This window comes from [Flexibacter] sp. ATCC 35208 (genome assembly GCF_001975825.1).
Classification (GTDB): Bacteria; Bacteroidota; Bacteroidia; order Chitinophagales; family Chitinophagaceae; genus Chitinophaga.
The window spans coordinates 57,672-107,185 of record NZ_MTKN01000019.1 but is presented as its reverse complement, the minus strand read 5'-3'; the positions used below and the strand labels follow the sequence as shown (position 1 = coordinate 107,185).

The 49,514-nt window shown below is 44.6% G+C and carries 48 protein-coding genes (1 of these 48 only partly in view); 33 read left to right on the top strand and 15 right to left on the bottom strand.

Annotation, left to right across the window (positions count from 1 at the left end; translation table 11 throughout):
* Positions 1-105: 105 nt before the first annotated feature.
* On the top strand, positions 106-414 hold the full coding sequence (locus tag BW716_RS38065; RefSeq protein WP_235643695.1) for a hypothetical protein: 309 nt from the start codon (positions 106-108) through the stop codon (positions 412-414).
* A complete protein-coding gene (locus BW716_RS14110; RefSeq protein ID WP_235643693.1) occupies positions 372-989 on the top strand; it encodes an alpha/beta hydrolase in 618 nt (205 codons plus the stop codon). The genes BW716_RS38065 and BW716_RS14110 overlap by 43 nt, the downstream gene beginning before the upstream one ends.
* Before the next feature lie 278 nt (positions 990-1,267).
* On the opposite strand, the gene BW716_RS14105 is transcribed toward BW716_RS14110, so the two are convergent.
* Together BW716_RS14105 and BW716_RS14100 are read right to left on the bottom strand one after the other, a co-directional pair.
* The gene (locus BW716_RS14105; protein ID WP_083723210.1) at positions 1,268-1,834 is read right to left on the bottom strand and encodes a hypothetical protein; all 567 of its coding nucleotides are present in this window, start codon (positions 1,832-1,834) and stop codon (positions 1,268-1,270) included.
* 71 nt (positions 1,835-1,905) lie between these two features.
* Positions 1,906-3,462 carry an FAD-dependent oxidoreductase gene (locus BW716_RS14100; protein ID WP_083723241.1) on the bottom strand — a complete coding sequence of 519 codons (1,557 nt, stop codon included), beginning with the start codon at positions 3,460-3,462 and terminating at the stop codon, positions 1,906-1,908.
* 181 nt (positions 3,463-3,643) lie between these two features.
* Between BW716_RS14100 and BW716_RS14095 the strand changes: the two genes are divergently transcribed.
* From BW716_RS14095 to BW716_RS14070, 6 genes are all read left to right on the top strand, one after another.
* Entirely contained in the window at positions 3,644-5,968 is a 2,325-nt protein-coding gene (locus BW716_RS14095; protein WP_083723209.1) for a TonB-dependent receptor, read from the top strand.
* 541 nt (positions 5,969-6,509) lie between these two features.
* The gene (locus BW716_RS14090; RefSeq protein WP_143708850.1) at positions 6,510-6,920 is read left to right on the top strand and encodes a hypothetical protein; all 411 of its coding nucleotides are present in this window, start codon (positions 6,510-6,512) and stop codon (positions 6,918-6,920) included.
* A gap of 10 nt (positions 6,921-6,930) precedes the next feature.
* On the top strand, positions 6,931-8,151 hold the full coding sequence (locus BW716_RS14085; protein WP_083723207.1) for a hypothetical protein: 1,221 nt from the start codon (positions 6,931-6,933) through the stop codon (positions 8,149-8,151).
* Positions 8,152-8,341: 190 nt separating this feature from the next.
* Complete coding sequence (locus tag BW716_RS14080; RefSeq protein WP_083723206.1) at positions 8,342-8,557, top strand: DUF2892 domain-containing protein; 216 nt, start codon at positions 8,342-8,344, stop codon at positions 8,555-8,557.
* A gap of 219 nt (positions 8,558-8,776) precedes the next feature.
* Complete coding sequence (locus tag BW716_RS14075; protein ID WP_083723205.1) at positions 8,777-9,571, top strand: DUF1266 domain-containing protein; 795 nt, start codon at positions 8,777-8,779, stop codon at positions 9,569-9,571.
* A 12-nt stretch (positions 9,572-9,583) separates the two neighbouring features.
* Positions 9,584-9,934, top strand: coding sequence for a DUF6717 family protein (locus BW716_RS14070; protein WP_083723204.1), 351 nt, complete (start codon positions 9,584-9,586; stop codon positions 9,932-9,934).
* Here BW716_RS14070 and BW716_RS14065 read toward each other — a convergent pair.
* Positions 9,891-10,337, bottom strand: coding sequence for an MFS transporter (locus tag BW716_RS14065; RefSeq protein ID WP_220388759.1), 447 nt, complete (start codon positions 10,335-10,337; stop codon positions 9,891-9,893). The two genes, BW716_RS14070 and BW716_RS14065, sit on opposite strands and share 44 nt — an antisense overlap.
* A 206-nt stretch (positions 10,338-10,543) precedes the next feature.
* Here BW716_RS14065 and BW716_RS14055 point away from each other — a divergent pair, with 206 nt between their 5' ends.
* Complete coding sequence (locus BW716_RS14055) at positions 10,544-11,596, top strand: site-2 protease family protein (RefSeq protein WP_143708848.1); 1,053 nt, start codon at positions 10,544-10,546, stop codon at positions 11,594-11,596.
* A 119-nt stretch (positions 11,597-11,715) separates the two neighbouring features.
* Here the strand turns inward: BW716_RS14055 and BW716_RS14050 are convergent, their stop codons facing one another.
* The 5 genes from BW716_RS14050 to adhE all read right to left on the bottom strand — a co-directional run bounded on the left by BW716_RS14050 (position 11,716) and on the right by adhE (position 18,697).
* A complete protein-coding gene (locus BW716_RS14050) occupies positions 11,716-12,582 on the bottom strand; it encodes a sugar phosphate isomerase/epimerase (RefSeq protein WP_083723200.1) in 867 nt (288 codons plus the stop codon).
* A 112-nt stretch (positions 12,583-12,694) separates the two neighbouring features.
* Positions 12,695-13,729: a histidinol-phosphate transaminase gene (locus BW716_RS14045; protein WP_179091131.1), complete on the bottom strand. Its 1,035-nt coding sequence runs from the start codon at positions 13,727-13,729 to the stop codon at positions 12,695-12,697.
* A gap of 48 nt (positions 13,730-13,777) precedes the next feature.
* Positions 13,778-14,974 carry an OFA family MFS transporter gene (locus BW716_RS14040; protein ID WP_083723198.1) on the bottom strand — a complete coding sequence of 399 codons (1,197 nt, stop codon included), beginning with the start codon at positions 14,972-14,974 and terminating at the stop codon, positions 13,778-13,780.
* A 12-nt stretch (positions 14,975-14,986) separates the two neighbouring features.
* Positions 14,987-16,006: a hypothetical protein gene (locus tag BW716_RS14035; RefSeq protein WP_235643691.1), complete on the bottom strand. Its 1,020-nt coding sequence runs from the start codon at positions 16,004-16,006 to the stop codon at positions 14,987-14,989.
* Positions 16,007-16,066: 60 nt separating this feature from the next.
* Entirely contained in the window at positions 16,067-18,697 is a 2,631-nt protein-coding gene (gene adhE, locus BW716_RS14030; protein WP_083723196.1) for a bifunctional acetaldehyde-CoA/alcohol dehydrogenase, read from the bottom strand.
* A gap of 214 nt (positions 18,698-18,911) precedes the next feature.
* Here adhE and BW716_RS14025 point away from each other — a divergent pair, with 214 nt between their 5' ends.
* Positions 18,912-19,673, top strand: a complete 762-nt coding sequence (locus tag BW716_RS14025; protein ID WP_083723240.1) for a phosphatase PAP2 family protein — start codon at positions 18,912-18,914, stop codon at positions 19,671-19,673.
* Between the two features lie 138 nt (positions 19,674-19,811).
* Here BW716_RS14025 and BW716_RS14020 read toward each other — a convergent pair whose 3' ends face one another.
* Complete coding sequence (locus BW716_RS14020; protein ID WP_083723195.1) at positions 19,812-20,984, bottom strand: macrolide family glycosyltransferase; 1,173 nt, start codon at positions 20,982-20,984, stop codon at positions 19,812-19,814.
* Between the two features lie 66 nt (positions 20,985-21,050).
* Here BW716_RS14020 and BW716_RS14015 point away from each other — a divergent pair, with 66 nt between their 5' ends.
* The 9 genes from BW716_RS14015 (at position 21,051) to BW716_RS13975 (ending at position 29,300) form a co-directional block, all read left to right on the top strand.
* Positions 21,051-21,272 carry a helix-turn-helix transcriptional regulator gene (locus BW716_RS14015; protein WP_083723194.1) on the top strand — a complete coding sequence of 74 codons (222 nt, stop codon included), beginning with the start codon at positions 21,051-21,053 and terminating at the stop codon, positions 21,270-21,272.
* Between the two features lie 279 nt (positions 21,273-21,551).
* On the top strand, positions 21,552-22,553 hold the full coding sequence (locus tag BW716_RS14010; RefSeq protein WP_083723193.1) for a sensor histidine kinase: 1,002 nt from the start codon (positions 21,552-21,554) through the stop codon (positions 22,551-22,553).
* Positions 22,550-23,305, top strand: a complete 756-nt coding sequence (locus BW716_RS14005; RefSeq protein ID WP_083723192.1) for a LytTR family DNA-binding domain-containing protein — start codon at positions 22,550-22,552, stop codon at positions 23,303-23,305. Before BW716_RS14010 ends, BW716_RS14005 begins: the two co-directional genes overlap by 4 nt.
* 213 nt (positions 23,306-23,518) lie before the next feature.
* Positions 23,519-23,839: a DUF2147 domain-containing protein gene (locus tag BW716_RS14000; RefSeq protein WP_083723191.1), complete on the top strand. Its 321-nt coding sequence runs from the start codon at positions 23,519-23,521 to the stop codon at positions 23,837-23,839.
* Between the two features lie 10 nt (positions 23,840-23,849).
* The gene (locus tag BW716_RS13995) at positions 23,850-25,151 is read left to right on the top strand and encodes a TolC family protein (RefSeq protein ID WP_083723190.1); all 1,302 of its coding nucleotides are present in this window, start codon (positions 23,850-23,852) and stop codon (positions 25,149-25,151) included.
* A gap of 166 nt (positions 25,152-25,317) precedes the next feature.
* Positions 25,318-26,418, top strand: a complete 1,101-nt coding sequence (locus tag BW716_RS13990; protein ID WP_179091129.1) for an efflux RND transporter periplasmic adaptor subunit — start codon at positions 25,318-25,320, stop codon at positions 26,416-26,418.
* Between the two features lies 1 nt (position 26,419).
* Positions 26,420-27,664 carry an FtsX-like permease family protein gene (locus BW716_RS13985; protein WP_179091128.1) on the top strand — a complete coding sequence of 415 codons (1,245 nt, stop codon included), beginning with the start codon at positions 26,420-26,422 and terminating at the stop codon, positions 27,662-27,664.
* Positions 27,665-27,813: 149 nt separating this feature from the next.
* On the top strand, positions 27,814-28,512 hold the full coding sequence (locus tag BW716_RS13980; protein WP_083723187.1) for an ABC transporter ATP-binding protein: 699 nt from the start codon (positions 27,814-27,816) through the stop codon (positions 28,510-28,512).
* A complete protein-coding gene (locus tag BW716_RS13975) occupies positions 28,509-29,300 on the top strand; it encodes a hypothetical protein (RefSeq protein WP_083723186.1) in 792 nt (263 codons plus the stop codon). Before BW716_RS13980 ends, BW716_RS13975 begins: the two co-directional genes overlap by 4 nt.
* Here BW716_RS13975 and BW716_RS13970 read toward each other — a convergent pair.
* Positions 29,297-30,187: an AraC family transcriptional regulator gene (locus tag BW716_RS13970; protein ID WP_083723185.1), complete on the bottom strand. Its 891-nt coding sequence runs from the start codon at positions 30,185-30,187 to the stop codon at positions 29,297-29,299. The two genes, BW716_RS13975 and BW716_RS13970, sit on opposite strands and share 4 nt — an antisense overlap.
* Positions 30,188-30,196: 9 nt before the next feature.
* The gene (locus BW716_RS13965; RefSeq protein WP_083723239.1) at positions 30,197-31,015 is read right to left on the bottom strand and encodes an SDR family oxidoreductase; all 819 of its coding nucleotides are present in this window, start codon (positions 31,013-31,015) and stop codon (positions 30,197-30,199) included.
* A 315-nt stretch (positions 31,016-31,330) separates the two neighbouring features.
* Here BW716_RS13965 and BW716_RS13960 point away from each other — a divergent pair, with 315 nt between their 5' ends.
* The 3 genes from BW716_RS13960 (at position 31,331) to BW716_RS13950 (ending at position 34,707) form a co-directional block, all read left to right on the top strand.
* On the top strand, positions 31,331-32,044 hold the full coding sequence (locus tag BW716_RS13960) for an SDR family oxidoreductase (RefSeq protein ID WP_083723184.1): 714 nt from the start codon (positions 31,331-31,333) through the stop codon (positions 32,042-32,044).
* Positions 32,045-32,167: 123 nt separating this feature from the next.
* Positions 32,168-33,058: an AraC family transcriptional regulator gene (locus tag BW716_RS13955; protein ID WP_083723183.1), complete on the top strand. Its 891-nt coding sequence runs from the start codon at positions 32,168-32,170 to the stop codon at positions 33,056-33,058.
* 47 nt (positions 33,059-33,105) lie between these two features.
* Positions 33,106-34,707: a sigma 54-interacting transcriptional regulator gene (locus tag BW716_RS13950; protein ID WP_083723182.1), complete on the top strand. Its 1,602-nt coding sequence runs from the start codon at positions 33,106-33,108 to the stop codon at positions 34,705-34,707.
* Here BW716_RS13950 and BW716_RS13945 read toward each other — a convergent pair.
* The 3 genes from BW716_RS13945 to BW716_RS13935 form a co-directional block, all read right to left on the bottom strand.
* Positions 34,693-35,625: a ring-cleaving dioxygenase gene (locus BW716_RS13945; protein ID WP_083723181.1), complete on the bottom strand. Its 933-nt coding sequence runs from the start codon at positions 35,623-35,625 to the stop codon at positions 34,693-34,695. The two genes, BW716_RS13950 and BW716_RS13945, sit on opposite strands and share 15 nt — an antisense overlap.
* 244 nt (positions 35,626-35,869) lie before the next feature.
* Entirely contained in the window at positions 35,870-36,118 is a 249-nt protein-coding gene (locus tag BW716_RS13940) for a hypothetical protein (RefSeq protein WP_083723180.1), read from the bottom strand.
* 56 nt (positions 36,119-36,174) lie between these two features.
* Positions 36,175-38,016, bottom strand: coding sequence for a glycoside hydrolase family 2 protein (locus tag BW716_RS13935; protein WP_083723179.1), 1,842 nt, complete (start codon positions 38,014-38,016; stop codon positions 36,175-36,177).
* A gap of 276 nt (positions 38,017-38,292) precedes the next feature.
* Here BW716_RS13935 and BW716_RS13930 point away from each other — a divergent pair, with 276 nt between their 5' ends.
* The 3 genes from BW716_RS13930 to BW716_RS13920 all read left to right on the top strand — a co-directional run bounded on the left by BW716_RS13930 (position 38,293) and on the right by BW716_RS13920 (position 40,782).
* Positions 38,293-38,712 carry a hypothetical protein gene (locus BW716_RS13930; RefSeq protein WP_083723178.1) on the top strand — a complete coding sequence of 140 codons (420 nt, stop codon included), beginning with the start codon at positions 38,293-38,295 and terminating at the stop codon, positions 38,710-38,712.
* A 127-nt stretch (positions 38,713-38,839) separates the two neighbouring features.
* Complete coding sequence (locus tag BW716_RS13925) at positions 38,840-39,517, top strand: response regulator transcription factor (protein ID WP_083723177.1); 678 nt, start codon at positions 38,840-38,842, stop codon at positions 39,515-39,517.
* Complete coding sequence (locus BW716_RS13920) at positions 39,514-40,782, top strand: HAMP domain-containing sensor histidine kinase (RefSeq protein ID WP_083723176.1); 1,269 nt, start codon at positions 39,514-39,516, stop codon at positions 40,780-40,782. Before BW716_RS13925 ends, BW716_RS13920 begins: the two co-directional genes overlap by 4 nt.
* Here BW716_RS13920 and BW716_RS13915 read toward each other — a convergent pair.
* Positions 40,751-41,164, bottom strand: coding sequence for an EamA family transporter (locus BW716_RS13915; RefSeq protein ID WP_083723175.1), 414 nt, complete (start codon positions 41,162-41,164; stop codon positions 40,751-40,753). The two genes, BW716_RS13920 and BW716_RS13915, sit on opposite strands and share 32 nt — an antisense overlap.
* A gap of 203 nt (positions 41,165-41,367) precedes the next feature.
* On the opposite strand from BW716_RS13915, the gene BW716_RS13910 reads away from it, so the two are divergent.
* From BW716_RS13910 to BW716_RS13875, 8 genes are all read left to right on the top strand, one after another.
* Positions 41,368-42,006, top strand: a complete 639-nt coding sequence (locus BW716_RS13910) for a response regulator transcription factor (protein ID WP_083723174.1) — start codon at positions 41,368-41,370, stop codon at positions 42,004-42,006.
* Positions 42,007-42,416: 410 nt separating this feature from the next.
* Complete coding sequence (locus tag BW716_RS13905; RefSeq protein ID WP_083723173.1) at positions 42,417-42,596, top strand: hypothetical protein; 180 nt, start codon at positions 42,417-42,419, stop codon at positions 42,594-42,596.
* A 17-nt stretch (positions 42,597-42,613) separates the two neighbouring features.
* Positions 42,614-43,300: a hypothetical protein gene (locus BW716_RS13900; RefSeq protein ID WP_083723172.1), complete on the top strand. Its 687-nt coding sequence runs from the start codon at positions 42,614-42,616 to the stop codon at positions 43,298-43,300.
* 23 nt (positions 43,301-43,323) lie between these two features.
* Positions 43,324-44,850 (top strand): RagB/SusD family nutrient uptake outer membrane protein, encoded by a 1,527-nt coding sequence (locus tag BW716_RS13895; RefSeq protein ID WP_083723171.1) that lies wholly within the window; start codon positions 43,324-43,326, stop codon positions 44,848-44,850.
* Between the two features lie 189 nt (positions 44,851-45,039).
* The gene (locus BW716_RS13890) at positions 45,040-45,603 is read left to right on the top strand and encodes a lipocalin family protein (RefSeq protein WP_083723170.1); all 564 of its coding nucleotides are present in this window, start codon (positions 45,040-45,042) and stop codon (positions 45,601-45,603) included.
* A 203-nt stretch (positions 45,604-45,806) separates the two neighbouring features.
* Positions 45,807-46,355, top strand: a complete 549-nt coding sequence (locus BW716_RS13885; RefSeq protein WP_220388758.1) for an RNA polymerase sigma-70 factor — start codon at positions 45,807-45,809, stop codon at positions 46,353-46,355.
* Positions 46,356-46,430: 75 nt separating this feature from the next.
* On the top strand, positions 46,431-47,381 hold the full coding sequence (locus BW716_RS13880) for a FecR family protein (RefSeq protein WP_083723168.1): 951 nt from the start codon (positions 46,431-46,433) through the stop codon (positions 47,379-47,381).
* Between the two features lie 219 nt (positions 47,382-47,600).
* Positions 47,601-49,514: the 5' portion of a SusC/RagA family TonB-linked outer membrane protein gene (locus tag BW716_RS13875; RefSeq protein WP_179091127.1), read on the top strand. The gene runs 1,386 nt beyond the window's last position; only the first 1,914 of its 3,300 coding nucleotides appear in the window; the start codon lies at positions 47,601-47,603; the stop codon falls past the right edge of the window.

Below are 49,514 nucleotides of genomic sequence, written 5' to 3'. Positions count from 1 at the left end.
TAAAAGCTGTGGCAGATCAATTCAGAACTATTGCAAATCCTATGCATGTTTAATCCGGAATAATACTGAATCGTTTGCATAATTTTTTCAAACTATTCCTGAATAATGGCTAACTTATATGCCATGTCACGCATTTACCTCTTCCTTTGCCTACTACTCCCGTGCCTCACTTACGCGCAGGATACACCAATTGTTATGCATCTCTGGCCCAATGGTGCACCCGGTTATGAAAACCGGAAAAACGAGCCAGAAATAGCCAAAGATTACTATGTAAAGAATATCCATAACCCCAGCATCACCGTCTACCTCCCTCCAAAGGAAAAAGCAACAGGTGCTGCAGTGGTCATTGCCCAGGTGGTGGCTTCCGGTTATTGGTTTATAATTCTGAAGGCGTCAATCCTGCGAAATACCTGAATGATTTAGGCATTACTGCCATTATTCTCAAATACCGGTTATTCAGGGAGGATTCTACCTATTCATTAGAAAAAGAAGTGAGACAGGACGCTTACCGCGCCATGCGGTTAGTGCGTAGTCATGCGAAAGAATGGGGTATTGACACTAATCGTGTCGGTATGTGGGGTTTTAGCTCAGGTGGGGAAGTTGTGACACAGGTAGCTTATGCGCCAGGATATGGTGATCAAAAAGCCAAAGATCCTGTGGACAGACTAAATGGGAAACCGGATTTTCAGATCTTAGTTTATCCCGGTCCACTGGGTATTCCGCAATCCGTACCAAAGGATGCGCCGAAGGCTTTTTTGGTAGTAGCGAATAACGACGCTTGCTGTTCTGCACCAATAGTGACCTTATTAAGCGCCTACAGGGACGCCAGGGTCCCTGTAGAAGCGCATATTTTCGCCAATGGAGATCATGCCTTTAATATGGGTTACAAAACCGATCTGCTCTCCTTAAAGGCATGGCCATCCCTGTTGACGAACTGGATGATCGATAGTCATATCATACCTGCTTCGGGCTCAAAACAGCCTCAGTAGACTGATCATCAAAGATGACTGATCATTACACCTGCTCTGGCCTCAACCAGCCTCAGTAGACCAAATCATCAATTACACCTGATCTACCAACTGCTCATGCCTCATAACCAACGCAGTAGACTGATGATTGCATCTAATATCGCCTCACAACAGCCTCAGTAGACCCAATCATCAATCACACCTGATCTACCAACTGCTCATGCCTCACTACCACCGCAGTAGACTGATGATTGCATCTACTATCGCCTCACAACAGCCTCAGTAGACCAAATCATCAATTACACCTGATCTACCAACTGCTCATGCCTCACTACCACCGCAGTAGACTGATCATCAAAAGTGAGCAATGCAAAATGCCGGTCATTCCTCGTTATATTATCCATCAGCTGACTGGATTTTATTGGGCGCTGATACACCTCTTCCCCACCGGTCAGTACCGCAGGTAACAATACCGGCGATTTCCGCTCAGGGTCGAAGAGCCGGGCGATTTCCGCCCTTACAGCCGGATCATTTTCATCTTCTATATGCTCAATCCTATCTGCAATGCCTTCTATAAAATCCACATCATAACGGCGTTTACCCTTGGTGTAGATACAATAATATGTTTCTGAATGATCTGTACTGAAAGGAATAGGCGCATACTTCGGTGTTTTTTTGATCGTTACATTCTGCATAACAGCCGCCATGATGAATGAGCAAACTGCCACCCCTATACCCAGGTACATTACCGGTAAATAAGAAGGATGCTGTTGCGCCATTGCATAGCTGTAGTAAGTGCCAAAAAGAGAAAATACAAACAACACAGCAGGCACAGCCACCCACATATTAATTCCACTCTTTTTCATAACTATTGTATTTAAGGTGATACAATGATTTTTATATAACAGACAAGGCTGGTCAATTGTTGCGCTAATTGCTAACGATGCACCTGCTCCTCCACATCAGATAGATCATGGGTAATATCAAGGTGCTCAAGATCACGATCCGCAGGTGTATGCAGACACCTACCCGCTGCATCAAACCTCGCCCCGTGACAAGGACAATCCCATGACTTCTCTGCTGTATTCCAGCCCACCTCACACTTCATGTGGGTACATACCGGGTTCACGGCATGCAACATACCTGCTTCATCTTTGTACAACGCCACACGATGCCCATCATAATTCACCACCCGCGCCTCTCCTGGTGCCAGTTCGGCCAGTTCGGTGAGCTTGTGTGCAGGGAAGAGCTTTCCAAAGAAGAGTTTTACAACATCCGCATTGTGCGTAACGAAGTTGGTAAAACCTGCAACTGGTTTGATGCGGTTCGGATTAAACAGCTTTTCCGTAGCACGATGTTTTCCCAGAATGATATTCCTGATCACCATCGCCGCTACCCCACTGTACACCATTCCATTACCACCAAAGCCTGTAGCCACATATACATTATCCGGCTGCCCCGGCATGTTGCCGATATAAGGCAATCCATCTGCAGGTTCATAATACTGGGAAGACCATTTATAGTCTACAGACTTTACTTTGAAATGCTCACGCACAAACGCTTCCAGGTTACGGAAACATTGCTCCGTGTTTTCATGATGGCCTGTCTGATGATCTTCTCCACCGGCGATCAGGTATTTCTTACCATCTATGACCTGTGTTCTGAAGTAGTGATAAGGCTCCTGCATATCATAAATCAATGCATCCGGATAGCTATTGTCTGAGAGTCTTACAGCCAGCGCATAGCTACGATAGGGTATACAACGCAGGTGGACAAGATTTATACCCGGTGGTATATGTGTTGCATACACGATATTCATTCCTGTAAATTCACCGAGGGTTGTGTCTACTTTGATATGCCTGGTATTATGAATTTCAATCACCCTGCAATCCTGCACGATCACTCCACCTGCATGCTCAAATGCACGGGCAAGGCCATAGATGTAAGCTAACGGGTTAAATTTGGCCTGGTTGGTAAATTTATAGGCTTTGGTAAAATGAAAACTGACAGGCAGATGATCCTGCAGGGTAATGTTAATGCACTCTTCGCGGGCAGCTTTCGCAATAATATCAAGTGCTTCAGTCTGCTTTTCATCCTGCGCAAATAAATACGCATCTGTATAATCAAAGCCACAGTCTATACTGAAGCGCTCGATGTTTTGCTGTATCAGACTTATGGCAGCCCCAACGGATTCCCTGACCAGCCCGGCGTCTTCTTTGCTGAAATTCGTTGAGATCTGATCGTACGAAGTATCCAGTACTGTATTCAGATGAGCAGTCGTACCTCCTGTGGTACCAAAGCCAATGTTATTTGCTTCCAGCAACAAACAGCGCTTACCTGCTTCCTGCAATAAAAGAGCGGTTGTAAGTCCGGTGATACCACCGCCGACTATGACCACATCATACGTCGCGTTATGATCAGCCATCATTGTTGGTTGAAAGGGTTCAATGTTACCCTGCCATAAACTAATAGTGGATGCATCTCTTTGTATCATAGCTTCCAGATTTGATTCCTGTAACAAGTACCATAATTTATGCCGGATACTAATTCCGCCTTGCGTAAATGATTTTCCCGATATGATTACCACCATGCTCTACTATATATGAACTTTGCGCCGCCTTGCATGGAAAGGACAATGCAAGGCAAACTACTATAAACAAATACTTGTATTAATCATGTTTAAGCGTCGATTGGGAATGTTGATTCTGGGAATGCTCCTTATGGTGACCTCTTTCCATATTTCATTTGCACAAAACAAAAACCAGGGTACTATCAAAGGAAAAGTAACCACCTCTGATGGCAAACCGGCAGAATTCGTGAACATAACTATCAAGGGTACCTCAAAAGGTGCGACTGTCGGCAAAGACGGACGTTATTCAATATCCGGTATCAATGCGGGTAACTACACACTGGTAGCCAGTTTTATTGGGCTGAACACACAGATGAAAGAAGTGACTGTGCCCACAGGCAATACCGTGGAAGTTGACTTTGAACTGAAGGAAAACAACCAGCAGCTGAATGAGGTCATCATTTCTACCAACAAATCACAAAGTGGTAAAATCGAAAGTGACGATGTTGCCAAGATGAGTCTTAAGAACCTGGAAAATCCACAGGTATACAGCGTTGTATCCAGCGAGTTAATGAAGGATCAGATGACCGTGAGCGTTGCCGGTGCACTGGCAAATGTACCTGGTGCTGTCGTGACGACTGACCCTGCAGGTGGTACCAGCATCACCCTGCGTGGTTTTACGGCAGAACCGGCAGCACGCAATGGTGTACAGTTCATTGCAGCAGGGCGTACTTCGGTAGACCCTGTAAACGTAGAACGCTTCGAAGTGCTGAAAGGCCCTTCTGCTACCCTGTTTGGTAACGTGGTGTCGTCTTATGGTGGTGCCGTAAATATGGTCACTAAGAAACCATTTGACATTGCGAAATCTGAGATCAGCTATACCTCCGGCAGCTGGGGTCTGAGCCGCCTGACTGCTGATGTAAACGCGCCGCTGAATAAAGAAAAGACTGCATTGCTCCGTGTGAATGCTGCCGTAAATAAACAGCAAAGCTTCCAGGAGACGGGTCATAAGAATACTTATACTGTTGCGCCCAGTCTGACTTACAAGGCAAGCGACAAACTGACCCTGAACATGGATGTGGAAGCATATCGTGAGGAACTGACAAAGACACCTTACCTTCAGTTCGATGTGCTGGGTGTAAAGAATGTAAAGGATATTCCTTTAGGATATAAGGAGACCCTGTATGGCGATGGTATTGATGCTACAGCCAATACTTTCCGTACTTACTTCCAGGCGACTTACAGGATCAATGACCACTGGACTTCTACCACCAACGTATCTATGAACAATGAGAAAGTATTGAAGAGCTACCAGTTCTATCCTACTTTCCTGGATGCAACGCACATTGAAAGAGGCATTGCTTTGTACGGTCCGATCACCACCGTTACGACCGATTTCCAGCATAATCTGAAAGGTGATTTCTATACTGGTTCTATCAGACACCGTGTACTCTGGGGTGTAGATTATTACCATTATAAGTCTGACTTCTCTTATGCATTTGGTACCATTGATACCATCGATATTACCAACTACAGCAAAGCGAGTCTGGCACAGGCAGAAAAAGCTATACAGGCAGGATCTGCGGGTGTGTATAACAGCGAAACTGAGACCATTGCGACCTATGGTTCTGACCTGATCAACATTACTGAAAACCTGATGGCAATGCTGAGTCTTCGTGTAGACAGGTATACGCTGAAAGGTACTGATGGGTATAAGCAGACTTCCCTTACACCGAAATTTGGATTGATCTATCAGGTAGTGAAAGACAAGGTTTCATTGTTTGGTAACTATATGAGTGGTTTTACCAATAATGGTCCTTACTTACAACCAGATGGAGCAGTGCTGACACTGAAGCCTGAATATGCTTATCAGTGGGAAGGTGGTGTGAAAGTAAGCACGCTGGATAATAAGCTGATTGGTACGGTTAGTTATTATGATATTCGTATCAGGGATGCAGTACGTTATGATGGTAGCAGTTATGCTTACCAGGATGGGAATCAGCAGAGCAGTGGTATGGAGTTTGATCTGACGGCCAGTCCACTGAAAGGATTGAGCATTACAGCTGGTTATGTGTATAATGAGAACAAGTACATCAAGGCGACTTCGAATGAAGGGATGCAGGTGACTGGTAATCCAAGGAATGTGGCGAACTTCTGGGCGAGTTATAAGTTCCAGCCGGGTACAGCGCTGAATCATTTTGGGTTGGGCTTTGGTGGCAATTATGCGGATCAGAGTTTTTATGATTCAGATAATACGATTATTATTCCTTCTTATGTGTTGGTGAATGCTTCCCTTTTTTATGAGACAGCACAGTGGAGATTTGGGATAGCAGCGAATAATATTGGAAATAAGAAATACTGGGCGCATTCATTTACGGCAAATCCACAGCCGCTGCGGCAGTTGCTGGCGAATGCAACGTTTAGGTTTTAATTAAAAAAAGGGGGATGTAACGTAAGTAACAGGAAGGCCATGAGAATTGTATGTACAAAAATTCCCGCCATCAGGTACCCGAATAAAACATTCATGAAAGCGGGAATTCACCAGCAGGCATGAAACCCATTTTCAAAGTAAAAGGGTGCGTCTCGAAGTTTTGAGACGCACCCTTTTTTAATAACGCCCTGCGGCCAGCCAGAGAATATGTACTATTAATGCATCTTTTGGACTGCCCTCTCTACCCATCGAATACGATCAGATCTTTCACAATGATCAGTTCACAACCAGCTTGTAAGCTGTCATGTATACATAAATTATGTCTTTTTACTAAGGGAACCAGCATGGTCAGATTTGGGTTATAAATAGATACAGGTGCTTTTTCCTCCCGGATATTAAATATTAAGGAAATATAATAATTTATTTATTTTTACAAAAAATGTACGAATGCTTATTTTGCATGGAGCTATTTCAACCAATTTTCCATTCAAACCCCAAATATAGCTTGCCAAAGCTGTAGCTAAAACCAAAAAACCGAGACATGTCCATCACGCCACTAAAAAAGGTCTTTGCTGATACTACCGGCAAGACGAATCATTATGATGAGTACAAAATAGATCGCACTGACAGCCCTATTGTTATGAATTTATTTCCCGGTATCACCGGACAATCTGCTGTATCCGATGTGATCATTGATTCCACCAAACAAGGGAGTAATATTCAGGGGGCCATTATCAATTTCACAATTGGTACCGGCAATTCCCTCGTGAACAAGTTCCTGGAAGTATATACCATCATTACTGACGTATCTACTGTTACGAACCTGACCAGCCTTGACTTCTCACTCACCGGTGGCACTGCGCCTTACCGGTACAAAATGGAAAGAACAGTGCAGGAACAGGGTGATTCTGCCGCTTACAAAATCACTATTTTCTTCACTGACTTCTCTTAACTCCTCCTTCATGAAACGAATTTTATTTATTGTCGCCATACTGGCCATATTATGCGTGGACGTAAAGGCCCAGCTGAATATTGACACGACCATCACGCTGGATGTATTGAAATCGCCGGTATCGCCGGCTTTTAACATGTTGGGTATCTCTACCAGTGCGATTGAACGGCCTTCGGACCTGAATAGTTTCAGACTTTCAGTGCAGAATGCAACCAACAACCTCACGGCCATTCCCAATAGCTATGCTTTCGAAATCGCGCCATTTCTATGGGGGGCAAAGAAGTATACCCTGAAAGATTTTGACAGCACCAAACATGCCTTTCTGCAATCATTTACCATCTCTGCGGGCTTTACGCATATGGGGCCGGAGGGACAGGAAGATGTGGATAGTCTGAAGACAACGAAGGTCGCTATCGGGATCAAATTTGCCATTATCAGACCAAGATGGTCCGCGAATACCCGAAAGGCGTATCTGGACCTGATTAAGGCCCAGGAAGACCTGCTAAAGGCATATGAGCTGCCCAATATGTATACTGATTCTCTGGAAATCCTTAAAAATTTAAGAGCAGCGCTGGGTGCCAATACCTCCCTACCGAATAATATTAAGCAGGACAGCAGTGCCAGACTGAGAAGTGACCTGCAGCGCATGCACAACCTCGTGGATTCCATACAGCAGGAAGGTCTCCCCTCTTCCGAACCCTTTCAGCGGGCCAAGGCCATCGCTGCGGCTTTCCCTACGGAGCGAAAAGGGGTATTCCTGGATTTCACCACCGGTATGGTGGCCGACTTCCCCGATAATCGCTTCGACAATAGCCTGATCAACAAAGCAGGAGCATGGCTCACAGGTGGTTATGAAAACGGGAACAAAGGCATTACCTCCATGTTTATCGTACGTTACCTGTATCACCCTGAAGTGATCTTTGCGGATCCTGACGGCAAGATCAGTGCAGATCATGCTTCTACATTCGATGTGGGCGCACGTTTTCTGCTCAGTACATTGAACGATAAATTTACACTGAGCGGGGAAGGATTGTACCGCAGTGTGATTGGCAACACCGTACTGGATCCCTCATGGAGACTGGTGTTGAGCACAGAATACGAAATCGCGAAGAACAGAAAAGTGACCTTCTCATTTGGCAGGAACTTTGACGGGGCGATCAGTAAGGGTGGTAATTTAATCGCAGCGATCAATTTCATAGCAGGATTTGGCGGTGAAAGGAAGGTAAAATAAGGTTGTTTTTTAAATAATTTTGTATATTGCAAACAGAGAGACAACGTTCAGGTATTACGATTCCACGATTAATATTCTATTGAAAACATCCATTGATAGTATACACCATAATCAGCACTATTAATGACGAATATCACCATTCCACGACTTTATTTCTTTTACCTTTAAACTGATTTAAAAATTAAACGCTATGAAAAAAAATGTCGGTACAGTTGATGGATTGATCCGCGTAATTCTAGCCATCATCACCATCTTCCTGTTTTACAACAAGATACTTACAGACAGCCTTTTCATGATCATAGCAGTGATTCTTCTGCTGACCAGCCTAACCGGCTTTTGCCCTTTGTACTCGCTACTGGGGCTTAAAACAAAACATGAGGCTCCTAAAGAGCCTGCGCGAGGTTAATGTACTTGTCATAACAACAATACCGAAGCTGCTATCTTCATAGATGGCAGCTTCTACTTTTTGGGGGATAATGGTTAATTGCCTGCAGCAGGCTAAAAAAAACATTGCTTTTTGGGGAGAGAAAAAATTATTTCCTATCTTGCTTTTAAATCATAGGGACATGTAATATATGTTTGAGAATTGTTAGCACCCAATTTTCCCATTAATTTTCTGATTATCATGAAAACTATCCTGACCTGGCTCATCATAGGCGTTGCCGTGGGTTATTTCGTATATACGAGGGTTTTACCTTTATTTTCATTTCAAAAGAAGAGAAAACCTTTTACCCCCATACACCGTGATGAGAACAGCACCCTTACAAACAGCCAGTACAAGAAAATAGCACTGGGGGCCATCTACAGCGAGATGACACATGCATATATCAATACCCTGGCTACAGGATTGGATAGATCGTATGTAAACAGTACCCTGCTGCATAGCTACTGGAAACTAAAAACCGCCAGCGAAGCCAGGGCAAAACTGGTCTACCTGCGGGATAAGGGATTTCGCTATTATCTGCCGGCAATATTCAGGGCATTGATGGCGAAAACGGCGGAGGAACAGGAAGATGTTATAGATCAAAGTTTTCAGGAAGAAGATGATAAGGGGAAAGCGTATTCCCAACTACATAACCTGATAGATACTATGCCTGAATTGCTGCAGGACGGTATCCTACATGATGAACAGGATATTTTGAAATACGGTATGATCGGCTGGGATTGTGGCCGGCTCGTCTTCCTCACAAGACTCTGCCTCGAAGCCCGCATTATCAACGAATCAGAAGCCTGGGCCTACATTGACGCAGCCAGTGAACTGGCCCACATCACCTATACAGATTGGGAATCCTATGCTAAAAGTTATATCCTCGGCCGTGCCATGTGGGGTGGTATTCACTCCGGCAACCGGGATGTAGCTGCAATTGCCAGATATTTATTGGAGAAGGACGAAAGTCCATGGCTCCAACTGCCCTGGTAAAAAAGAAACAAGATGAAAAAGACATTCAGATTTTACAAAACCGACAAAGGCAGCTGGTATATAGACCTGCCGGAATGGACAGACGGTATTGAAGCCCTGCAAATGGTAGAAGGCGCCGACACTATGCTCGACACTGTAAGCAATCAATCCGATGAAGTTTACCTGGAACTGAGCGACGAACCTTTTGAAGGTGCAGACGTACTCCACCTCACAGAGAATCTCCAGGACAGTATCACTGGCGGTATCTATATGATGCCTTTCTACAAGGGTACTGAAATCAATCACCCCATGTGGTTATGTGGTGTGACAGAGTTTGTATTTAAGGGATTGCCTCCGCTGATCTATGTGGGGTATCCTGTCTGACAGACCTTGAATAATATGTAAATAACGCGACGCATACGGCACCGGCAATGCTCTGCATTGTCACCGTATGCTTAGCTCCCAACTGATGCACGATCGTGCCTGTGAGCAAATTCCCGATAGGCAACATCCCCTGAAACGCCATCACATAATAACTGATCACCCGGCTGCGCATATGATCCTCTACATGCGTCTGCACATAAGTATTCTTGGCGGGAGTAATGCGCCATACCATCCCCCCTCCTGCCAGCGCCACAAAAAACAACGCTACCGGCAATGAAGTACTCAACGAGAAACAACACACACTACATGAAAAAGTAAGTCCTGCAATGCCACTACCTGCGATTGGCGGGAGTAATGCGCCATACCATCCACGATACGGCGAGGCGTTGCATCCAGGTAGCAATATTGTCAGGTAAAATATAAGCGATAGTTCCGGTACTTGAGCGAACGAAAAATTCCAGCAGACTCCATGATTTTAACAATGTTGAATTATTCGAAAAGATCCTGCCGCAAGTTTTTATAAATGGTAATGACCGTCATCATATAAACCATCCATCATCATAGGCTACCTGCCCCCTAAAAGATAGTTTTGTATCAAATAAACGCCATATGAGAAACGCCGTCAAACTCTTCCGCATTAAGGGTATCCCGGTGGGGGTACACTGGATCTTTTTGCTGGTCAGCTGCTGGATACTATTTATCCCGATCATTTCACGAGGCGACTCACAGAGTATAGGATGGACTGCCCTGGGCATACTGTCTATTTTCGCTTGTGTCATGCTACATGAACTGGCCCACGTCATGGCGAGTATACATGCAGGCATCCCTGTCAAAAATATCCGTCTGCTGCCTACCGGTGGCATGCCTACAATTGCAATGCAACCTGAAAAAACAGGTCAGCTGTTACTGATCACCTTTGCTGGTCCTGCTGTAAATCTGTTCATCGCCCTGCTGCTGCTGCCTTTCCTGGATGATTATACACCATTCTGGGATACACATCAGCTGGTATTCAATATCACACCTAACAACTACCTGGTATTCTTACATAATATCAACGTAATGCTCGTGGTGTTTAACCTGCTTCCCGCCTTTCCGATGGATATGGAAAGACTCCTTTCTCCACAGGCGTCCCTGATGGGGACCCGCATACTGGGTGTGCTGTTTTTTGTGGGTGGCACCGTGCTGCTGAACCGCTGGCTGGTCTTCTTCGGACTGTACCTGTTACTGATGGGCGCTACTGAAAAGAGACTGGTGCTGAAACCACGTTTAAAAAATGTGTGTCTGGGGGATATTGTGAATACGGACTTCAAAACTGTGAATGCTTCCTTTACTATGGAAGAAGCCAATGCTTATCTGCTGGGGGACCATCACCGCTCTTATGTGGTACTGAACAACCAGTCTCCGATTGGGATCATTGATAGTCAGGTCATCCACTTTAGCCAGGCGCCTGGCTATTACAGACGGAAAGTCTATACCATGATGGACAAAGGCGCGAAACTAATGAACGGTAATATGACCATTTTTGATTGCTGGGATGAGTTGCCGGACGAACACCTGGCACAGGTACCGGTGGTAAAGGATGGTAGGTTGATCGGGGTTGTGAGCAGGGAAACCGTCAAAGAATATTTAACGGATAAAGAGAATGTTGTAAGTTTTGGATAATAAAAAGGAGCGTGTATCAAAAGTAAGATACACGCTCTATTCATTCGGATAGCTGATGGAGCCCGGTTTCCATTTATGCAGTTCTAAGGAGGTTCATTTATTGATGACACCTCCTATTTTTATGCGAATAATACCGTGCGCAAATATTTTGAGCTTTCTGTAATACTCTCGTAAGGATCGATGGAGAAATTCTCCTGTTCTACGATATAATATTTAATACCAGCCGTTTTTGCTTTTGCAAAGATGGCTTTGAAATTAATACTTCCTTTACCAACTTCGGTGTTCAGCTCAGGGTTAGCCTTATCCATATCTTTCACATGTACCATGGTAAAGCGGCCGGGGTATTTGTTGATCCAGGCAATAGGATCCTGGTTGGAACGCACTACCCAGTAAATATCCATTTCGAAATGCACCAGTGCAGGGTTGGTACCCTTCAGCAGTTCCTCGTACAGCATTACGCCTTCCACGGTCTTGAATTCGAAATCGTGGTTATGGTACGCCATTTTCAGACCGTGTTTCTTTGCTTTATCAGCCAGTTTATTCAGTTCGGCAACGATTTTTTTGATGTCAGCAGCGGTTTTGCGCTTCTTTTCATCGATGTAAGCCATGGTCAGGTATTCCTGTCCGAGTATTTTAGCAGCCTCGATGGAAGCGTCCTGATCTTCTTCGGTTTCCAGGGCGTAGTGTCCGCTTGGGCTGGTCAGGCCATGCTTAGTGAGCAGGGCTTTGAATTCCTGGGCGCTGAGCCCCCAGAAGCCATTCTTTTTGCTATAGCCGTAGGTTTCTACTTGTTTGTAGCCGGCGGCAGCTATTTTTGCGATCACGCCTTTTACATCTTTAGGGAGTTCTTCGCGGAGGGAATAGAGCTGCAATCCTGCTTTTGCATTGATCTTACCAGCAGCCAGTAAACGGTTCGACGAGAGTCCAAATGCCAGTCCGGCGCCGAGCAGGCCTGCCTGGGTAAGGAAAGTTCTTCTTGTGGTCATACTTATATTAAGTTTTAATTTGTTTCCGGACAAACAAAATAAGGCGGAAATGTGAATTTTGCAAACAATGGATTGATCCTCGCAAATACTCAATGGTAGTGGATAACAAACTTCATAGTTTTTTAAGTATCTCCTGTGCTTTTTTGTTTTCAGCAGGAAGTCCGATGGTAATGCGGATCCACGTATTGTAAGGTGAAAATAAACGGGCGATCTGAACGCCTTGTTTGTTGTAGGCAGCAGCAACTTTTTCGTATGGCTGGCCGGTATTGAAATAGATAAAGTTGGCCTGAGAGGTAGTGTGTTCCAGATGTAAACTATCGAGTAATTGATTCCACTTATTTCTTTCTACGGCGACAGTTTTATTCAGGTTTGTGATATAGTTTTTGTCGGCTAATGCGGCTTTGGCCGCTACAACAGAGAGTCGGTTCAGGTCATGAACATTTCCAAGCCCTTTTTCTTTCAGGAATTTTGCGATAGCAGGTGAGGCTACACAATAGCCGATCGACAACCCTGCAAGGCCATAGGCTTTTGCAAAGGTGCGGAAAACGATGACGTTATCTCCTTCTTTGATATTATTAACGGCGGTTCTGCCGGCGAAATCGTCGGCGTATTCAAGGTAGGCTTCGTCTACCAAAATAATCGCTTGTTTAGAAGCGGTGTGAAGGAAGTCGTGAAAGGCTTTTTTATCACTTACTGTGCCGGAGGGGTTATGAGGATTGACGAGGAAGATGGCGGTGGTTTGTGGGTTTATGCTGGCGCTGATGGATGCCAGGTCATTTTCTTTTTTATCATTCAGCGGCACGGCTATCACCTTCCCTCCTACACTTTTTGCCGCATCTGTAAAAACAGGATACCCCGGTACAGCATAAATGAATTCTCCGCCTTTTAAGCCCAGATAAACCCCGAGTTGGGCTAATATCTCACCCGGTATAATTTGATCGGTTTCTACGCCCTCTTTTTGGGCAATAGCGGTAATGAGTTCATTTGCGTCAGGCCCCGGATAACGGGAGATGTTGGCAATTTCTTTTTTTATCGCTTCCTGCACGTTAACAGCAGGTGGATATGGGTTTTCATTGAGCGATAACTGTTGCGCCTTTGCGCTCAAAGTGATCAAAAAGAAAATAGTGGGAATATAAAAGCGATACATAACCGACATTTTATTATCCCACTAAAGTACTAGAGTTATTGCAAAAAATCAACTAGCCTTATTTAATAACCGCTTCAGCAGTATAGAAAATACCAGGGCAATCACCAGCAGCACGCTAAAACAATATAATGTTCCATTATAACTGGAACTGGCACTTCTTGCGATTGCTGCGAACAGCGGACCCGCCATACCGGCAGCAGCCCATGCTGTAAGCATATAACCAACGATCGCACCCAGTTCTTTTGTACCAAAAAGATCACTGATATAGGCAGTAGTGGTGGAGAAACCCGCACCATAGCAGGAAACGATCAAAAAGATCATCAGCTGGAATAACAGTGCATTGTGTACCCCTGGCAATACCAGGAATGCCACAATTTCAATACAGAGGAAAGTAATAAAGGTATTAGGTCTTCCCAGGAAGTCAGACGCCGCAGACCAGCCAATACGGCCACCGCCATTGAAGATCCCCATGAACCCAACCATCGCTGCTGCAGCTGCTGTAGTCAACCCGGCAGATTCCTGTGCCATTGGAGAAGCTGCGGAAATGATGGCGATACCACAACTTATATTGAGGAAGAACATGATCCACAGGTACCAGAATTTCTTAGTACGGATGGCTTCCTTCGCTGTGACCCCTGTAATTTCCTTTGTCTTTGCAGGTCCGCCATAACCTTCAGGAGGCGGTGCAATGTAAGAAGACGCAGCCAGGATAACTACAAAGTAGCTACCGCCCATGATAAAGAATGTAGTGGGAATACTGGTATGTCCGATCAGGTATACGATAAGTGGGCTACTGATCAATGCGGCAAAACCAAATCCCATAATCGCCAGACCGGTGGCCAGCCCTTTCTTGTCCGGGAACCATTTTACCAGAGAGGTAATAGGTGTGATATAGCCCAGTCCCAGACCGATACCACCAATAACGCCATAAGACAGGTACAGCCCCCACAGTGAGTGCGCATATACTGCCAATCCTGAACCTGCTATGCCTACACCGAAGAAAAGCGCCGCAAGTCGCCCGGATTTTTTCGGGCCAAGCTTTTCAACATAACTGCCCAGAAAGGCAGCTGACATACCAAGGAAAAAAATAGCCAGGCTGAATGTAAACTGTGTCTCTTTCAGTCCCCATCCCAGTTGTGCTATTAATGGTTTTGTGTACACGCTCCAGGCGTACACAGAGCCAATGGAGAGATGGATCCCAACTGCGGAGGCTGCAATGAGCCACCTGTTCTTAAGTTTGTTCATGGTTGTGATGAATTATGCATATATTTTCAACTGTTCAGCAATCAGTGCTCCCATATTCCGGCACCTGCTAAATCCATCGTGGTGATGGAAAGTGGCCAGTTCCCCGGCCAGCTGGTCTACCTTCTTTTGTGGAGAGATCTGATCGTCTTTCATACAGGCCAGCAGATCATCCAGTCTGTAACGCACCAGGCGGATACGGTTATTGATTAAGCTCCGTTCTTCCTCCTGGTACTGCCGCATGGTCCGGCTGTCCATATGTTTGATACCAAGGCTTACCAGTTGATTGTTATCCTTAAAGAAATGAGGTAGGTAAAATTGTCTTCTGCCTTCATAGGATTGCTGGTCAAAGTCGATAGCACGGATCCGGTATTGGTTTCCTTCTATATCAGGTGTGATATGTACTACATAGTTATAGGCACGCATATCTCCCAGCAGGCGGATAAAACAGCGTTCGTTGAACTTCACGAATTCCTTACAGATCCTGATCTGGTTGAATTTGGAGGTATTCAGGCGGTTTTTAATAAATACATCTCCAGGCAGACCAGAGATGTGTTCTTCTATCAGTGTTTCTCCATCTGTGAGATAGGCGATCCTGTTAGGTGATAATATATGTTCGAGTTCCAGACCATACACACGGGAGGCATCAGATACTTTTACATAGAAGTAATCATAGTTATCGTTCAGCGTATTCATGATGCGCACCCGGAAAGGTTTGGAATTACCAAAGGTGCAGTAGTCGATCTGGGATACCTGTAAGTGCTCGGTAAAAGCAGTATCGCCAGAGGTATTCATAATGGCATAGATGAGGGTGAGCGCGGGGAATAAGGTTTCCATATGCGCAGGATCGTAATAAACGGTTTCCCACAGTGTGTCTTTGCCATCCTTGTCCAGCAGTGGAATGCTTACATGAAAACGGAGCAGGTCACTGTAGTTCACCAATACTTTCAGGTCACGGTTATATTTACGCAGATAATCCATCAGGGGCTGCCTGACGGGATAAACCAGTTTCTTGCGGGATTGAACGTCCATCATACAATTAAGAATAAAAATGTAGCTGGCCGGGTCAGCAGCCAGCTACAGATGTATAGCAGATTAAGCTCCCAGTGGTGCTTTGATCTTCGCATTGGTAGGCTCAACTTTCTGAGCACCTTCATACACCTTGATATAGATCTTCTTCATTTCACTGATCAGTGGGTAGCGGGGGTTAGCCGGTGTACACTGGTCATCAAATGCCTGTTCAGACATAGTATCAAGTGTTGCATAGAATTTGCTTTCTGACACACCGAATTCTTTGATGCTCTTAGGAATACCTACCTGAGCTTTCAGTTTTTCGATGGCTTCACACAGCAGTTCTACTTTTTCCGCATCGTTCTTACCGCCCAGTTGCAGATAGTCCGCGATACGGGCATAGCGCCAGCGTGCATTTGGATATTTGTACTGAGGGAAGGCAGCCTGTTTGCGTGGATTCTCAACCGCATTGAATCGGATCACTTCAGTGATGAGCATACCGTTTGCAACACCGTGAGGCACGTGGTGGGTAGCACCCAGTTTGTGTGCCAGTGAGTGACAGATACCGAGGAAAGCATTGGCGAATGCCATACCAGCAATGGTAGAAGCGTGTGCCATTTTTTCTCTTGCTTTCACATTGGTCTTGCCTTCGTTGTAAGCAGCAGGCAGGTATTTGAAGATGAGGCGGATGGCTTCGAGTGCCAGGCCGTTGGTGAATTCACTGGCCAGCACGGATACATAAGATTCCAGTGCGTGGGTGAGTGCATCGATACCAGAAGCAGATGTCAGGCTCTTAGGCATGTTCATCATCAGTTCGGCATCAACGATTGCCATATCAGGAGTCAGTTCGTAGTCAGCCAGCGGATACTTGATACCCGTATTTTCGTCAGTGATCACCGCGAAAGGAGTCACTTCAGAGCCTGTACCGGCAGAGGTAGGAACTGCGATGAAGCTGGCTTTGATACCCATTTTAGGGAAGTGATAAACGCGTTTGCGGATATCCATGAAACGCATAGCCAGGTCTTCAAATTTTTCTTCAGGATGTTCGTAGAGTACCCACATGATCTTAGCAGCATCCATTGGAGAACCACCACCTAATGCAATAACGGCATCAGGTTGGAAGCTGGCCATTTCTGCAGCACCTTTTCTTGCACAGATAAGTGTTGGATCAGGTTCAACATCGAAGAACACGGTGTGAGCAATACCCAGTTCATCCAGGATCTTGGTTACCTTTTCAGCATAACCCAGGCCATAGAGTACTTTATCAGTTACGAGGAATACTCTTTTCTTGCCTTCGTCTTTCAGTTCTCTGAGGGCAACTGGCAGACAGCCGTATTTGAAATATACTTTTTCAGGTACTTTGAACCAAAGCATGTTTTCTCTTCTTGCAGCTACGCTCTTAATGTTTAGTAAATGCTTAACACCCACGTTTTCGGAGACAGAGTTACCGCCCCATGAACCACAACCCAGGGTGAGGGATGGAGACAGTTTGAAGTTGAAGATATCACCAATTGCACCCTGAGAAGAAGGCATGTTGATGATGGTACGGCCGGTCTTCATGGCAGCGCCGAATCTGTTTACCCTGTCCTGAGAAATGGTAGGATCGGTATACAGCACGGAGGTGTGACCGAAACCACCCAGTTTAACGAGGCGGGTAGCTTTGTTCAGGGCTTCATCGAAGTCTTTCGCTTTGTACATGGCCAGCACGGTAGACAGCTTTTCATGGCTGAATGGTTCGTCCAGTTCAACAGAAGTCACTTCACCGATCAGGATCTTGGTGTCTTCAGGAACGGTGATACCAGCCAGTGCAGCGATCTTTACAGCAGCCTGACCTACGATATTGGCATTCAGCACGCCATTGATCAGGAGCAGTGCACCTACTTTGCTTGTTTCAGCTTTGCTGAGGATGTAAGCACCGCGGTCGATGAATTCTCTTTTTACTTCTTCGTACACTTTTTCAACTACGATCACGCTCTGTTCTGATGCGCAGATCATACCGTTGTCAAAAGTTTTGGAGAGCAGGATGGAATTCACGGCCATCTTAAGGTGTGCAGTTTCGTCGATGATAGCAGGCGTATTACCGGCGCCTACACCGATGGCAGGTTTACCGGAAGAATAAGCGGCTTTGACCATACCGGGACCTCCGGTAGCCAGGATAAGATCAGCTTCAGCCATCAACATCTGGGATGATTCAACGGATGGTTCTTCGATCCAACCGATGATATCTTTTGGCGCTCCGGCTTTAACGGCTGCATCCAGTATGATCCTTGCCGCTGCTATTGTGGAATTTTTAGCTCTTGGGTGTGGTGAGAAAATAATGCCATTGCGGGTCTTGAGTGCAATCAGTGCTTTAAAGATAGCGGTGGAAGTTGGGTTTGTAGTAGGAACTACAGCCGCGATTACACCGATTGGCTCAGCGATTTTGGTGATGCCAAAGGCTTCATCAGTTTCGATGACGCCGCATGTCTTTTCGTCTTTGTACTGATTATAGATATACTCAGATGCAAAATGGTTCTTTATCACTTTATCTTCCACCAGGCCCATGCCGGTCTCTTCCACCGCCATTTTAGCGAGGGAGATACGGGCATTATTAGCCGCTATGGCCGACTGGCGAAAGATCTCATCAACCTGTTCCTGGGTGAAAGTGGAAAACTGGGTTTGAGCCTTCCGTATCCTTTCAATCTTGTCGATTAAATTTTTTGAATTAGGTTCCATGTTAGAGGAGTTGATATTGATAAATAATTCCACTACAAAGGTGGGTAGAAGGGGAATTATAACCGATGACGGGGTTGGCATAAGTCGTTGATACAAATCAGTGACGATGAGCAGGATGACCCTGATCAGAAAAAACAGTTTTTCTACAGAATTATTTTACTATTTTGTAGTCAGACTTATATACCTGATGAGATTTTACGGCCTACAACTGTTAATGCTACTAGTAGCAGCGGAGAGCTCGTATGGACAGACCATAGCTCCTGCTAAAGAAGATACTATTCAACCTGTACTGTCTTTGGCGCATCGAAATGGGCAGTATAAGGTGAATCCCGGACCTATTCTGGCAGCTGCAATCATGATCGGCTATGGTGCCGCCACCTTCCATGTACGACCTTTACATGAACTGGACCTGTCAACCAAACATGAGATCCGCGAGGACAATTCCCGGTTTCATACTACTATTGACAACTATTTACAGTATTCGCCCATATTTGGGGTGTATGCCCTGAATGCCATGGGGATTCATGGGGCGCATAACTTTAAGGAGAGGACGATTATACTGGGAATGTCATCTTTGCTGGTATGTGGTACGGTGACGGGATTAAAAACATTGACCCACAGGGAAAGGCCTGATGGCAGTGCGGCGAACTCCTTTCCTTCCGGGCATACGGCGACGGCGTTTATGAGTGCGGAGTTTATGCGGATGGAGTATAAGGATGTGAGCCCGTGGATAGTGGTGGGGGGCTATATGGCGGCAACAGCAACGGGGGTGTTGAGGATGTATAATAACCGGCACTGGCTGAGTGATGTAGTGGCGGGCGCTGGTGTGGGGATATTGAGTACGCAGGCGGCTTACTGGTTGTATCCGAAGATAGAGAAGGGGTTGTCAGGAAAAGCAAATACCAGCACCATGGTGATGCCTACGTATGATGCTGGTACTAAATCAGCGGGGATCAGTCTTGTGTATATACATTGAAGTAAGCTACGCACATAGCACGAGCAGGACTTAGGCTTTAATGTATATTATTCACTGAATATAAAGGACCCAGTTTTTATGTATCAGTGAGGTAAGCTATTGCTCATAGCACGAGCAGGACTTAGGCTTTAATGTATATTATTCACTGAATATAAAGGACTCAGTTTTTATGTATTCAGTGATGTAGGCTACTGCCTTTGGATAACCACCTGCTGCTTTAAAGGAGTCACTGATCTTTTGCATATTGACTGCGTATGAAGGATCGCGGAGCACCTTTTCGACAGCATCCTGCAGTATAGCAGGTGTGAGTGTGGTATGATCCAGGGAAATGGTAGCGCCCAATGCAGCAGTTCTCCCGGCGAGATCGGGTTGATCTGCGCCGAGAGGAATGGCTACAAAAGGAACATTGTTGAACAGCAGATCACTAATACTATTCATGCCGGCGTGGGTAATGGCTACGTCGGTATGTTGCAGAATGGCCAGCTGTGGGATATAATGACGAACAATAAAATTGTCCGGAATTTTAAATCTGGATAAATCTACATTATAAGCAGCCATGACTACCATAACATCTTTGCCTGCGAATGCATCAAAAAAGATCTGGTAAAGGTCGTGGTTGAAATTACTGAATACGGTGCCGAGAGAAATGTAAATGACTTTCTTGTCTTTTAATAGTTTAAAAGGAAAGTCGGTTTGCTCTTTCCGGTCAAAAACGGGTGGGCCTACAAAACGGTAGTTGTCGCCAGACAATTGATCTTCGGGTACAAAGTAACGGGAAGAATAAACAAGATTTAAACCACCCAGATTAATTAATGTAGCAACAAATTTCTCTGGTAAGTTTACATTGTATTTTGTCTTTATTTCCTCACGCATTACAGCGTATTCCGGTGGTGTAGGAAACGCTTCAGCATTTTCCAGAAAATCGTTCAATCCTAAAAAAATACCTAATGAAGAAATCGTAGGTATATTCAGCAATTGTTTGAATACTTCTGTGAATGGAAATGGGGTGGAATGAATGATGTAATCGAAATTTATATTGTTTGTTTTCTGTAATATATCATCAATAATGTTTGTTGCCGCTCTCATGATCTGAAACATCGGATCTTCTTCCCCTTCAACTTCCGGTTTAAATAAATCCAGGTCTACCAGGTATGGTTGATATATAGCACCGGTGGCTTCAATTTTCTGCCTGAATGTTTCGGTGGCGAAGTAGATAACTTCATTTCCGTTTTTAATCAGCTCGCTGACGAGGCCAATAGTAGGGTTCACGTGGCCGTGAGAAGGAACACTCAGGAATAATACTTTTGACATGTAGTGTTGTTTTGTAAGAATGTAGACGGGGTGGTTGAAAATATATTTTAAAAAATGAGAAAATAAATGCGACAACCTGATCCATTTCAGGCAATTGCCGACCCTGGCAGGAGGGAAATTCTGTTTTTATTATCAAAAGAAAAGCTATCTATGAATGCGCTGGCGGAGAATTTTGATATTAGTAGACCGGCTGTGTCTAAGCATGTGAAGATATTGTATGAGGCGGGTTTGATTATGATTACGGAGCAGGGACGGGAGCGGTATTGTGAGTTGAGTGCGGGCATCTGAAGGCCCCAATCCGAAGGCTGGCATACGAATGTCTGAAAATGAACGCCGGTATCTGAACCCTTACAACGGAACGCCGGGACTTGAACGCCGGGATTTAATTGCTGGCAGCTGAATAGTTGCATTTGAACGCTGGCATGGGAGTGCAGGCAGCTGAAGGCCAGTAGCTGAATGCTGGTAGCTGAATGCTGGCAGCTGAATGTCTGCCCGTTTCGGGCGTCAAATTGCCCTTTTGAACCTGATAATTGCCCTGAACCTGTGATACTATTGTATCTTTAACACGTGAAAAAACATGACGGATACTTTGGCATGCTTATCTCTGCATGCATCGCTATATTAGCAACATTTCCAAAAATGCTCCGGATGGAGCAGTTTTCATGGTGGGCCGTAGTCCATATTTTCCTTCATTCCTTTTTATTTGGATTGATTTGCTGGTTCCTGCATAACTGGTTTATCAGTACAACCCTGCACCGGAAAAAGGAAGATAAAATCATAGTGGCGCTTACATTCGTTGTAATGGTAGCATTATTGATCTATCCTTACAATTACCTGATGTCTTTCCTATACGACGTGTCCGAAGGCTTATTGGAAATTCCACTGGCAAGGAAACAATACATGATGCTTCTGAGAGGAGTGGTAACAAGTGGACTATTTTATTTTATCCAACATCATAAGATGGTGGTGTTTCAGAAACAGGAAAGTCAGCTTGAAATAGAAAAACTGAAACAGGCGCAGTTAGAAGTAAGTTTGAATTCCCTGAAAGAACAGTTAAGCCCTCATTTTCTATTTAATACCCTTAACACCTTAAGCACCCTTACCTCTGAAAAGCATGTCAAGGACTTTGTGAATGAATTGTCTAATATCTACAGGCATGTATTGCAGCATAAGCAAAAGGACACTGTTACACTGACACAGGAACTGAATTTCATTCACTCCTATGTGTACATATTAAAAAGCAGGTTTGAGGATGCGATCAATATTGATATTGACATTGCAGAAGCTGATCAGGGATTGCGCATCCCGGCACTAAGCCTGCAACTGCTCATTGAGAATGCGGTGAAGCATAATATGGCTACCAGTTATAAACCACTTAACATAAAATTATTCAGAGAGGGCGATTACCTAGTGGTGAGCAATAACCTGCAACCTAAGAACAGCGTAAGCTATTCAACAGGGACAGGATTACATAATATCCGTCTACGCTACCAGTTATTGTTTAATAAAGAGATTGTCATAGAAAAGACCACCAGTCAGTTCACCGTAAAACTACCATTAGCAGCATGAATGTACTGATAATAGAAGATGAGCCAAGAGCGGCTAAAGAGCTGAAAAATATGATTCAGCAGATAGATGATACGATTCAGGTGGCTGGGATATTGGAATCGGTAGAGCAGGCGAAGGAATGGTTTGCAAATAATGCCCAGCCAGACCTGATCCTTTCTGATATCCAGCTGGCAGATGGGTTGAGTTTTGAGATTTACAGTCAGGTGCAGGTTACCAGTGCGGTCATCTTTTGTACAGCATTTGATGAATACCTTATGCATGCATTTGAGACGAATGCAGTGAGTTATTTGCTCAAACCTATTACGATTGAGAAGTTGGAAAAGGCATTGGAGAAATATGAAAATATGAAGGCCTCGTTTGCTGCACCATTGCCGAATAATTTGCAAACACTGTTGCAGATGATAAAACCCGCACATAAGACAGCACTGCTGGTGAATGAAAAGGAAAAGATTATACCTGTACAGGTAAAGGATATTGCTTGTATTTATTTGGATAATACAATTTTACAGATCATTACCCTGCAAAATAAAAAATACTTCATTACAGCGACTATGGATGAAACGGAGCGGTTATTAGATCCGTCGATTTTTTATCGGGCGAATAGGCAGTATCTTATTAATAAAGCGGCTATTGCGAATGCAGAGCGGTTTTTTGCAAGAAAATTGGTGGTGAAGTTATTAGTGCCTACAGAGGAACAGATTGTGATTAGTAAGGCGAAAGCAGGGGATTTTTTGCAATGGCTGGAAGGTTAGTTCCTTTGCTGGATAAATATATTGACTGAGAAGAGAGGGTTAGTTGCATTTACCATCATTTCCCGGAAATTTAATTTCCGTTGCATCTCCCCATATCCACTGAATAATCAGGCCCGCCCGCTTTACCTCCTTATCTGCCCGCTTTACCCAGTTAGCCCCCTCCTCCCCCATCTAATTTTGCCAGCTTTGCCTTGTCAAATCAAACAAAGCAACATGAAAACACTGGCTTTTTTCCTTTTACTAATCACCACATCCTTTACGCCAGATACCATCCTTGGTAAATGGACCAATGCCGACAAATCCAAAGAACTGACTTTGGTAAAAAATGGCAATGCATACACAGGCACTTCTGAAGGAAAAGAAATCCTTCAAAACCTCGTCTACTCCAATGGCACCTACACCGGTAAAGTATTCCTCCCCAAACGGAAACAAACCTTCCCCTGCACCATCACCTTACAAGGAGATGACACCATACAAATCACGGTCAAAGCAGGCTTTATGAGCCAGACCAAAATTTGGACACGCATAAAATAACAACTCGCATATGAAAATGATTCTCACCGGTATCCTCTGCTGCTTTTGTGCACTACCGGTGTCTGCACAGCTCAGCTTCTCATCCGTACAGGACATCTGGAAATATGCCGATGCACACAATATCCAGATTACATCGGCCAACGCCAGCGACAAAGAAGCTACCCTGAATGTCAGACAAGCAAAGGGTGCCCTGCTTCCAACAGTCAGCGCCAACGGCAATTATACAGATAATATCAAATTACAATCAACTTTGATACCAGCGCATTTATTTGACCAGACCGCACCAGATGGCACCTTTTACGAAGCCACCTTTGGTAAGCGCTACAACTACAATGCAGCCGCCAATGTACAGCTGGACCTGATCAATACCAAAAACTGGTTTGCCATCAAAACCGCGAAACTGGATAAGGAAATAGCCAACCTCAACATACAAAAAACCAAACGCGATCTGTATGAACAGCTGGCCAATATCTACTACTCCTACCTGCTGGCAAATGAAGCTGAGAAATTATCCTTATCTAACGCTGCCACCATGGATACCGTATTTTCTTCCGTACTGCGAAAGTACAATGATGGATTTGTGAGTGAAGTTACTATGAACAATGCAGCTATCAACAAAGAAAAGGCGGCAAAAAACCTCCTCACTGCTACTCAAAACAAACTGCTTCAACTCAATAATCTCCAGCAACTGTTGAATACAGGTGATAGCATCGATATATCTGAACAAAATGCAACTCCTTATATTCCGCAGCCATTTGGTACTGATCCGGATGTCACCATTGCCTACGAGGAATTATTGAAATCCCAGGCACAGTGGCAATCTTCAAAAGCAGCTTACGTACCCACGCTTTCGGCAGTATATCAGTACAACAGGTTGATCTCCACTGACCACTTCATGCAGTTCAGTAATAGCAATGACCTGCCGAGTCAATACTGGGGATTGCGCTTGTCTGTACCGATCTTTTCCGGAAATAGCCGCCATTACAACGTACAAAAAGCAAAGATTGATATGGAGCTGAAACAACAGCAATACCAATCTGCAGGACTGCAGTCACAATTGACCAATCAGAACATTCTGATTTCTTACAATACCGCATTTAAAGATCTGGAAAAGGCAAAAGGGATCCTGGCTATGTACCGTAGTAATGATAAACATGCTACACAGCTACTGGACGAGGGTACTATTTCTATTGATGATCGCCTGAGGTATTACTCAGATATGATTACCAATCAGCAGGAATACCTGCAAAGTTTGAGCGATTATTTTATTCAATCTTATCGCCTTAAGATTAGGACGGTCAATATCTATTAGATGAATGATCACTTTATTCAATCTTATCACCTTCTGATCAGGATGATAATATTAGCTGAGCGATCACTTTATTCAATCTTATCACCTTCAGATCAGAATGATAATATTAGCTGAGCAATCACTTTATTCAATCTTATCGCCTTTCAGGACTTTAAACATTTACATCATGAAACATATATTCATCATATCATTCGCAGGCATCACACTACTTTCTTCCTGCAAATCAAAAAACAGCGGCACCGCCGCCCCTATCTACGCTCCTATTACCGAAGCTATATTTGCACCCGGTCACATTGAAGCCGGTGGCCAATTTACCCTTACCGCACTCAATGATGGGTATATTACAGACGTACCTGTAATTGAAGGTGACACCGTCACCAATGGACAAACCATCTTCAAACAGGATAATACAACTGCTGCCATTGCTCAAAGATCCGCCACAGAGAACCTCGCTATTGCGCGCCAGAACGCATCCGACAACTCTGCCGTATTAGCACAACTGCAACAACAACTAAACACAGCCACTGAAAAACTGGCAAATGACCTCACACAAAGAGACCGTAATGCCAGATTATACGCTACCCGCAGCATAGCCAAGGTAGATTATGACAATGCTGAACTGGCTTATCAATCCTCCATGCATAGTGTAGAACAGCTCAAACAAAACATCGCTGCGACTAAACTCTCTTTGCAACAAACCCTTATCAATTCCCGCAAAGACCAGGAAACTGCCATGGCAAACACCTCCTATTACAACATCAAATCTCCCGGCAACTATACTGTATATACCCTCCTCAAAAGAAAAGGCGACCTGGTACGTAAAGGTGACGCACTGGCTATTTTAGGCAATGCAGGTGGTATGCTCATCTCTCTTTCTATAGATGAAGGCAGCATTGCCAAAATCAAACCGGGCCAAACTGTACTGACCGAACTCAATACTGAAAAAGGCAAAACCTACACCGGTCATGTAAGTAAGATCTATCCCAGCTTTGACGACCAGTCACAAGCCTATACCATAGAAGCAACTTTTGACACCTTGCCAGCTGGTTTGATGAATGGTACCTTATTACAGTCAAATATCATTGTCGCTCACAAAGACAAAGCCCTGCTGGTGCCTGCTAACTGCGTAAGCCCGGATGGCAGGGCGCTTATCAAACATGGTAAGCAAACAGATACTATCCAGTTAAAAACAGGCATCGTGTCTACCGATTATGTAGAAGTTCTCGGTGGTATCAATGCAGACGATAAACTCATTAAAGCATATTAACATGAATGCAGGCATCAACACCAGGATTGCTTACACTTATATGGTAAGCAAAGTAAAATCAACGCTTGTAGCTGCTTTAGGAGTCACTTTCGGAATTGGCATGTTCATCTTTATGAACTCTCTGATCACAGGCACTAATGACTATTCAGAAAAAACAATGCTGAGCGCAACGCCACATATCAGGTTGTACAATGATAACAAAATCAGTAATACCAATATGCTCAACCGCTACCTTGGCAATAATACCATCAATCTGATTTCCAATCCTCAGCTGGTACAGCAGGATAATCGGATCATCAATCCGGACGTTGTTGCGGCGGAACTCAATAAGCGAAAAGAAGTCATTGCTCTTAGTAAACAGGTTACTGCCAATATCATCTATAGCAAAGGAAATGTACAGGAAAACGGGACCATCTTTGGCGTCAACATCGCAGAGCAGGATAAAATGTTCGACATCACGTCCAATATGATCGCGGGTAAAACACAATCTATTGCTGATAATCCCAACAATATCATCATCGGGATAGGGCTGTCTCAAAAGCTTAATCTGAAAATGGGGGACTATGTCAGGATCACAACCAGTACGGGGCTGGCTAAAACACTACAGGTTTCCGGTATTTTCAAAACCACTATCAAAAACTTGGACGAAACAAAAACGTATGTGAGTCTGCCGGTAGTACAGCAACTACTGCAAAAAGACAGAGCTTATATTACTGATATTTATGTGAATGTAAAAAACTATTCCCTGGCTACTGAAATAGGCAACAGTATGGCGCAACAAACAGGATACACTTCCGAATCCTGGCAGCAAAATAACGAGCAATCATTAGCAGGTAAGAAGATCAGGGATATCATTGCCAACGCTGTCATCTTTACCATTCTACTGGTGGCGGGCTTTGGGATCTACAATATTCTGAACATGGTGATCTATGAGAAAATCAAGGAGATTGCTATACTCAAAGCCACCGGGTTTCAGGGGAGTGATGTGATTAGCATCTTTATACAACAGGCATTGTTGATTGGATTGGTAGGTTCTGTGATGGGATTGATCGTAGGGTGGGTTATATCATACATGTTATCCAAATTGTATTTAGGGTTGGGGAATGTGACATATCTGCCCATGACCTTCCTGCCTAAACATTATATACAGGGGGCGATTTTCGGGTTGCTGACTTCCTTCTTTGCTGGTTACATCCCAGCACGCAAGGCATCAAAAGTAGACCCTGTATCCATTATCAGAAGCTAAATTTATTGAGATGAATAATGGGTTGAAGTCTGATCATTCACTTAATACAGGGAGCCTATTTCTACTGCCCTTCTTTGCAGGCTACATCCCAGCACGCAAGGCATCAAAAGTAGATCCTGTATCCATTATCAGAAGTTAAAATTATTGAGATGAGTATCGCATTGAAAGCTGACAAAATCAGCAAATACTTTTATACACCAGAGAAATTCAAAGTCTTGTCCGATGTAAGTTTTGAAGTACAAAAGGGCGAGTTTGTATCTGTGATCGGCAAGTCTGGCTCTGGCAAATCTACTATGCTCTACATCCTATCCACCATGGATACCGACTATACCGGCAACCTGGTTTTGAATGATCAACAGATCACAGGTAGTTCGGTCAACATGCTGGCGGCTTTCAGGAATGAGCATCTGGGCTTTGTATTCCAGTTCCACTACCTGTTACCAGATTTTACCTGTCTTCAAAATGTAATGATCCCTGCTTTGCGGCTAAAGAAACTCTCCACAGCAGAAATTGAACACAATGCATATGAAAAGCTGAAAACGCTGGGACTTGCAGATCAGGCACTGAAAACAGCTTCCCGCATATCAGGTGGTCAGCAGCAGCGTGTGGCAATCGCCCGTGCCCTGATCAATGAACCAGCTATCATTATGGGAGATGAGCCAACCGGTAACCTGGATAGCCGGAATACTGCGGTGGTGTTCGACATCTTCAAACAACTGGCAGCAGAGCATAACAAGACAATTATTACCGTGACCCACGATAATGACTTTGCTGCCAAAAGTGACCGGATTATCGAAATGAAAGACGGAATTATCATCAGTCATGACCGTAAACCAGAAGAGCTATGAGGTATGTCATGATTGCATTTGTATTACTGTCAGGTAGTAATTTGTACGCACAGGGTATTAGTTATACCTATGATAGTGGGGATTACAGCGCACAAACATTTAATGCCAATGCGCGTTTCCCAATGTCTAAAAGCATGTTTGGAAATGTCATGTATCGCCACCTGACGTTGGAGGATTATACGCTACAGTCAATAGCTGCGCAGCTCTTTTACAGCATCAGGTTCTCTGAGAAAAAATCGCTGGTGTTGATTGGCACAGGAGGTCTATACAATGAGGGATGGCGATATGGTGCAGGGTTTCGTTACCTTTACAAGCATTCTGAAAAAGTGAAGACAGGGATTGGGATGATGTATAATAAGCAGTTCTTCGGCAATCAGCTCATTCCTTTTTGGGATGTAAAATATGAGCCATCGGCTAAATGGACTATATCAGGGTTATTCCCTATCAAACCGAAAATAATGTACCACTTTAACAATACTGTCAGCGCTGGTTTTGAGATCAATGGCGAAGCCAGTAGCTACCGAATGTCAACTACCTATTTACGGAATAACCAGTGGACGGGGCTGTGCAGGTTTGAGTGGTTCTTTACTAAAAATCTGTTGCTGAGTGCAGGTCTTGGCAAGAACTTCATCAACAGATATCAGTTTTATGCCAATGATCTAAAAACTGGCTGGACGATTATCACTATTCCATTAGGTGAAAAAGCTCAACCTATTTACGAGCGGTCATCCAAAGGTATTAGTGCAACTCTTGGTATTTCTTTACGTGTGAACAGGGATTCTCCCTAAGCAGGTACCCCAACCGACCTAAAACCCGAAGGCGCCTGCCCCGTATGTTTTTTAATAAAATGACTAAAGTGGGCAGGATCTTCAAAACCCAGACTAAACCCAATTTCCGCCACATTCCACTCTGAATGTTTCAATAAAATAGTCGCCTCAGTCACCAATCTTTCTGCAATCAAACCAGACGTAGACTTCCCTGTAGTCGTCCTCAACGCCCGATTCAACGAATTCACATGCACCCCTAACTGCGCAGCAAAGTCCGCCGGCGACTTCAACTCAAACTGCTGACTCAGGTTCTCAATCGGAAACTGCCTGTCCAGCAATTCATTAAACACCCCCGTAATGCGAACGCTGGCATCCGTTTGCAAATGACGCTTTGCCACTGGCTCCATCCGCATTGCATAATGAAGAATATCAATAATACAATTCCGGATCAGATCATCCTTATACGCATAATCTGATTTAAACTCCTGCGCCATTCTTTCAAACAGCTGCGCTATCGCTGTTGCCTGCGTAGCATCCAACTCATATACCGGATGCGCTCCCGGCGCAAACAAAGGTAACTCCCTGATATTCCTTCTGAAATACTCCGCCAGATATGCTCCTTTAAAAATGAAATATTGCCTGATGGCCGGGCCATCGGGCATATCTACTGTGTAAGGTACATCCGGACTGAATATAGCCAGCGCATCCCCATTCACTTCCAGCGATTGATCACCATAGTGCAACAAGGTACGCCCCCGCATAAAACTCACTTTGTAAAAGTCCCTGCGCCGGTATGGCTGAGGATCCATACGGAGACAATCGTCATACCGGAGCAGGTTAAATACTAAAGGCTGGCTATTGATAGCTCTGTTGATATAGAAATCTTCTATCGATTCAGGCTTTTTCATACCTCAAATTTACACATTCTTTGGCACCCAATGTTCCTGCATATAAGCATGATACCCCTCCTCTCCTGACATCCTCACCTGCATGAACGCTTTGGCATCTTGACCTGCCAGATACCTTAAACGGGAAGTACCGTCGGTAGCAGCCTCATAAATCACTTCAGCCACCTGTGTAGCGGTTGTTCTCTCCATAGTTTTGCTCCCCCACAGGTTCAGGAAACCCTGTACAAAAGCATCATAATCAGTTATTTCCGGATTCCCGGTAAAATTAGCCGCTGTATCAAACCCGGTAGCGATGGCTCCCGGTTCTACCAGTTTTACTTTGATATTGAGTGCAGCCAGTTCATACGCCAGTGACTCAGAGAAACCCTCTACGGCGAATTTAGTTGCATGATACATGCTTACAATCGGATAGGTAATACGACCGCCTATACTGGATACATTAATAACAGTGCCGGCTTTATTCGCCCTGAAGTGTGGCAGGATCGCCTTGGTCAGATTCATGACACCAAACACATTGACATCGAACTGCTGTTTGATTTGTGCGTCTGTCGCCAGTTCGAACGGACCGAATAAACCATACCCCGCATTATTAAGTAGCACATCGATCTTTCCAAATCTTTTAATACCTTCAGCAATCACGGGCTGCATGCTTTCTTTTTCCTGTACATCCAGCCTGGTGACAAATACATTATTTAATGTCGTTAATTCTGTTTCCTTTTCTGGCGAACGCATAGTAGCAATGACATTCCAACTCTTAGCAGCGAAATATTGTGCAGCAGCTTTTCCAATACCGGCAGATGCCCCGGTGATCAATATTGTCTTGTTCATGATTTGTTTATTTTTTGATAACAACACAAAATTAGCCCGGAATTCAGGGCCGGAATTGTCTCCATGAAACCAATACTTGTATAAATCAAACAGCGCTATGAATAAAACCATTTGGACCCTTATTATTACTGTTATGTCAATTACCACTTTTTGCGCAGCCAGATAACCTCAAATCCGGACTAAACCGCGCTAAACTATACCTTGCCGACCTTGGAAAGATCGTTAGTCCCAATGGTACGCCGAAATAACATTTTGGCTACACCTTTTACACTTTTGGCTACTATTCTCAGCGCTTCCCCCCCTGATCTTTGTACCATGATAAAAGATAAAGTAATCGCCATCACCGGCGCCAGCAGCGGCATAGGCGAAGCCACTGCCCTGCTGCTGGCCGCCCAGGGGGCTAATGTTGTACTTGGCGCCCGCAGAATTGACAGATTAGCCGAAGTAGCAGCTAAAACTGGGGGTATTTACATGTCAATGGATGTTAGAAAAAGAGAAGATCTGGCTGATTTCGTGCAATTTGCCCTCGATCACTACGGTAAATTAGATGTGCTGATCAATAACGCCGGAATCGGCCCTATTTCGCCCTTAGACGAGCTTCGGGTGGAAGATTGGGATGATATGATCGACGTCAACTTCAGAGGGGTACTTTATGGCATTGCCGCCGCCCTGCCGGTATTTAGAAAACAAAATTCCGGGCAGTTCATCAATACTATCTCTACCGCTGGTTTGCAAATTGTGCCTACCATGGCAGTTTATGCCGCTACTAAAAATGCGGTGCGTACTGTTGCAGATGCCCTCAGGCAGGAAGCCGGCCCTACCATAAGGGTAACCAATGTATCTCCGGGGTATATTAAAACAAACTTTTCAGATTCCATGACCAATACGGACATCAAGGAGGCAACGAGGGCCCGGGCGGAACAGATTGCCATCTCTCCGGACGCTATTGCACGAGCTATTGCGTTTGCTATAGACCAGCCTGCAGATGTGGATGTGAATGATATTGTGATCAGGCCTACTGCCCAGTAACATCGCGTTTGCTTTTGACCAGCCCGCAGATGTAGAAATAAACAATATCCTGATCGAACCGATAACATCGACCGGTCGGCAAATGCAGGCACTCTTGCCCAGTAAAATTCGTAGCTTCAATACATGGAATCACTCCAATTCACCAGTATTTCAGCCTTGCTGCGCCGCCTGGACCTTCCAGCGCCGCAGCATCCCCTGATCGTACTGGTCCCAACAGGCAATATCAAAGTGCACCCCGACGATGTTGGCAAAAGGGTGGTCACTAACCTATATAAGATCTCTTTCAAAATTGACTTCAAAGGAAAGATCCCCTATGGCCATGGCTATTACGACTTTGAAGAAGGAGGATTATCATTCACCTCCCCGAATCAAATGTCCGCACCTACCCGCGACATCGCCGATTATGAAGGGTACACACTATTCTTCCACCCTGATTTCTTACTTAACTACCCTTTAGCGAAATCCATACAACAATATGGCTTCTTTTCTTACGCAATTGCTGAAGCCCTCTATCTGTCCGACAAAGAAAAGAAACTCATCTCCGTCATCTTCGACGCCATGCTACTGGAATTAGAAAATAATATCGACCATTTCAGTCACGACGTGATGATTTCCCAATTAGAATTATTGTTAAATTATAGTAATCGTTTTTATAACCGACAGTTCCTCACCCGCAAAACCCTATATAACGACCTCATTTATCAGATGAACATCTATATTTCCACCTCTTTTAATACGTCGTCCCACCTCCCCACCGTGCAGGAAGTTGCAGATCACCTGCAAGTCTCCCCCCGCTACTTAAGTGATATGCTCAAATCCCTAACTGGTATGAGTACTCAACAACACATCCATCACCAGCTCATTGAAAAAGCCAAAGAGATTCTCACCTCCACAAACGCCACTATTGCCGAAATTGCCTATCAATTAGGCTTCGAACATCCGCAATCCTTTAACAAATTATTCAGACAAAAAACAAATACTTCTCCACTGGCCTATCGAAAATCAGGCTATTAAATCTGCGATTGATTTACTACTTTCGTTGTACAACACAACTTTCGATTATGGATTGGAAACAACCTATCATCGTCTCGCATAACCAACTGCTGGAGCAAATTTCCCAAAGGGAAAAAGAGAAGTCAACTCTACTTTACCTCAGTAACAGGATTGCTGCTGCTCAAAAACGGGATGAACTGTGGACCTTGATCACTGATCAATTGCTTTCTCTATTTGGCGGAAAATACTATACACTGTGTCTGATCAATGAAGATGGTAAGACACACTCACCTTTCCTACATACAAATGAAGGCACCATTAAAAAAAGAGTAGATGAAAGTCCCATTATGCACAAAGCACACGATATCGAAGATGGCATCTTCAATATCGCGCTGGATGCTGATGAACCTATCATATATGATGTCAAAAAACTAATCCGCAATAAGAATGTGCCGCCTTACATCATTCACTGGCACAATTCAGGTATCCGCGAAATGATGGTCACAAAAATAAGTAATGCCAATCAACCGAAAGGCTTGCTGTACCTGTACGCGGACGAATACGGCGCTTTTTCTCCCAACCAGTTTGACCTGCTCACTGGTATTGCAGATATGCTGGGCATGGGGATCAATAATATCCTGGCGAATGAAAAAATTGCCCGTCAGCAAATAGAAATTGATCAACTAAAAGGCGGCAGACACTACTTAAACCAGGGCAACTACACTGCTCAACTAATCGGTTCTTCACCGGAAATTCAAAAGATATATAAATTGATTTCCCTTGTCGCTACGGCTGACAGTACGGTTATCATTACCGGCGAAACGGGTACAGGAAAGGAACTGGTAGCCACTGCCATTCATCAGGCATCCCCCCGTGCCCATCAGGAAATGATCCGGGTGAACTGCGCCGCTATTCCCGCTACCCTCATCGAAAGTGAACTATTTGGTCATGAAAAAGGGAGCTTTACCGGCGCAATGGATAAGCGGATCGGGAAGTTTGAACAGGCAGATAACAGTACCATCTTTTTAGACGAAATAGGCGAACTTTCGCTGGAACTACAGTCAAAACTGCTTAGGGTATTACAGGAGAGAGAAATAGAGCGGATTGGGGGCAAAGGCAGCATTCGTGTGAATGTGCGCATCATTGCCGCCACTAACAGAAACCTGGAAAAAGAAGTACAGGCCGGCCGTTTCAGAAGTGATTTATATTACCGGCTGAATGTGTTTCCGGTATCTTTACCGTCTTTGCGGCAGCGGAAGGAAGACATTCCCATGCTGGTAACACACTTCATCGATCGCTACGCACAGGAAACCCGTAAGAAGGTCACGAATATCAGCCAGAAGGCACTCAATAGCCTGCTGAATTATACCTGGCCTGGGAATATCAGGGAACTGGAACACCTCATTGAAAGAGCGGTATTGCTCTGCACCGGCACGACCATCAGCCAGATTAACCTGCCGGTAAATCAACCTGCCATCCGGGAAGATAACTTTGAAATCATTCCGCTGGCAGCCATGGAACGGGAGTACATCCTCAAGGTCTTAAAGATCTGCAAAGGCAAGGTCTCCGGTCCCAATGGTGCTGCGATCATGCTGGGGTTACCCCCCACCACCCTGATATCAAAAATGCAGAAATTAAATATTAAAAAAGAGCTACTACTTGTAAGCTGACAAATCAATACTGATCGGTGCCAACTGGGACTCCAGCGTAGTCCGCTGCGGTTCCAGCCACTCAGGCAACATCAGGTGCTCACCCAGGTGCGCAGGCGCCTCATCTACACTAAAGCCAGGCAATGCCGTCGCTACTTCAAACAATACCCCACCCGGTTCTCTGAAATATATTGACTGAAAATACTTACGATCCAATATGGGGGTAGCATTCATACCGATACCCGTGATCTTTTGGCGGATACTGGTTTGCGCCCCGCTATCAGGTGTCGTAAAAGCAATATGATGCACAGTTCCACTGCCAGATAAGCCTTTCAGGCTGTCAGGCATACATACCAGATCTACATAATTACCCGGCTTATCATTCGCCGCAAAGCGGAAACGATTGCCCTTTTCTGCGATCAGTACATGATCTAACTGAGTGGTCAAAAGACCCGCCGTGCGCTCATACCCTTCTTCCCATATTTCTACACTGTAAAAACCCCGGATGGAATGCGCATCCCCCTTTCTATCATCCTTATCATTAAAGATCAGTTCCAGCCCCAAACCATCTGTATCTTCGAGGTATACAGCCAGTTCTCCCTCAAAACATTCTACCGGTGGTTTGTGTGCTATATCAAAGCGTTTCAGCCTTTCCAGCCAGTAATTCAGACTCGCCAGGGGTACGGAGAAAGCAGTGGTATTCAGCATCCCTTTGCCCTGACGCCCATGCTTCAATCCTTCGTACGGGAAGAAAGTCATGATACTACCGGGAGCGCCGGCTTCATCTCCATAATATAAGTGATATACACTGTTTGCGTCAAAATTCACGGTCTTCTTTACCAGCCTTAAGCCCAGTATGCCTGCATAAAATTCGAGGTTCTTCTGCGAACTGCCGGCGATAGCGGTTACGTGGTGAATGCCTGTTACAAGATTATTCATGGGGTGTAATTTAAATCTCACAAAACGCAATAATAATTAAATCGATAAATTATACAACAAAACCAATAAAAAATAAAAGGGGGATCTATCATAAGTAACAGGAAGGCCATGAGAATTGCATGTACTAAAATTTCCTCTATCAGGTACCCGAATAAAAAGGGTGGCGTCCCGAAGTTTTGAGACGCCACCCTTTTTATTCGGATACCTGATGACCATTTATGCCATTCTTAGGTATATTCCCATATTAACACGTTGAGAAATCTGAGGAAAAATTACCATTCACCGCCTGCAACTGATCTACCCGGATCTCAGTCTGGTCCTCCAACCTAAGCCAGTGTTTACCCTCCTTTTCATACACACTTTCGATGATACCACCTGCTCTTGTAGGTCCGTTATCGTCGTACAATATGGATGCCTTTTCTTTTTTCTCAAAGAGCTCCATAATGAGCGGGTAGAATGATTCTCCTGGTAAGATTAATTTGCCTGGTTCCACGGTATTTATTTTACCTAAAGATAAAACTATTTCAGGTGATACCGTTTATGAATAACCTATTTTACCTTTACCTGGTACAACTTACGATTCTCCTCCGCCAGCTGCTGCACAGGGAATTTATCTACCTTTCTGTCATACGTCATGAAACCGTTTACTTCACCCTCTACATCCGTAGTTTGTGTATACACCGCAGCGGACAGACCCAGTGGAATCAGCTCTGCCAATCTATCAGTAAAGGTTTTATATTTCTTAAACATCTCTTCGCTGTTTTTGAAAGACTGATACCCCCAGTTCTTATTTCCCTGCCAGTTATGGCCTTCCAATGGTAAACCCAATCCACCAAACTCACCTAATACCAGGATCTGTTTTTTACCAAATACATCCGGTCTTGGCATAGCAGGATTTGGATAGTTGTGCAGGTCAATGATATGCCCCGTTTCGTAGAAGTTACCACCACTTGCACTATTTACAAGCCTGGATGGATCTTTTTGCATGGTCCATGCTGTGATCTCTACCGTTTTGAACTGCCCCCATGCTTCGTTGAATGGTGTCCAGACTACAATACAAGGGAAGTTGTATGCTGCATCCATAATAGCATTCCATTCTTTGCGATAGTAGCCTTCTGATTCAGGCGTACGATTTTTGTCTGTACCACGGTCTAAAATACCCGGTCTGTTCTCCCAGCCATTACCCAGGTCACCGCTAGGCATATCCTGCCAGAGCAGCATGCCTTTCTGATCACAATATGCGTAGTAAGTAGCAGGTTCCAGTTTGATGTGCTTTCTGATCATGTTAAAGCCCATCTTCTGTAGCTGATCAATATCATACACCATCGCTTCGTGTGTAGGCGCGGTGTACAAACCGTCAGGCCACCATCCCTGGTCCAGCGGACCGTATTGAAATACAAACTCATTGTTCAGCATCATACGCTGAATCCCGTTCTGATCCGGTGCCATAGATATTTTGCGCATGGCAAAATAACTCTTCACCGCATCCACAGGTTTGCTTTTACGTATAAGCGTTACTTTTAGATCATACAGGAAAGGATGGGTGGCAGACCATAGTTTTTCATGCTGCAAAGTCAGCACGGCTGTCGCAGATGGCGCTACTTCCTGTGTAGCGATCACATTGCCGCCATCCAGTACTTCTACTTTTACCTGGTCGCCAGCCTGCGCACCTGCTACATTCGTGCTTACGCTGATGGTATGATGATCGATATCAGGCGTGTTCTTTGTAGACGTGATATAGGTTTTAGGCACCGCTTCCAGCCAAACCGTCTGCCAGATGCCGGTCACAGGGGTATACCAGATACCTTCGGGGTGCTTTACCTGTTTACCACGTGGCTGAGGACCGTCATCTGTCGGATCCCATACACGTACGGTGATCTCCTGTTTCGCACCACTCTTCAGGAATGGGGTGATGTTGATAGAGAACGGATCGAAGCCCCCTTCGTGTTTGCCGGCGCTTTTGCCGTTTACGAAGACTTCAGTCTGCCAGTCAACCGCGCCGAAATGCAACAGGATATCTTTACCTTTCATGGTAGCAGGCATACTGATGTTTGTATTGTACCATAAAAGACTGTCCTTTCCGACAGTGCGGCCTACACCGGACAATGCCGATTCTACAGCGAATGGAACGAGGATACTACCTTCGTATTTTGCGGGTTTATCCTGCCCTGCAGGTGTGATAGCATAGCTCCATAAGCCGTTCAGGTTTTTCCAGTTATTATCGCGCACCAGCTGTGGACGTGGGTATTCCGGCAAAGGGGCATTTGGATCTACTTTTTCCGCCCATGGCGTAACGATCCTGTCCCTGATTAAATGCCAGTTGTTTTGCTGTGCGTGTACAGCGTAACTCATGCAACCTAACATGAGTAAAGAGTAAGTGAACTTTTTCATAAAAATCGTGATCTGAGTATAACGTGCATGAAATAAATGAGGTCAAAAGATATAAAATATTACCCAAAAGTGTACATGTTCGAAAAATCCTATTTTTTCGCACTTTAGTCCTTAACAGTCTGCTGGCTTGTTCCGACCTTTGGATCATGAAAAATGGAAGACGTAGACATCTTTGATTGTACGGTACCCTGGCACCTGAAAAAAGAAATGCAAAGGGTACAGTCTAAAGAAATAGATGCGATACCTTACCTAACTGAATGGTATAAATAACAAACTATGAATCACGAATCAATCATTTGGAACTACATTCGTTCCAACCATGTACTCAGTATTACCAGCTTTCATAATGGAGATGTCTGGGCGGCCAATCTATTCTACGCATGCGATTATGAGCAGAAAAGGTTACTGTTTATGACTTCTGAGATCAATACAAAACATGGTGCATTGATGTTGGCAAACAGTCATGTAGTGGGTACTATCTGTGATCAGACCGTTGACGTAGCACAGTTAAAAGGGCTACAATATACGGCTGTCGCGACCATCGTGCACGCACAGGAAGCGCTGGATGTATATATGCAACAGTTTCCGATGGCGAAACATCACCAGGAAACACTGTGGATGATTACCTTTACTGCTTTGAAACTGACGGACAACTCCGCTGGTTTTGGCACAAAATACACCTGGAACATTGAATAGCGACCGACCAGATTGTTAGATATTTCCCTTCCGGCGCCAGCGAACACGACAATGCATAAACGCACGTCTCTACAGAATCTCTACAGTTTTCTACAATACTTTTATCCCCAGGTCTAAACCACCACATATGAAAGTGTTGATTATTGAAGATGAGAAGAATCTATCAGACAGCATCTGCCAGTACCTGGCTGATGAGAATTTTTTATGTGAGGTCGCAGATACTTTCGATACCGCCCTGGAAAAGATATCCCTGTATGATTATATGTGCATCATACTTGACATTAACTTACCCGGTGGTAGCGGGCTCGAGTTATTGAAGGAATTAAAAAGGAATAATAAGAATGACGGCGTGCTGATTATCTCCGCCCGGAATTCCCTGGATGATAAAGTGTTTGGCCTTAAGGCCGGGGCCGACGATTACCTGTCTAAGCCATTTCACCTCCCTGAGTTATCAGCCCGTGTAGCAGCCATCATCCGGCGCAAATCTTTCAACGGGAATAATATTATTACATTCGAAGAGCTGCAACTAAACCTTGGAGAGAAAACAGCCATTGTCAATGAACATATCATTGACCTTACGCGCAAAGAATACGATTTGCTGTTATACTTTATCAGTAACAAAAATAAAGTGATCAGCAAGAGCGCCATAGCAGAACATATCTGCGGAGACGAAATGGACCTCTCCGGCAGTTATGACTTCCTCTATAGTCACATCAAGAACCTCCGCAAAAAGCTGGTGCAGTCCGGTTGTCCCGATTACATCAGGTCTGTATATGGTATGGGCTATAAATTATCCCTGTCATGAAATTACTGACCCGGTATAACCGTATTAACCTGGTATCCACCATTGTGATCTTCCTGCTTTCCGGTATCGCATTTTTCTTCGCCCTCCACCTGACCTTATTAAAGCAGATGGATGAGGACCTGCGGATCGAACAGCGGGAAATCACTAATTATGTGGCACTCCATAACATGCTCTTCACTCCCGTGGAAGTGAAAGACCAGGAGACCATCATAGAAAAGACGAAAAAGCCTTATGAGAAAGAAAAATTCAAAACCGTCGAAGTAGATCATAATGAGGACTACCGGCAGTTATCTTTTTCTATTCAGGCTGGCGGCGAATGGTATAATGTAAAAGTGAGGAAGTCACTGGAAGCGACAGAGCACATTACCAGAACGGTTTTCGCGATTACTTTTTGTACAATCTTACTCGTCCTGTTATTGACGGTCGTTATTAATGCTACCATCCTCAGAAAACTCTGGCAGCCATTCTATACCTCCCTGGATCTGTTACAACGATTCAAAGTAAATGACCGGGAACCATTGATATTGCCTGCCAGTACCATCGACGAATTCACGTTTATGAACAGTATCCTGGATCGTACTACGACCAAAGCCATACAGGATTATGAAAGATTAAAGGAATTTACTGAAAATGCCTCCCATGAATTGCAAACGCCCCTCGCTATAATCCGGTCCAAACTGGAAATGATGATGCAGGGTGAGAACCTGACTGAATACCAGTTTAACGCCCTGCAAAGTGCCTCTGAGGCGCTCGACAGACTGGCCCGCATGAACCAGTCCCTCCTGTTGCTCACCAAAATAGAAAACGAGCAATTTGACAATAAATCTATTGTAGACCTGACACAGATCGTACAACAAAAGGCCGCACAGTTTGTAGAGATCTGGCAGGATAAATCCCTGAATATCTCACTGGACGTAAAGGCCGTTCAGTTACATGCTAATAAGGAGCTGATTGAATTGCTGCTCAATAACCTGTTCAGCAACGCGACCCGACATAACTATGAAAACGGGAATATTCTAATCACTTTAAGCCAGCAGCGGCTTTGTATTAAAAATACCGGTCATCCTGCACCATTGAACCATAAGCACCTGTTCCAGCGATTTTACAATCCTTCCAACAATAGTACCAGTAATGGGCTTGGACTGGCGGTGATTCACCAGATCTGTACAGCCAACGGGTTCAAAGTAGATTATGATTATAAGGACGACTTACATATATTCACTATTATCTTTATTAACGAATCAACACAAACGTACCTGCCATAATCAGTAAGGCGCCGGCAATAGTTTTATAATCCAGACTTTCTTTGAGAAAAATAGCAGAGAGAGCAATGGCAATTGCGACACTTAACTTGTCTATAGGGGCCACTTTGGAAACAGGGCCGGTCGAGAGGGCCTTAAAATAAAAAATCCAGGAGAGACCAGTGGCCATGCCACTCAGGGTTAAAAACAAGAGGTGCTTCCGGGTCAGGGCCTGCAGGTCCTTCGCTTCGCCTCCAGCAAACACAATCCCCCATGCAATGATCAGGATCACTACAGTACGGATAGCCGTAGCTACGTTGCTGCTGATGCCCTGTAATCCAAACTTGGCCAGTACGGCCGTCAATCCTGCAAAAAGTGCAGATAGCAATGCATAATATCTCCACATAAACTAGTAGTTAGGAATGGCTGTATGCGTGATCAGGTGATATATGCCGATGCTGCAAACGATGGCAAATATGATTAGCGCAAATATAATATAACGAATACAGGTACTATTCATAAAATAAAAGTATAGGTCAATTCTGGAGAAAATCTGATATTTGCCGCCATAACCAGGCCCTAAAAAGGAAACCCTCAATTATTACACGAATGATTCAACAGTCAATGTCCCTAAGGTTCAAAATAGGGGTAATCGAAGAAGATACGAATTACCGCCATGAACTGGTCCTGAACATTTCACGTCATACAGACCTTTCTGTATGTTTACACACCGCTACCACAACAGCAGCACAAAGCTTTTTACAGCAACAACCACACCTGTTATTATTGGGTATGCCCCCGGGCACACAACAACAAATAGACGATATCAAGGTGCTGAAGTCTTTGCAACCAGCTATGCTGATTGTGGTGATGACGGCTGATGAAGATCCACAGGTGATACAGCAGGCTTTTGATAAAGGAGCTGATGGATACATCTTAAAGACGGACCTCTTCCACAATATCACCCGCAAACTGGTGCATATGCTGGAATATGATCAGCCTGTGGTGAGTCAGCAGCTGTTTCGGTATTTGCTCTATCGCAATAAAGGAGAAAAGCCCATACCACAAACAAACCTGACTAAGAAAGAAAAGGAAATCACGGATCTTGTACTGGAAGGGTTGCCTTATAAATCGATCGCAGCAAAACTGAACTTAAGTTTGAATACTATACAATACCACATGAAAAACATATTCTACAAACTAGGTATCAAAACCAAATCAGAACTCTTCAAAATGTTCTACCAATAACTGATTTTCTTGTCTAAATGATTCTCAAATATTCTTCTATGGGTAATTCCAAATTACCTATGGATCATTGTTTTTAAAAACATTATCCTACAATAACGGTAGATTATCATTTTGATAATGCTACTAAAATCGTGTTTTCAGACAACTGGCCGGTGCCTGGGGTTGCCTGTATACTTAAGATACCCAGGCAGGACACTGGGCCTCCCCAACTGGTTGCTCATACCAAAACCCCACCTCCCCAAAAAAAGGTGGGGTTTTTGATTTTAAAAAAATATATCTACATTGTTGAAGTGTCAATTGTACATCTATTATTCCATGTAACAACGCGCAATCAATAAACCCTGACTAACCCTCAGTGGGATGGAGGATATTCAACTGTAACCAATTCATCAATTAAATTAAATTCCCTTATGACAAACAGCCAGCTGCGCCTGACCAGGCGCAAAACTCCTATTCTATTTCTGCTGTTGCTTTTCCCGTTTCTGGCCAGTGCCCAGAAAAAGATCACCGGCCAGATCACAGACGCCGAAACAAAAAGCCCGGTTTTTAAGGCGGCCAGCCCACCCATCATGGCGCTTCCTCTACACTGACAGAAGCCGGTGGCGAAGTGACAGGCTTTTACCTGATCAAAACACTGGGCATCTTCCAATCGCAGGACGAGATCAATGCCTACAAGGATAAAAATGGTACCCTGATACAACCTTATGCTGCACCCGGTGACATCAAATTCCTGGATGCCAATGGCGACGGTATTATCAGCAGTGCCGACCGTGTACACATGGGCAGTCCGTTCCCTGATTTTGAATACGGTGTAGGTCTGAACCTCTCCGCATTTCACTTTGACCTGAACATCTACATGCAGGGTGTATCAGGCAATAAGATTTACAACGGTGTAAGACAGGATATGGAAGGTATGAACCTGGAATACAACTATGCAAAAACAACGCTGCAGGCATGGACACCAGAACACCATACCAATATGCCAAGAGCGGTGATAGACGATCCTAACCTGAACGCGCAAACTTCTTCCCGCTTCCTGGAGAGCGGCACCTATTTCAGGATGAAGACCCTGCAACTGGGATATACCATCCCTGAGAGTCTGAATGCCAGACTACACACGACTTCGGTAAGGGCGTATCTCAGTGCAGACAATCTATTTACCCTCACACGCTATAGTGGTTTCAATGCAGACATTGGTCGTTCCGGCAGCATCCTTGACAGAGGCGTAGATTATGGTCACGTGGCGTATCCGCTGGCCCGCGTATTCTCTGCCGGTATCCAATTATCCTTCTAATTCATCTAAACAACGACACCATTATGAAAAAGCTATTATATATCCTTCTTGCAGCCGTGCTACTGGCCAGCTGTTCGAAGAGCTCACTGGAACTAACGAATCCAAATCAAACTACCACCGAAACTTACTGGAAAACAGAGGACGATGTTAAAAGCGCACTGGCCGCTACTTATGCCCTGTTCAGAAATGTAGACGGCGGTTTCTGGGGGGTAAGAGGCGTTGAACTCTCCAATGGCAGGGGCGACGACTTCTTTATCAGGAATGATGTAAGTTACCTGTACCAGTTGTCTACTTTCACCAATACCCCTGACAACTCGGCATCGACCAATGTATGGAATGTTGCCTATCGTGCCATCTTCCGTGCTAACCAGATCCTCGCAAATATCGATAATGTAAGTGGCCTCACAGACGATGCAAAGAAGGCCTACATTGCAGAAGCAAAGTTTCTAAGAGGGTTGAATGAATATATCTTAGTCATCAACTATGGCGATGTGCCGCTCCGTACTACGATACCTGCATCTACAGCAGAGTATTTCGTAGCGAAATCTCCAGCTGCAGATGTATGGGCACAGGTGATCAAAGATTTTACTGAAGCCGCAGCAGACCTGCCTTTGTCCTACGACGCCAGCAATACAGGCCGTGCTACCAAAGGCGCTGCACTGGGTTTCCTGGGCAAATCATATGTGTATACAAAAGACTGGGCCAATGCAGAAAGCACATTGAAACAACTGACCACAGCGCCTTATACGTATCAGCTGATGCCGGACTATGGCGACAACTTTATTGCTGCCCATGATAATAATGTAGAATCATTATTTGAAATCCAGCTGGCAGATGTGGGTGGTACCAATCCTTGGGCCGGAGAAAATTCCAATGAGAGCCTGGGTGTAACCACTGCACAGGAGTTTGCTCCTTCAGAGGCGAGTGGCTGGTTTGAAGTGGCGCCTACCGATAAACTCTTCAATGAGTTTCAGAATGAAAAGACCACAGCAGGGGATTTTGATCCAAGAATGTATGCTACCTTATTCTGGAATTATCCGGGGGCTACATTTTATCAGAAGCCATTTTCTGCTTATACATTGCCATTTGGCTTCAAATCTTATTATAAGAAATACCAGAACTATAACCAGACAAATGAACTGTCAGGTAGCAGTGGTGCATCGGATTATACATCGGATATCAATGAAAAAGCGCTGCGCTATGCAGATGTATTACTCCTGTTATCAGAGAGTGTGACCATGCAGGGCAGACCGGAAGATGCGTATGCTTATATCACACAAGTACGCAGCCGTGCAAGTTTGCCGGCACTGACCACTGGCATGGATCAAACGGCCATGATGAAAGAAATAAGGCATCAGCGATTCCTGGAATTTGCAAGAGAGGGACAGCGGTTTTATGATTTACAACGCTGGGGGTTATTGAAAGATGAGATAGCGAATAGTGATAAGGTGGGTAAGATCTACTTCGTAACACCCAAGCATGATTTCTTCCCGATACCACAGGATGAGGTGAACTCAAATCCGGAGATGGTACAGAATAGCAATTGGTAAATTTTTCATTTTCTTAAAAGGGGATATTCCTAAGTAACAGGAAGGCCATGAGAATGGCATGAACGAAATTCTCTCCTTCTGGTACCCGAATAAAAAGGGCCCGTCTCGAAGTTTTGAGACGGGCCCTTTTTTTATGCCCTAAAGCAGGCACCGATTTTGATTTACCTTCTATACTCAATTCAATATGATATGTCAAAACCTCAAAAATTCCCCATCGCGCTGCTGGCAGGTGCAGGTATCGCCGCCGGTCTGATCTTTTATAAATCAGTGACCAGTGTATCTATTCCCCGTGGTGCTAAAGCAGTCAGCCCTTTTGATGCCGAAAAGTACCTGGGCAAATGGTACGAAATAGCCCGGCTGGACTATAAATTCGAAAAAAACCTGAACAATGTGACCGCCACTTACAGTAAGAATGAGAATGGCAGCATCCGGGTAGATAATAAGGGTTTTAATTATCAAAGCCAGGAATGGAAGGAAAGTGTGGGGAAGGCCAGATTTGTAAATAGTCCGGAAGAAGGCCGGCTGAAAGTCTCTTTCTTTGGTCCATTCTATGCGGGCTATAATGTGATCGCCCTGGATGCTGACTACCAGTATGCACTGGTTGCTGGCGACAATCTCAATTACATGTGGATCCTGTCAAGAGAGACGACAATTCCGGATCATATTAAAGAAAATTATTTGGAGATAGCCCGTCAAATCGGCTTTGATACCAGTAAGTTGATATGGACAGACCATAGTGAAGCTATAGCATAATAGTATTACCATATCGTCACTATAAGGGCACCTCAATATCCCATCGATATAGAGGTGTCCTTTTGGTGCCCTTATAGTGATGTTATAGTGCTATAGTTGCATACTATCTTCACTATAGTTGACCAATAAAACAATTATTACCCTACCATTTTAGTAGATTGTATTACTTTTGCCAATATTTTTATTATTTTCAACTCATGGCTATGCAAAATTTCAGTGACAATGAGCTGCTCACCTCCATGGTAACAGGGGATGAAGCTGCTTTTACTGAAATCTACCACCGCTACTGGCAGCGACTCCTTGCTATTGCCTGGAAGCATACCCATGACGAATCTTCTGCCAAGGAGATCGTACAGGAAGTCCTGATCAACCTATGGGACAGAAGGGCTTCTCTGGAAATCAGCCAGCTCTCCCACTACCTGGCTACAGCTATCAAATTTTCCGTATTTAAGCATTACCACCAGCAACAGCGCAGGAAAAACATACTTCAAAGCATTTTCCGTACTACGCACAGTGCGGACGATGAAAAGATCTATGCCCGTCTGCTGGACGACTATATCAATGGGATTGTAGAAAAACTGCCGGAAAAATGCAGGCAGGTGTACAAACTGAGCCGGCTGGAAGGGAAAACCAACCAGCAGATCGCCAGTGTCATGAATATCTCCGAAAAGACCGCAGAGGCACACCTCACCAAAGCCCTGCGTACTATCCGCCTCAATCTGCGGCATATCAACATGCTGTTTTTCCTCTAAAAAAATATTTTTTTGACCTGACTAAGGGTAAGGGGGTAGGTTATGGTACTTAGTATTATAACGCCTTGAAATAGTATGGACAGAAATCGCCTGGACCTCCTGATTCAGAAATATATAGATCGTACAGCTACGCCTGCCGAACAGGCGGAGCTCAATAACTGGTACAGGGATTTTACAGCAGAAGAAGATCCATTTCCCATGACGGATGCGCAGGAAACTACTGCCGGGCAGGAGATGCGCTCCTACCTCACGGCCCGTATACAACGAAAAAAACGGCCTTCTGTAGCCCTATATGCCTCGATGGCCGCAGCATGCCTGTTGGGCGCTATATTCTATTTCAACTGGCCTAAAACGCCTGAAAACAATAATCTCGTAGCTAATATTCCCGCTGCAGCCAGCGAAAACCGGTTCATCTATCTGCCAGACAGCAGTAAGGTATTGTTGCACCCGGGCAGCAAAATGGATTACCAGTACAATGGTCATAACCGTGAAGTAACACTGGAAGGCGAGGCCTACTTTGATATCGCCTCCCGCCCTGCACAACCTTTCATCATTCATACCGGCCGGGTATCTACCACCGTGTTAGGTACCTCTCTGAATATAAAAACATGGAGCAGTGATAGTGTGACCGTTTCTGTACTCACAGGAAAAGTACAGGTCACCGACGCTTACCAGCAGAAAACCATCCTGACTCCCAACCAACAGGTGGTTTATAATCAGCACACCAACAACATTCAGCAGGTTAAAATCATTCCGGCCACTGTCATAGCCTGGGCTAAATCTGATATGCAATTCCAGGATATGCCGTACGAACAGCTGGCAGAAAGACTGGACAGAAGGTATGATGTAAATATTGTATTCAAAAATCCGGCACTACAACATTGTCCAATTACAGGTCGGTTCTCAGGGACAGAATCATTGAGCGAGGTATTGGATATCCTCTCACAAACAATGGGTACTACTTATTCAATAAACGGCCGTACGGTAGAACTGGACGGGGCCGCATGTTTTAATCAGATCAACTAAAATCAAAAATTAACAAATGTCAAAAGCCAACCAGAATTAACAAAAACGTAAACACACAAAAAAAACTCCTCCGGCCCTGAGAAAGCGATGAGGAGTTTTACGTAAAAACTATTGATTCATTTAAACGTCTTCAAATTTATGCCAAAAGTTCAGCTTTTGCAAGGGGGAATCGTGCACCCATTGCCAAAAGAAAAAACGCAACCAATTTTATTGTTTATCATGAGAGTCACTGTGTGTGTATGCTTGTCATTTGTCATGTGCCTTAACCTGTTTGCAGCTATTCATGCATCAGGTCAAAGTATCAGGGAAGCAATGGTTAATTATGAGGTTCATGACGCGGACCTGAAAGCCTCCCTGGAGAAATTGCAGGAGCAATCAGGCTTCAGCATTTTCTACTCTTCAACGTTACTAAATAAGGATAAAAAAGTAACGGTCAATAGCGGTACCCGTTCTGTAGCACAGGTACTGGACCTGATCCTGAAAGGCACCAACCTCGTCTATGTTGACAAGGGTACAAAGATCATTCTGCAGGAAAGGAAATCCGTAATATCACCTGCGGGAGATACTGCTGTACCAAGGATTTACGGTATGGTACAGGATGAAATGGGTGAACCTATTCCAGGTGTAACCATCCGTATAAAGAACGGAAAAAAATATACTGCTGCTGATCAGAACGGTCATTTCTCTATTGAGGTAGAGGATGAAAATCCTATTCTGATCTTAAGTATCGTAGGTTATACCACAAAGGAAGTGACTGCCAAAGGCAGTCGTATCCCTGCGATCACCATGGTACGCAGCTTCAGCGCCCTGAATGAAATACAGGTACTGGGTTATAGCTCCACGACCAAAAGAAATAACACCGGTGCGGTAAGTTCTGTAAAAGCGAACGAAATTGCGGTACAGACTGTTTCCAATCCACTCACTGCCCTGCAGGGCCACGTAGCGGGTATGGAAATCACACAGGACAATGGATTGCCAGGTGGTGGCGTACGTGTACGCATCCGTGGTAATGCCAGCATCCTGAGTGGCTACCTCCCGTTATATGTAATAGATGGTGTTCCGTTTACCTTATTCAATGGTAGTACCCCTGCTTCCGATGCGTTGAACAGCTTCGGTATCAGTGGCGCAAGCGGTAGCCTCAGCCCTTTCAGCATGATCGCTCCTGAAGATATTGAGCGGATCGACGTACTGAAAGATGCAGATGCAACAGCTATTTATGGTTCAAAAGGCGCCAACGGCGTGGTGCTGATCACTACCAAAAAAGGTAGTCATGGTAATACTAAAGTCAGTGCAAACGTGAGCCATGGATATGGTGAAGTAAGCCGCTTTATTCCTATGATGAATACGGAAGAATACCTGGACATGCGTAAAGAAGCCTTTACCAATGCAGGTACAACACCAGGTACTTCTGACTACGACCTTACTAAATGGGACCAGACAGCTTATACAAACTGGCAGAAATGGGCGATGGGTGGTAAAGCAAAAACTACCAGCGCCATGGCATCTATATCAGGTGGTAACGCACAGAATACTTTCCTTTACTCTACTTCTTATCGTAAAGAAGGCACCGTATTCCCGGGCGAGAACAATACCATTACCTTCTCCAACAGGGTTAATGCCAGCCATAGCAGTAAAGATAACAGGTTCAATATCTCTCTTTCCGCCAATTATACGTACATGAAGAGCGACCTGCCTAAAGTAGACCTGTCAAGCATGTACAACCTGGCTCCGAACTACAATCCTTATAATGCAGATGGTACTTTCAACTGGGACCTTGGTGTAGGTAAGAACCCTGCTGCCCTGTTGTTACAAAAGTATTCCGGTCAGACGTATAACATGATCACGGACCTGAACCTGCGTTACAATATCATAAAAGACCTGGCCATCAAAGCTAATCTTGGTTTCTCCCAGACCAACCTGGAACAGCAGAATATACAGCCTAACCGTTCGGTGAACTCCACTGCCCTCACTGACAACCAGCTGATGGATTCCAAAGGCAAAAATGATAACTGGGTGGTGGAACCATTCCTGGAATACAATAAATCTTTCGGAGATGCACACCTTCAACTGATTGGAGGTACGACCTTCCAGCAGACAAAAGCAACCAGTACTACACTAAGAGGTTCCGGTTAC

Bases quoted from the DNA above. Each gene is read 5' to 3' on its own strand.
- BW716_RS13950 (WP_083723182.1), top strand. From the start codon at position 33,106: ATGGATTGGAAACAACCTATCATCGTCTCGCATAACCAACTGCTGGAG.
- BW716_RS14005 (WP_083723192.1), top strand. From the start codon at position 22,550: ATGAATGTACTGATAATAGAAGATGAGCCAAGAGCGGCTAAAGAGCTG.
- BW716_RS13955 (WP_083723183.1), top strand. From the start codon at position 32,168: ATGGAATCACTCCAATTCACCAGTATTTCAGCCTTGCTGCGCCGCCTG.
- BW716_RS14040 (WP_083723198.1), bottom strand. From the start codon at position 14,974: ATGAACAAACTTAAGAACAGGTGGCTCATTGCAGCCTCCGCAGTTGGG.
- BW716_RS14085 (WP_083723207.1), top strand. From the start codon at position 6,931: ATGAAACGAATTTTATTTATTGTCGCCATACTGGCCATATTATGCGTG.
- BW716_RS14095 (WP_083723209.1), top strand. From the start codon at position 3,644: ATGTTTAAGCGTCGATTGGGAATGTTGATTCTGGGAATGCTCCTTATG.
- BW716_RS38065 (WP_235643695.1), top strand. From the start codon at position 106: ATGGCTAACTTATATGCCATGTCACGCATTTACCTCTTCCTTTGCCTA.
- BW716_RS14100 (WP_083723241.1), bottom strand. From the start codon at position 3,462: ATGATACAAAGAGATGCATCCACTATTAGTTTATGGCAGGGTAACATT.
- BW716_RS13960 (WP_083723184.1), top strand. From the start codon at position 31,331: ATGATAAAAGATAAAGTAATCGCCATCACCGGCGCCAGCAGCGGCATA.
- BW716_RS14070 (WP_083723204.1), top strand. From the start codon at position 9,584: ATGAAAAAGACATTCAGATTTTACAAAACCGACAAAGGCAGCTGGTAT.
- BW716_RS14035 (WP_235643691.1), bottom strand. From the start codon at position 16,006: ATGATGGACGTTCAATCCCGCAAGAAACTGGTTTATCCCGTCAGGCAG.
- BW716_RS14055 (WP_143708848.1), top strand. From the start codon at position 10,544: ATGAGAAACGCCGTCAAACTCTTCCGCATTAAGGGTATCCCGGTGGGG.
- BW716_RS13985 (WP_179091128.1), top strand. From the start codon at position 26,420: ATGAATGCAGGCATCAACACCAGGATTGCTTACACTTATATGGTAAGC.
- BW716_RS13895 (WP_083723171.1), top strand. From the start codon at position 43,324: ATGAAAAAGCTATTATATATCCTTCTTGCAGCCGTGCTACTGGCCAGC.
- BW716_RS13995 (WP_083723190.1), top strand. From the start codon at position 23,850: ATGAAAATGATTCTCACCGGTATCCTCTGCTGCTTTTGTGCACTACCG.
- BW716_RS14090 (WP_143708850.1), top strand. From the start codon at position 6,510: ATGTCCATCACGCCACTAAAAAAGGTCTTTGCTGATACTACCGGCAAG.
- BW716_RS13920 (WP_083723176.1), top strand. From the start codon at position 39,514: ATGAAATTACTGACCCGGTATAACCGTATTAACCTGGTATCCACCATT.
- BW716_RS13930 (WP_083723178.1), top strand. From the start codon at position 38,293: ATGAATCACGAATCAATCATTTGGAACTACATTCGTTCCAACCATGTA.
- BW716_RS14025 (WP_083723240.1), top strand. From the start codon at position 18,912: ATGCTACTAGTAGCAGCGGAGAGCTCGTATGGACAGACCATAGCTCCT.
- BW716_RS13910 (WP_083723174.1), top strand. From the start codon at position 41,368: ATGATTCAACAGTCAATGTCCCTAAGGTTCAAAATAGGGGTAATCGAA.
- BW716_RS14080 (WP_083723206.1), top strand. From the start codon at position 8,342: ATGAAAAAAAATGTCGGTACAGTTGATGGATTGATCCGCGTAATTCTA.
- BW716_RS13975 (WP_083723186.1), top strand. From the start codon at position 28,509: ATGAGGTATGTCATGATTGCATTTGTATTACTGTCAGGTAGTAATTTG.
- BW716_RS13890 (WP_083723170.1), top strand. From the start codon at position 45,040: ATGTCAAAACCTCAAAAATTCCCCATCGCGCTGCTGGCAGGTGCAGGT.
- adhE (WP_083723196.1), bottom strand. From the start codon at position 18,697: ATGGAACCTAATTCAAAAAATTTAATCGACAAGATTGAAAGGATACGG.
- BW716_RS13970 (WP_083723185.1), bottom strand. From the start codon at position 30,187: ATGAAAAAGCCTGAATCGATAGAAGATTTCTATATCAACAGAGCTATC.
- BW716_RS13885 (WP_220388758.1), top strand. From the start codon at position 45,807: ATGCAAAATTTCAGTGACAATGAGCTGCTCACCTCCATGGTAACAGGG.
- BW716_RS14075 (WP_083723205.1), top strand. From the start codon at position 8,777: ATGAAAACTATCCTGACCTGGCTCATCATAGGCGTTGCCGTGGGTTAT.
- BW716_RS13880 (WP_083723168.1), top strand. From the start codon at position 46,431: ATGGACAGAAATCGCCTGGACCTCCTGATTCAGAAATATATAGATCGT.
- BW716_RS14015 (WP_083723194.1), top strand. From the start codon at position 21,051: ATGCGACAACCTGATCCATTTCAGGCAATTGCCGACCCTGGCAGGAGG.
- BW716_RS13945 (WP_083723181.1), bottom strand. From the start codon at position 35,625: ATGAATAATCTTGTAACAGGCATTCACCACGTAACCGCTATCGCCGGC.
- BW716_RS14020 (WP_083723195.1), bottom strand. From the start codon at position 20,984: ATGTCAAAAGTATTATTCCTGAGTGTTCCTTCTCACGGCCACGTGAAC.
- BW716_RS14050 (WP_083723200.1), bottom strand. From the start codon at position 12,582: ATGACCACAAGAAGAACTTTCCTTACCCAGGCAGGCCTGCTCGGCGCC.
- BW716_RS13990 (WP_179091129.1), top strand. From the start codon at position 25,318: ATGAAACATATATTCATCATATCATTCGCAGGCATCACACTACTTTCT.
- BW716_RS14045 (WP_179091131.1), bottom strand. From the start codon at position 13,729: ATGTATCGCTTTTATATTCCCACTATTTTCTTTTTGATCACTTTGAGC.
- BW716_RS13980 (WP_083723187.1), top strand. From the start codon at position 27,814: ATGAGTATCGCATTGAAAGCTGACAAAATCAGCAAATACTTTTATACA.
- BW716_RS13915 (WP_083723175.1), bottom strand. From the start codon at position 41,164: ATGTGGAGATATTATGCATTGCTATCTGCACTTTTTGCAGGATTGACG.
- BW716_RS13905 (WP_083723173.1), top strand. From the start codon at position 42,417: ATGACAAACAGCCAGCTGCGCCTGACCAGGCGCAAAACTCCTATTCTA.
- BW716_RS13965 (WP_083723239.1), bottom strand. From the start codon at position 31,015: ATGAACAAGACAATATTGATCACCGGGGCATCTGCCGGTATTGGAAAA.
- BW716_RS13935 (WP_083723179.1), bottom strand. From the start codon at position 38,016: ATGAAAAAGTTCACTTACTCTTTACTCATGTTAGGTTGCATGAGTTAC.
- BW716_RS13925 (WP_083723177.1), top strand. From the start codon at position 38,840: ATGAAAGTGTTGATTATTGAAGATGAGAAGAATCTATCAGACAGCATC.
- BW716_RS14000 (WP_083723191.1), top strand. From the start codon at position 23,519: ATGAAAACACTGGCTTTTTTCCTTTTACTAATCACCACATCCTTTACG.
- BW716_RS14105 (WP_083723210.1), bottom strand. From the start codon at position 1,834: ATGAAAAAGAGTGGAATTAATATGTGGGTGGCTGTGCCTGCTGTGTTG.